Below are 57,199 nucleotides of genomic sequence, written 5' to 3' on the forward strand. Positions count from 1 at the left end.
TTAAGTTCTGATAGAAGTTCCGCACAACCCCGCATTCTACGACTCCTGCAGATGATATCCGGTCTATATCAGATCAGTCTTCGCCGATAACCATATACTGTTCGCATGCCGGACGAAGGGTACTTCCTGTTTGCCTCCAGAAGGTTGCGGGAGTTATGCGAGGCAGAGCGCCGGTTCCTCGCCCTGATGAGGGGCGAGTCGAAACCCGAGCAATATATCAGGCGAACCTCTGTGACTCCTGAGGGGACCCTCCGTCCTGAAAGTTCGGGGGTTCACTTGCGGTCGCGTTCCCGATCGCCTCCTCTCGTCCCCGGCCCCAGAACGAATACCCTTATCCCCCTTCTCCCGCAACCTATTCCTCAGGAGGCTACCCGCCTGAAGATCGCCTACGTCTACGATGCCGTCTACCCCTGGGTGAAGGGCGGGGTCGAGAAGCGCATCCGCGAGGTCTCAGTTCGGCTCGCGGACCGGGGGCACGAGGTCCACGTCTACGGGATGCGTTGCTGGGACGGCCCGGCCGTGATCGAGCGCGACGGGGTGACCCTCCACGGCGTCTGTCCGGGGGAGGCGCTCTACTCCGATGGCCGGCGGACGGTCCCGCAGGCGGTCCGGTTTGGGAAGGCGGTGCTCCGGCCGCTCCTCTCCTCCGGCGCCGACGTCGTCGACTGCCAGAACTTCCCCTACTTCTCGTGTTTCTCGGCGAAGGCGGCGTCGGTGCGGCGAGGCTTCCCACTCGTCGTCACCTGGCACGAGGTCTGGGGCGACTACTGGTACGACTACCTCGGGCGGCGGGGGGCGTTCGGGAAGGCCGTCGAGCGGCTGGCCGCCGGGCTTACCGATCATCACGTCGCGGTCTCGCCCTCGACGGCCCGGGCGCTCGAAGCCCTCGGGGTCTCGGGGCCGGTCCCGGTCGTGCCGAACGGGATTGATCTCGCGCGGATCGCGGCCGTCCCCCCGGCGGCGGAGGAGTGGGACGTCATCTTCACCGGCCGGTTGATCCGGGAAAAGAACGTCGACGTCCTCCTCCGGGCGCTCGTAGCGGTCCGGGAGGAAGTCCCCGACCTCCGGGCCCTGGTCGTCGGCGACGGCCCGGAGCGGCCGGCACTTGAGCGGCTCGCGCGCGACCTCGGGCTTGACGAGTCAGTGACATTTACCGGTTTTCTCCCCGACCATGACGCGGTCGTCGCCGCGATGAAGGCCTCCCGCGTCTTCGTCCTCCCCTCGACCCGCGAGGGCTTCGGGATCGCGGCGCTGGAGGCGATGGCCTGCGGGATTCCGGTGGTGACGACGGATCACCCCGGGAACGCGGCGGGGGACCTGGTTGTCCCGGGGGTGAACGGGTACCGCCCGGGGCTCTCGGCGGGGGAGCTGGGGGAGGGGATTCTCGCGGGGCTTGAGAGGGGGGCGCAGATGCGGGACGGGTGCCTCAGGACGGCCGGGGAGTATCAGTGGGAGGAGATTGTACGAAGGATCGAAGCCGTTTACGATCGGTGCGTGGGTGACGCCTCTGCGGAGGTTCGGGAGGGGGACGTCTGATGAGGGTTGCGATCTTTCACGATTACTTCGGGGCCATCGGCGGGGGTGAGAACGTTGTTCTGATGATGGCGGATGCGCTCGATGCCGACATCATCACTACCGACACGGACGCCGTCAATCGGATTAAGGGGCACCGGAACGTGCTTAGTATCGGGAATACGGTCAAGATCGCTCCTTTCAAACAGGTGTCCGCTGCGGCGCGGTTTGCCGCCTGCGACTTTTCTGATGATTACGACTTCTTCATCTTCAGCGGGAACTGGGCACATTATGCTGCTGGAAAGCATCACCCGAACCTCTGGTATTGTCATATCCTTATAGGGGCTATGGATGACGAAAATATCCGTTTTTGCGATCACTCGGGGCGGTTTGCCCGGGGTTTTTACCGGTGCGGATCGAGCCTCCACCGGTCGCTCGATAGACGATCCATGGCAAACGTCGATCGGATCCTCGCGAACTCCCGGAATACCCGTGCTCAGATAGCCAGATACTACGGGAGAGATGCCGATATCCTCTATCCTGCTATCGATGTCTCCCGCTACGTTCATCGAGAGGCAGAAGATTACTGGCTCTCGGTGAACAGGCTCTACCCGGAAAAAAGGATCGAACTCCAGATAGACGCGTTTCGCAGGATGCCCGAAGAGAGGTTGGTTGTTGTCGGCGGGCACGCGGCCGCAGACCACTCATCCCCGTACATCCGCTGGCTGGAACGGGACCTGCCCGAGAATGTCACGATACTGGGGGAAGTGCCCTTCGACGAGCTTGTCGATCTCTACTCCCGCTCGAAGGGCCTGATCTGCACCTCGTTCAACGAACCGTTCGGCATCACCCCTCTGGAGGCGATGGCCAGCGGCAAACCGGTTGTTGCCGTGAAATCAGGCGGTTTCCTGGAGACGGTTAATGAAGAGACCGGAAGACTCGTGGAACCCGATCTGGCGGATATCGTCCAGGCGATCAGGGAGATAGCGAAGGAACCTGAGATTTATCGATTGCCGTGCCTTGAGAGGGCGCAGCTCTTTGATGTATCCGTCTTCCAGGAGAGGCTACGTCAGATTGTCCTTCAAGCATACCGGGAGATGTAAGATTGTCTCAGGTTCTGCTGCAACATTGCATCCCGTAGTGCCGGGATGCTTGGCTTCATGGAAAACCGTCATTGTGGAGGTACGAGTTTGACAACCGGGAGCACCGGCACGGGGTAGTATTTCCGATAATTCTGTAATTCCAGTTGGTCAATCCAGAAGCATTATACGGGCAAAATCACCACTATTTTACCATGAAACCGACCATCGACGGGGTGGCCATTAAAAACTTACGTCTCATTCCGGACGAGCGCGGATGGCTCATGGAGATCCTCCGGTGTGATGACGCCATTTTCGAGAAGTTCGGGCAGGTCTACTGCACGACTGCATACCCCGGGGTTGTGAAAGCCTGGCACTACCATAAAAAACAGACCGACAACTTCACCTGCGTCCACGGGATGATGAAGGTCGCGCTCTACGATGCACGGGAGGATTCGCCCACCCGGGGGAACCTCATGGAGTTCTTCGTCGGGGAGAAGAACCCGATCCTCATCAGTGTTCCGCCGGGCGTCTATCACGGGTTCAAGGGAATCGGCACCGAGACCGCGTTCTTCGTGAGCATCCCGACCCTGCCGTACAGCTACGATGACCCGGACGAGTTCCGGCTTCCGCCCGATACAAACGAGATCCCCTATGACTGGGGTCTTACACCCGGGCTGAAACACGGATAATAAGGGCGTGATGATGTGCGAATCCTCGTAACCGGCGGGCTCGGGTTCATCGGGAGCAATTTCATCCGGCAGATGCTTGAAGAGCACCCCGGCGACTCCATCGTAAACCTGGACAAGATCACGTACGCGGGAAACCCGGAAAACCTGAAGGATATTGCCGGGGATCCGCGGTATACGTTTGTCCGGGGCGACATCTGCGACCCGGGAGTTGTCGGCTCCGTCTTCCGGGAACACCCGATCGACGCCGTCGTCCACTTCGCGGCCGAGAGCCACGTCGACCGGTCGATCGAGGATGCTTCCGTCTTTGTCAGGACAAACGTCCTCGGCACCCACGTGCTGCTCGAAGCGGCGTTGAGCCACGGTGTCGGGCGGTTCATCCACGTCTCGACCGACGAGGTCTACGGGAGCATCAAGTCCGGGTCCTTCCGGGAGACGGACAACCTGAACCCCTCGAGCCCCTACTCGGCTAGCAAGGCGGCCTCGGACCTTCTCGCGCGCTCATACTATATCACCCACAATCTCCCCGTCATCGTCACCCGTTGCACGAATAACTTCGGACCCTACCAGTACCCGGAGAAACTCATCCCGCTCTTTGCGACCAACCTCCTCGAGGGGAAGAAGGTCCCGGTCTACGGCACCGGCAAAAACGTCCGTGACTGGATCCATGTAGCCGACCACTGCCGGGCGGTCGACTTTGTCCTTCGTCACGGGGAGCCGGGAGAGGTCTACAACATCGGCGGCGACAACGAGAAGAGCAACCTCGAGATCACCGAAGGGATCCTCCGGGCCGTCGGGAAGGATGAATCGATGGTCGAGTACGTGCCCGACCGGCTGGGGCATGACTGGCGGTACTCGCTCGACTCCTCGAAACTCCGGGCGATGGGCTGGAAACCGGAGTTCGATTTCGAAACCGCCTTACGGGCGACCGTTCAATGGTATACCGAGAATGAGTGGTGGTGGCGGCCATTAAAACGGTGATCTTCGGCGCATACGGGATGCTCGGGCACGATCTGCAGACGGTCTATCCCGGAGCGGTTCTCCGCGGCCACGAGCTGGACATCACCGACGAGAGGGCGGTTGGGGCGTGCATCCGCGATCTCTCTCCCGACCTGGTCGTCAACGCCGCGGCCTATACCGATGTCGACGGGTGCGAGGATAACCGGGATCTGGCGTTCGCCGTCAACGGGGAGGCGCTCGCGTACATCGCATCAGCCTGCTCCGATGCCGGGGCCACGCTCGTCCACTACAGCACGGACTACGTCTTCGACGGCTCGAAGAGGGAATATATCGAGTCCGATACTCCGGCTCCTATCAACGTCTACGGAGCATCCAAACTCCTCGGGGAGCAGAATATCGTAAAGAACACGGGCGACTACCGGATCATCCGCACGTCCTGGCTTTTTGGCCGGCACGGGAAGAACTTCGTCGAGACCATGCTGCATCTCTCAAAGCAGATGGATCAGGTCCGGGTGGTGAACGATCAGGTCGGGAAGCCGACATATACGGTCGACCTGGCCAGAAAGACACCGGAGATTGTCGGTCTTGAGCCGGGGATCTACCACGTCACGAACGACGGCGTCTGCTCATGGTACGATTTTGCCCGTGCGATCATCGAGAATGTGGTACCCTGCTCAAGCGCAGAGTTCCCGCGGAAGGCGAAGCGCCCTGCTTATTCGGTGCTGGCGAACACGAAGACGGCCCCGCTCCGGCACTGGAGCGATGCGCTTGCCGATTATCTGAACGCAAAAGGTGAATCTGATTGAAAGGCGTAATTCTTGCCGGGGGTACCGGGTCTCGGTTGTATCCCCTGACGAAGGTGACGAACAAGCACCTCCTGCCCGTATACGACAAACCGATGATCTGTTACCCCCTGGAGAAGTTGATCGGCGCTGGGATCGAGGAGATCATGATCGTCTCCGGCCGGGGGCACGTGGGGCATTTCCTCGAGCTGCTCGGCTCGGGCTCGGAGCTCGGCGTCAGCATCACCTACGAGATCCAGGAGGGAGCGGGGGGGATTGCCGAGGCGCTCGGCCTCGCCCGGAAGTGGGCCGGGACGGACAGTGTCGCGGTTGTTCTCGGCGACAACATCTTCGAGGACGACTTCCGGGAGGACATCGAGTCGTTTGATCGGGGCGCGAAGGTCTTCTTAAAGGAGGTTCCCGACCCGCAGCGGTTCGGGGTGGCCGAGGTCAACGGCAGCCGGATCCTCTCGATCGAGGAGAAGCCGCAGGCGCCGAAGTCGAACCTTGCCGTCACCGGGTTATACCTCTACGATGCGCGGGTCTTTGAGATCATCAGGACGCTCAAGCCTTCCGGCCGGGGCGAACTCGAGATCACCGACGTGAACAACGCCTATGTCCGGAACGGCGAGATGCAGTACAGCGTCCTCTCGGGATTCTGGAGCGACGCCGGGACGTTCGACAGCCTGATGCGGGCAAGCGTGATGGTCCAGCGGTACCGTATGAAGCAGGCGGAGTCGGCCGAGCGGCAGTGATAAGGGGGCGAGGGAGGGGATGATCAGCGTCGTCGTCACGAACTACAACGGTCGGCAGTACCTGCCGGACTGCCTCTCCTCTCTTGCACTACAGACCTGCCGGGACTTCGAGACGATTCTGGTCGATAACGCTTCTACCGACGGGAGCGTGGAGTTTGTCGAGGAGCACTACCCGGAGGTCAGGTTCGTCCGGAACCGGGAGAACCTGGGGTTCGCCGGCGGGACGAACGCCGGTATCCGTGCCGCCCGGGGGGAGTACATCCTCACCCTGAACAACGATACGAGGGCGGATCCCGGCTTCGTTGAGCACCTCCGGAACGCCATGGAAGCCGACACCGCGGTGGGAATGTGCGCCGCGAAGATGCTCTTTCCGGACGGTTCGATCAACTCCACCGGGATCTGCATCTCGCGGAGCGGCGCCGCCTGGGACCGGGGGATGTACGAGCCGGATCACGGGCAGTACGACCGTCCCGAAGAGGTCTTCGGCCCCTGCGCCGGCGCCGCACTCTACCGGCGGGAGATGCTCGACGAGGTCGGGCTCTTCGATGAGGACTTCTTCTGCTACATGGAGGACGTGGACCTGGCGTTCCGGGCGCGGCTTGCCGGGTGGACGTGCCGCTACGTGCCGGGGGCGCAGGTATATCATTATCACGGCGGGACGGCGGGCGTCGGGACCGATTTCGCCGTCTACTACGGGAACCGGAACGTCGTCTGGTACGTCATGAAGAACTTCCCCTCACGGTTGCTCGTCACCTCGCTCCCCTGGATACTGGGGAGGAACCTCGCCGTCGTGCCTTACTACGCGACAAGAGGGCTGGGGCGGGCCATCGTCAGGTCCAAGGTCGACGCCGTGCGGGGCATTCCCCGGATGCTTCACAAGCGCTCGACGATCCGGCGGAGCGTGCCGGATAGCGATATCAGGCGATTCACACAGACATGGAGTAATATAGGGAGACCCCCACATGTGGCTTGTTGATTACAGAGATCTTATCTGGAACCTTACGATCAGCGACCTGAAGGTCAAGTACCAGAGTTCGGTGCTCGGGTTCGCCTGGTCGCTCTTAAACCCGCTCCTGATGATGCTGGTTCTTTACTTCGTCTTCATGAACGTCTTTCGGTTCGAGCTGGAGAACTTTGCCCTCTACCTCCTCATCGGGATCATCGCCTGGCGGTTCCTCGCCAACGGGACCATGACGGCGATGGGCTCGATCGTCGGCAGGCCGGGCCTGGTGACCAAACTCTACATCCCCCGCCAGATCCTGGTGATGAGCTCCGTACTCTCGAGTTTCATCAGTTCCATCCTCGAGTTCGCGGTGCTGATCCCGCTGCTCTTCATCCTGGGTGCGAAGGTGACGCCGAACATCCTCTTCTTCCCGGTCGTGCACGGGATCTACTTCTTGATCGTCTACGGCATATCCCTGGTCCTCGCCTCACTCTTCGTCTATTTCCGGGACCTAAACCAGGTCTGGGACGTGGTCATGCAGGCGGGGTTCTTCTTATCGCCGATCGTCTACCCCATCACCACCATCCCGGCGGCGTTCCTCGGCTATTACATGCTCAACCCAATGACCGTGCTCATCGAGACCTACCGGGAGTTCCTGCTCTACGGGGTGACGCCATCTCTGGTGAGTTTTCTCTTCCTCCTCGCAACGGGGGCGGTGATGGTCGCCGTGGGAACCCTGGTCTTCAAACGGCTTGAACGCCGGTTTGCGGAGGAGATCTAATGAATAACGATGAAGCAATCGTGGTCGAGCACCTCAGCAAGGAGTTCCGGATCCCCCACGATCGCAAGGTCACCATGTACGAGCATATTGTCGGGCTTCTCAAGGGCGGGAAGTACTCCTACGAGCAGTTCCAGGCCCTGGACGACGTCTCGTTCACCGTCCGGCGCGGGGAGACCTTCGGGGTCATCGGGCCGAACGGGAGCGGCAAGAGCACGCTTTTGAAGATCCTTGCCGGGGTGCTCTACCCGGACACCGGGCGCGTCCGGGTGAACGGCAGGATCGCCCCCTTCCTCGAGCTCGGGGTCGGGTTCCAGCCCGACCTCACGGCAAAGGAGAACATCTTCCTCTACGGCTCGATCATGGGCCTGACCCGCAAAGAGATCGGGAAGCGCTACGACGAGATCCTCGACTTTGCCGAGTTGCGGCGCTTCGAGAACATGAAACTCAAAAACTTCTCGTCGGGGATGGCGGTTCGGCTCGCGTTTGCGACGGCCGTCCAGACCGACCCCGACATCCTGCTCGTGGACGAGGTGCTCGCCGTCGGCGACGAGGCCTTCCAGCGCAAATGCAGCGAGAAGATCGAGGAGATCCGGCGCCAGGGGAAGACGATTATTATTGTCTCGCACGCCCTCGGGACGGTGCAGGAGCTGTGCGAGCGGTGTATGCTGCTGAAGAGCGGCAGGATTCTTTCATCGGGGGAGACCGGCAAGGTGGTCGAGGAGTATCTGCGGATCTCGGCGGCGGGGTCGTAGGCGTGATGGTTTTTGGTTCAGAAAGAGATTTACAGAGAAGGTAGGCAAATGAGTCCGATTTACGAAGAACACCGCTCAACCAGGTACGAACCGCCGGTTATCGACCTGAAAAATAAAAACAGCAGTCAGGTCCTCCTGATCGAACTTACCGGCAGGAATAAAGATGTCCTTGAGGTCGGCACGTCCACCGGCTACGTCAGCCGGGTCCTTAAAGAGCGGGGGAATACCGTCACCGGCATCGAGATTGACCCGGAAGCCGGCGAGATTGCCGGGCAGCACTGTGATTCGATGATCGTCGGGGATATCGAGAAACTTGACCTCGATGCCTACCTTGCTCCCTCTTCCTTCGACGTGATCATCTTCGGGGATGTTCTGGAGCACCTGGCCTCCCCGGAGGATGTGCTCAGGAAGGTGAAGAAGTATCTCCGGCCGGATGGGTACCTGGCCGTATCTCTGCCGAACGTCTGCCATGGGGACGTCATCTTAAACCTGCTCATGGGTGACTTCAAGTATACCTCGATGGGGCTTCTGGACGCCACCCACTTGCGCTTTTTCGGACTCAGGAATATCATTGATCTCTTTAGCCGTTGTGGTTACTCTATAACCGGTCTTCATACGACTGTATTCCCTGTAGGGGGAACCGAACAGAGGCTTGATCCCGGGGTTGTTCCGGAAGATCTTGCCAACTTTGTGAAGTCGCTTCCGAATTCCAGTGTTTATCAGTATATTTTTAAAGCAAGCCCTTCCCCTACCCCGGAAGCGGTGGAGGCAGTTCCTGCGCCGGATCTTGATGGTCTGTTTCGCGGGGCCATCGAGGGGAGTATTCAGGCTGAAATTAAACCTTTGCTGGAAGAACTTAGCGCATACGAAGTACGCACGGTCTCGCTCGCTGAACAGGTCGAGCAGTTGACAGAGGAAACTCAGTCGTTGCAGGTGACTATCTCGGAGCGTGATGCACAGATTGCTTCGCTTGACGGGCAGGTCGAACAGTTGACAGGGGAAACTCAGTCGTTGCAGGTGACTATCTCGGGGCGTGATGGACAGATTGCTTCACTCAATGAGCAGACCCGACAACAGGCAATTCAGCTGATGCAATTGTCCAACGAGCTCGCCAGTATGAAGCAAAGTGTCGTGTGGCGGCTGTTGATGAAATTTCATAACGGTTTTGTCGAGAGGGCTCTTCCACAAAATACCCGCAGGAGAAGGCTATACGACCTTGGGTTAGTTGGATTAAGAGTTCTTATACACGAAGGGCCCAGAGGCCTTCGGATTCGGGGAGAAAAAAAGTTGCGAGGTGAATCTCCGAGTCGATTGTTGCAGTCATCCAAATCGTCGATTGCAATGGATAAAAATAATAAGTATCAGTTGATACCTGGAACAACTGATTATGTATATATCCCACCTCGATGTCCAAATAATATCAACAGTATTATCGAATCGATGGCGTATAAACCACATTTTTCGATTGTGGTTCCTGTATACAACACCCCACCAGACTTGTTAAATAAGGCAGTGAGATCTCTACAACTGCAGTGGTATCCCCATTGGGAACTGATACTTGTTGATGATGCAAGCCCGTCTAAAGAAACTAAACGCTGCCTCAGCAAAATCAATGATCCCAATATCAAAGTATTCACTCACCCTCAGAATAAAGGGATATCTGGCGCCACGAACACAGCAATAAGCCACTCAACCGGAGATTATGTCGTTCTGCTCGATCACGATGATGAATTGACGGAAGACTGTCTTTTCGAACTGGCATTATGCATTAATCGAGACGATCCTGATTATATCTATAGCGATGAAGACAAAATCGATGAGAAAGGTTATTTCACAGAACCTCATTATAAACCGGACTGGTCACCCGACACCATGATGAGCACAATGTACGTGTGCCACGTCTCCTGTATCAAGAAGAGTCTATTGGAAGAAGTTGGAGGCTTACGCTCTGATTATGACGGATGCCAGGATTGGGATCTGATTCTTCGTATTGTTGAAAAGACAGATAGGATTAGCCATATTCCTAAAGTTCTCTATCACTGGCGAATCATACCGGGTTCGACGTCTGCGGACATTGGAGCAAAATCCTATGTTCTCGACGCCTCCAGAAGAGTCCGTGAGGATGCGCTTAAGCGTCGGGGATTACTTGGGACGGTCGAGCCATTGGAGCAAGTTAACGGCTATTTCCGGGTGAACTACCATCTGGTAGACAAGCCGCTGATCTCGATTATTATCCCAACTCGGGACCATGGAGATGTACTTCGCCGCTGCATTGAATCGATATTTAAAAAATCTACCTATAAGAATTTTGAATTAATTGTGCTGGATAATGGATCCGTCGATTCTGCCACATTAGAATATCTGGAGGAAATAAAGGCTGAACCAAACATCTCTGTGATTCGTCACGCGGAACCGTTTAATTACTCGGAACTGAATAATGTCGGGGCAGATTTTGCAAAAGGGGAGATCCTTCTTTTCCTGAATGATGACACGGAGGTAGTTACTTCTGACTGGCTTGAAAGGATGGGAGGTTATGCGCAACTTGCACATATCGGGGCTGTGGGTGCCAAACTTCTGTATCCGGGTGGAAAGAAGATCCAACATGCAGGAGTTCTCAATCTGCAAGATGGTCCAGGTCATGCATTCCTTCACCAAAATGCGGACCTCCCGGGTTATTACTTGCGTAATCTCATAGAATATAACTGGCTTGCGGTGACGGGTGCGTGTTTAATGATTGAGAGAAAAAAATTTCAGTCGGTCAATGGGTTTGATGTAAATTACCCTATCGCGTACAATGACGTTGATCTCTGTTTCCGGTTAAGAGATGCGGGTTTTTACAATCTAGTTTCTCAATCAGTCAGACTTATTCATCATGAATCTTTAACCCGGAGGATGGATCACGCTGACCATGATAAAACGGAGAGACTCAAGCAGGATATGCGCAGGCTTTATCAAAAGCATCCTTTCTACTACCAATATGACCCATTTTACAGTATAAATTTACATCCGAACGGCATCAATTTTGAAACTTTCAGGTGACAGGTATGGAGAATGTCTATTCAATCCAGAATGAAGGAAGTAATCTGACATTGCAGTGTTCTGATAATATCGAATTAAAAGAAAAGGTTGCCTCTGCGGAGGTAGTATCTTTTGATTTCTTTGATACGCTGTTTGTTCGTGATCTGCTCAATCCTGAAGATGTGTTCGATATAATGAGTAAAATATTTGAGATTGAAGACTTTCGAACACAAAGAAGATCCGCACAGGTTGAGGCTTTCAAACGGATGCATCATGATGGGTTGAAAGAGATCAACCTTGTTGGTATATATGACTGTTTTGACGCGTGTCCAGTTTCGCCAAAAGAACTTATGGAAACAGAAATAGAAGTTGAATTACTACTGACTCATCCAAATCCCGAGTTAACCGATTTGTTTAAATCTGTGGTGGAATGTGGAAAGCAGGTCGTTTTAACTTCCGATACCTACCTACCAGAATCATTTTTTAAGGATATTTTCCGACTGTATGCAATTAAACCCGTTCCGATGTACATTTCTGCCGAAAGAAATGCGACCAAACGTGATTATGGAGAGTTGTTCGATATCATTGTGAATGAAACAGATTGCTCTCCGAGACAGCTCCTTCACATCGGTGATAATTACCATAGTGATGTGCTTCAAGCGGATGCCAAAGGTCTTACAACATACCATTATAAGGCATATCGCTCCCCTCCTATACCGAATCGCGTAACTCCAGAAACTTCCTTAGCACGAGGTCTCTTGCGCAAACATATGGGTCAAATACCCAGTGATACCCCAAAAGAGCTCGGTTTCTTGTACGGAGGACCTGCAATGGTGGGTTTTCTTGACTGGATAACTGCGCAGGCAAGGCGAGATGCTGTTGACCACATTTTGTTCCTTTCGCGAGATGGTTACTTCCTCAACTCCCTTGCAAATCTTCGAAAGGGACGTTCGTTACCCAGTTATCATTATTTCTTAGGATCACGAATCGTTTTTACTCTTGCAGCGATGACAGAGGATAATTTCTCACAGTTTCTCCCATTTCTACTTTCTGGGGCGGAGGGTCTGTCAGCGTATGAATTACTTGAACGGATTGATGTGCCCTCCCCCTCAGACGCCGTAATGAATGATTTAAAATTAGGGCCCGAAATTCGTTACACTGAAGACAAATACGATCAGTTCCAGGAGTTCCTTTATGCGTATCGCTCTGAGATCTTGAAAGTTTGTAGAAGGAACCGCCGTTCTTTGTTCAAATATCTCAGGAGTTTGGAGATCCTGGAAGGGAGTCGTGTTGCATTTGTCGACGTAGGGTGGAATGGCACTTCTCAAGATGCCTTCGAATTGGCGATTCAAGATTTTTATGATTTAGAGGTCTTCGGCTATTATTTCTGTCTGGCAGATACCCGCGAGCGCCGGAGGATCGGACAGAAAAGGCGCATGTCCTCGTTTTTAGCCGAACCTTTTGTGCCCAAGGATACCGTTCGACGAATATATGACAACCGCGTTGGGGTTGAATTATTTTTTTCAGCTCCTCATCAGTCAGTTATTGGCTATGATATCTTATCTAGTAGAGAAGTATCTGCTATCCATGATGACCGTAATGGATCTTCCCACGACATTGAATCGTTCTATTTGGAATTGATGAAAGGGATGGAGTTATTTGCAGAATCATACGAAAATTTACGAGATAGACTTCATATTTCTACTGATCCCTATGATTTAGCCAGCCTTTTGGTCGACTTTATTATCAAGGAGGATTGGACTGCCCAGGGTGAAATATCTTCACTTAGAAACTTCGATGGGTGGTCATTCACACATAACGTTGATGTTAGTCTCGCACAATATCTCCCGTGACAGTCCTAAAAATAAATTCTGTTAGAGGAGATACTTCGGTCATGGCAATTGGAAAATAGTGTGTTCTCCTGATCGGAAAGATAATCTGCGATAAAAACTAAGGGATCTAGGATCCTGATTCTCCTTTCTGCAGATCTAGGTTGGATCTAGAGCCATTTTACTTTTACAGAAGTTTCATTACGCTACCTGGTATACTTGCCATTTAGGCAGTTTCGCAGTTTATAACTGAAGCGACCATCCCACACCCGACATCGACAATGATATGGTATTTTTCCAGTCCTAATCGAAGAAGGAGCGTATACCCTGCAAAGGTGTTTTGGGACCACTTCCTAGTTATTAATCTACGAAATAGGGAGTGGGTGTTTGGGCTAAGATACTACTGCTGTTTTGAGCCATCCTTCAGTTTAAAGGTTTCTTTCATCGTCGGGTTGCTGATAATGCGAAGGCTGGCCCGTTGGGGTGTTGTGGATGATCAAAATTAATTCGAATGTCGCTGAATCCGAAATGCTCAACGCAGGCCAAAATGTCCTCGCGAGTCATCCAGTTGCTGAATAGGTCACTGCCGCCGCAAAAGCCAGTCCAATCGAGAGCCGCGTCATATTCGTATCTATGCAATTCATGCTTGAACCCACCATACTCAGATATCGTGCAGTTCCCAAATTTATTTGCAGGAATTAATGAATTTTGAGATATGATCTCCTGATCATAGTAATGTGTCCAAATGAACATCTCATCTGAAACCTTAGATAACATAGCGATTAATTCGACAGGATTCCTCATATGATAGAGCACTCCAGAGGCGATTGCAACGTCGAATTTAGTATCGGCATTTCTCAAATATTCGATAAAATCGCCACACATAAATTGCGCTCGTTTTAGTCCCAAGATCTCCTTGATTATCAAGCATTTCAGATATGCACGGGTATTTCCCTCGATCGAAAGAATTGATTCTGCACCCAAATGTTCGAGCATATATGTGTGTCCGCCTTCCAGTGGGCCAAGCTCCAATATTGATTTATTGTTTACGCCCCCAAATTGCTCCACGGCCCATGAGATGCGAGGATCTTCAAAAAGCTGGGTAGATCCTACTTCCAAATCTTCATATGGCGTAGGAAGTTTTGAAGTCCACTCCCCCTTGAAAATGTCAATGGCATTCTGAGGCCTTGGGGTGGACTTCACATATTGGTTGAGGACGTAGTTACGAATTTGAGCAACACTTTGATCGACCATATGCACAGGTTTTGCGGAGGAATCCGATTTATTCACATAATCGTTCATGCCGAACCCTACCGGTGAACTCAAAGTCGGCCTCAACTTTGCTTTTATAGAATTCAATAACTTCCGCATAAATATCTCCTAAACAGTGTGACGAACCCTTTGTACACATTAACTATTTTACATCCGCTTGGATTTTCAGCAAAGGAGAAACGAGACTATATATCACTTGGTATTTATCGGAGATTATCTTTTCGATCACGAGAACTGCCCGAAGAACCTCATCGTTTGGTTAAAGGACCCTGCGATGTTGAATAAAAGCCCAAACGAGTGGGGTTCAATCCGTACGAACGAGTCGATATGCGGAAGGTGCATCAGAACGACTACAAGGATCAATCCCTCATGAGGGTGATCTCGCTCTTCAGAATTCGCAGCTTACGGAGTTCCATTTGATAGTCGGGCATTTGGGCAGGATCTCTAGGCGATAAACAACACTCTTCTGCATTCTTCGAGTTGAGGTCCCGTGAAAACCTGGGATTCTCTCGATTAAAATCACTGCAGATAGGGTTCTGCAACCGCATCCATGAGCGGAATGGCGATCTGAATTCTCAGTATTTCTTGGACGAGATGTCTATCTGTAGGTATTCTCTCCAAATAAGTACACCACCTCTCTGCACGCCGGTGGAGCGAGGAAGAAACTCTCAGTTTTGCAATGCGAGTAAATAGGCATCACCACACAATCTTCGGATCTCCCCACCATGCCCAATCATAAGCGGCATTCCCGTTTGGTCGTGTTATGAACTGTACGCTGACATTCCCAGCAGAACACTCTTCTAGTGGTATTGCAAAGTAGTGCCACCCTCGATCTCCCTCAGCATGTGCTGGGTCAAGCGTATAGGAAAAAACTTCCTGCGTGGTGTTGGCTATGGGGTCATGGAGATGTATCTCGAAGGTTACCCCGTCGCTCTCCGGCTTATCCCAAACGCCTTCATCGATCCCTATGCTGAACTCCAGGTGGGATCCTTCGCGTATATCTATGTTCTCGTAGACAATCGTCGTCCCGGTGGGGCCCTGAGGGTGCTCGAATATCGCCGGCATCGATTCCGAACCTATCCTCAGGTTCGTATGTTTTCTGTAATTTGAAGCCTCTAATATACCCCCTCCACTTGCGAACTTTGTATCTGGTTCGAGCCAATAGACTCTAACCCGGTGTGGCTCAGGGTCTGTACTCGCAAAAATACTCAGATTATGCTGCTCCAGTTTAACTGCCTGCGATTTTACCCTATCGGGAATTGGGTGAAGAGTCTTCATTTTTTCATCTGGAACATTTGCATAATTCAGGAGGTAATATTGGTTGGTTAACTGCTGGTCATGAGTGGCTTCCCCTAGAGTTATGCCGGGCATCCCGTGTAGGACAACGCTGCATACCAGCAGTGTGAAGATAATTCCCACCAGGAACAGGTTTTTGTGCTCCCTTGCCTGTAAAAAAGACTTGAATCTGTAAGATTTCCTATCTACAGTCCTCTCTTGCGCAACTGATTCTTTCAGGTAAATAATGGCCAAGATGTATATGCAGAGTATCGGGAGGAATATGACTAAGCTATGTCTTGGGGCCGGGATGTAGAATATAGTCTCCGGGGAACCCAGGTATTCAAGTGCCCCTGATCTCGTCAAGGTGACCTCTAGAGAAGTGAGTATCCCGAATGTCAGCAGGCCATACCATTTTGAGTAACGGTCCAGCTGGAGGGATTCCCGATTGACATATAACAATGCAATCGTGATTGCGAGTATTATTAACCCAAAGAATAATGCGATTTGGCTATCATGTATTATCTCAGCTCCTACTGTACCCATGAAGCAGAGGAATTTATTGAGCGGATAATGAAGGGTGGTCTCAATAAACGAGTTGTATGCACCGGTGCTGTGTAACCCTTCTGTTTGGAAGCCCAATAGGACAAAGTATACATAGAATGTTGTTGCGGCGCTGATCGTCCATATTATAATTTTTTCCAATTTCTTGTGCATCTTTTGTAGTACTAACTGAACAAAACCTGCAAACCAGATCGTTAGTCCAGCGGCGCCAGAGAGTGTGCACACCACTCCCATTCCTATAGAGCAAAGAAAATAACCATTTGATTCCTTTGACTTGTGCAAAAGATACAATGATGCTAAGACAGCGAGAATTAAGATCGGACATGCAAACGCCCCCAGATTTGAGACGAAGCGAGACAGATAATATGGGTTAAGTGTATAGAACATAATTGGTGTTAACAAAACTAGTGTTGGGAGATCCAGCCCGGAATCTTTCTTTACAAAATAGAAGATGAACAGTATACATACGAGAAACAGAATATATCCCACAAAAAACATTGTTTTAATGTTAAGTGTCGTTATCACTGAAACAAGCAACATCAATGCATTTGTTATAACTGGTCTGGAATCATTTTGTGGCTCAAAAATGCTGCTATACTCAAAGGTTCCATCATACCATTCAATAGTCATAGGGACTATTGTATCCCATTGATCCCAGTATGGAACGTTCACAGCATAGTGTGAGATATAATAGAACCCGAAGATGATTGGTACGGCATAAATAAACGCTAATAATAGTAAATGTAGCGGTTTATAGTTATTTTCCGCAAGTTTTTCTCTGATTGAGCGGGAGTGACGCGAAACCATCCGATCATTATTTGTTTTTCCTCTAGTTCAACATTTATATTTTAAGATCTCAGATCTCGATCTCTGAGAATTTTTGCTACATCCTTTGTGGACTGTGTTCCTATGGTGTTGTCAAGGTGCAGATAGTTTACTCCAGATCGAAGTGTCCCGGAGAATGCGCAGTGCTGACAATATACCGATGGCAGCGGATCCTTTAGATGTGGATTTTCCGTCACCTGCCTGCTAGGCGAGGAAAAGTGGCCGACTCCGCGACAGGATTACCTGCGAGGTCGTCCTAAAAATATCCGGGGATTGAAGATCTATATGGTTCAGAGCATTCTTGCGCGCGTTCACAGAGAATCGAGTAATACCTGGCGTCAGATCACTGACACGGCTTCCCTCCGGGCATCGCGCCTCGGGGGAGAAACCAGGAGGGGGACACCTCTTCCCGGCAGAGGCGTTTTGGGACAACCTCTGCCAGTGATTAATAGGTGCCAACACCACGGACTTCACCTCCTCCCTCCAATTCCACTCCCGCACCAGCTGAGCACAGCATTCTTGAAGACCTGTGATCTTCTCATGCTCGCTCTCGCTCGTCCCTCACACACCTGATGGTCCTCACGCTCACCTGCGTTCACGCTTCGAAAAACCTTTGGTCTTCCGGACTCCTTTCTATAGATCTTCCAGTTCTGGTAAAGGGGTGGGGAGGCGTGGTAGCGTAAATGACCGTTCTGTAAAAGCGAAATGGTTCTGGATCCAACCGGTGTTTGGACTGGGGAGAAACGGGGTTAGGATCCTTTCGTGCTAGTAGATGAAGTCGCCCTAAAAGTATCCGGTGACTGCAAGTCTTCATAGTTCAGAGCACATTTATGCATGTTATCGGTAAACTAGACAATACCCCGCGTTAGATCGTTGATGCACCTCCCTCGGATATTTTGCCTCGGGGAGCGACCCGAAGGGGCATCCGTCAGAGCGGCGGGTGCATATGCCCCGGAGTCGCGAGCGACGGTCCCCCTCCCGGCAGAGGCATTTTGGGATGACCTCTATATCGTTCCGGTTATATGTCTCCAGATGCGAATAAATAGTGTACGTGATCTCAACGTGAAACACCCCACTCTCGCCAAAGCCGCCGCAGTCCTCATTACCGTCGCGTTGCTCGCGATCCTGCTCTCCCAGGTGAGCGTAGCGGACGTCATCACCACCCTCACGAGCATCAACCCTCTCTACTTGGTCGCTGGGTATTTCCTCTATGCCTTCAGCTACTTCTTCAGGGCGTTGCGGTTTCATGTCCTCCTGAACAGAGAGGTGGGGCTGCGTGACCTCTTTCAGATCGTGTGCGTGCACAATATGGTGAACAGTATCCTGCCAGCCAAGACAGGGGAACTCTCCTATATCTATCTGCTGAAGAAGGTACACAAGCGGAGTGTTGGGGAAGGGGTGGCGACGCTTGTAATGGCACGGGTGTTTGATTTCATTGCAATAACTGTGTTATTTTTTTGCTCAATACTTATGATCGAAGATTTACCTCCGACTGTTCAGAATGGCATCGTGATCATTGCGATATTTATGATCGTAATGATCGCTCTGCTTATCGGACTGCTCTACTTTGGAAGGCCGTTTCTCAACACTATTGAAAGGGTTTTCAAGTATGTTCATCTAGATAGAAGGAGGTTTGGCGCCTATCTGTTAATAAAATTTGATGAAGTAGTTGGAGCCCTAGAGGAGGTAAGGGTTTCAAGGAATTTGTTCTTTGTAGGCTTAATGTCCTTTTTGATCTGGTCTCTTAATTACGCAGTGGTTTATCTCCTCCTTTCAAGCATGCACATCGCTCTATCATTACAGAAAGTCATTTTGGGTTCAACATTCACTCTACTCACGAGCCTTCTGCCTATACAGGGTATTGGGGGCTTTGGCACGACTGAAGGGGTCTGGACACTGGTCTTCGTTCAGTTAGGGATGCCCATGGATATTGCCATCACTTCGGGTCTGGTTTACCATATTCTCGTAGTTATTTATTATGTGGTGCTGGGTATGTGGGGTATTGTAGCAATTAAGCATAGGTAATAGTCTCAAAACTATACGAGATCGCAAAGAGACTAGATTGGGATGCCCCCTTGTGGCAGAGGTTTTGGGGCAATCTCAATGATAGTTTATTTTTTACCTGTTTATGGTCTGGTGTATTTGGTAAGTAGATTCCAAACCCATAGATCCCTTTGATGCCACGGCAATAATGTGTTTTGTAAATATCTTTGTTGTTTTATGTCCGTAAAGTAGAAATAAAGCACGAAATAAAATATTGATCGTAGACACCAGATATTTGGCAATGTAATTCAGTGGATTGTAATAGAATATGTATATGTTCTGGGGGTAAATCTTCACTTTTCTAAACGAAGCATTTTTTTAACACCTGTGAAAGGCTTACCTCAGTGAATGATAACTCGTGAGTAAAATCTATGTATCTGATGGTACTGGCTAACAGCGGGTTTGCAGCATTAGGAACTTTAAGAATCAATTTTCCATTTGATGTAAGTTTCTGATAAGCCAGATCTAGGAATCGAATAACCTCCTGTTTCTCGAAGTGTTCAAGAACATCATTCATGACAATCGCATCAAAGAGTTCAGTAGTTTCTTCCAGAAAAGAAAAGATGTCACTCATTCTGACGGTATAACCGTGTTCTCTACAAAAATGAATGTTTTCTGGGCTTAGATCAATGCCAAGGTAGTTGCGGTAGCCCTCCTTCTCTAAGAAATTGAGAAAATGTCCCATACCACATCCAAGATCAAGAATTCTGGCATCTTTCTGCACAGGAAGATGCATTAAATAGTTCCTTCTAAAGTATTTATGATAAATCGGAAATTCATCCGCACCGCCATGGTGAATTCTACCTAAAAAAGTGGAGGTATATGACCCGTATAGCCGTTCTTTCTCTGTCGTGTCCATTTTAGTCCTCTTCTCCCTGATTGCCTGATCAAATGTGTTTCTATACTTGATAAATCATTGAATCATAGTGTAATCGATTTTTTAGGGTAAATACTATTCATTGCTTAATATGTTTTCATAGAGATCGGAATATTTCTTCGTGACTGAACTCCAAGAGAACTGCTGTTCAACCCGCCTTCTCCCTTGTGTCCCCAGTTCTCTACACCGTTTGGGGTCGTTTATTAACGTAAGCAGTTGGTTCTTAATGGCCTCCGAATCTTTCGGTGGCACGAGTAGGGCTGCATCATCAACCACTTCCGCGCAGCCGGTTTTGTTAGATGTAATGACAGCACACTCAGCCGACATTGCTTCAATGAGAACAAGGCCGAAACTTTCTGAGGTACTCGGTAATACAAAGATGGCTGCGGATCCATACTCCTGTTTTAACTGCTCTGGTTTAAGATGACCCCGGAATTTCACCTTATGTTCAAGGTGCATCCGTTCAACCAGATCCTCTAATTGTGGTCTGTACGGTCCATCTCCACAGATGACATATTCGAACCCTTCGATGTCCTTCATTGCTTCAATGACAAACTGAATTCCTTTCATTTCGAAAAGTCTGCTCACAGTGAGGATTTTTCTCTCTTTTCTCTGTGGAATGTATGTATCAACAAAGATGCCGTTTGGAATAACAGCTATCTTCCTCTCCCCATAATTCCTGATGATTTCTCCTTTCAGGTAGTTTGAGGGAGAAGTTACATATCTAGCCCTATTTAATACGATAGTTGAAAATGGTTTGAATAGGACGTGCTGAAACTGAAATCGATCCGGGTTATGTCCGGGAACATCACTGCCATGGGTTGTCACGATATATGGTATTTTCTTATGATAGTGACTTGAAACGGCACCTGTAGGGATGATGAAGTGTGTATGATTGATGTCATAGTTATTTTCCTTTAGCAGTTTTGGCAAAAGGCGACCTGCGGAGATACAGTATGAGAGCATTTCATGGAAGGTGCACATCTCAAGTTTTTTCCGGATGCTCGGAACCCGGTATATCTGCACCCCGTTGAGATACTCTTGCTTTGGTAGTTCCTTATATCCCATCGTGACAACATCTACCTCGTGCCCCTGACGGACGAGCTCTTCTGACAGTGATTTCGTTACCGGGGCCGCTCCGCCGCCCAATGGCGGGTACTCATAGTTCAGCATCAGGATTTTCATTGAACCATGTGCTCCACGAGATATGGTTTCCTTCCGTTCTGCCCGTAGTAGACCTTCAGCAGGATATCTGCGAGGATCCCGAAGGCGACAAACTGCACGCCGACGATCAGAAGAACCAGCGCGACCAGGAACAGAGGGCGATCCGTGAGCCCCATCCCCAGGAACAGCCGGGAAATGCCCAGGTACAGGGCGAGGGCAAGCCCGACTCCCGCCATCACCAGCCCCGCCCCCCCGAACACATGCATCGGCCTGACCGAATATCGCTGCCAGAAGACAATCACGAGGAGGTCCAGGAAACCCTTGGCCAGGCGAACCCAGTTGTATTTGCTCCGCCCAAAGGAGCGGTCCCGGTGGTTGGTCTGCAGTTCCCCGACGTGGTAGCCCTTCCAGAGGAGCATCGCCGGGATGTAGCGGTGCAGTTCCCCGTAGAGTTCCAGGTCTTTGACGCACTCTCTCCGATAGGCCCGGAGCGTACACCCGGAGTCGTGGATCGTCTCGTGGGTGAGGGTTTTCCTCAGGAGGTTGGCAAACTTCGAGAAGATCTTCTTGGAGAGCGGGTCGTGACGGTTGTAGCGCCAGCCGCAGACGACGTCGAGGTCGTCGGCTTCCATCTTTTCGAGGAGCCTCGGGATATCGTGCGGGTCGTTCTGGAGGTCCGCGTCCATGGTGACGATGACCTCACCCCCGGCGTGGTCGAATCCAGCCTTCATCGCGGCGCTCTGCCCGAAGTTGCTCCGGAACTTGACGAGCCTGACGGCAGGGTCCCGTTCGTGGAGGGCGCGGAGACGCTCGAACGTCGCGTCGGTCGAACCGTCGTCCACGAAGACGATCTCGTAACTCCTGCCCGATGCGGAGAGCACCTCGTGCAGTTCCTCGTAGAGCAGGCCGACGCTCTCTTCCTCATTGTATGCCGGGATCACGACCGAGAGTTCGACACCCATGCTGCATACCTCCGTAATCCTTCTTCAAGCGATACCTGCGGGCGCCAGCCGAGATTCCGCTCCGCCTTCTTCGTGTCGGCGAAGGTGTGCTCGGCATCGCCTTTTACCGTATCCGCATACCTGATCTCGGATGAACTCCCGGTGGTCTCGATGATCGTCTCGGCAAGTGTCTGGATGGAGACCCGGTGCCCTCCACCAATGTTGTAGGCCCCCTCACCCTTCTGCATGGCGATGAGGTTTGCCCGGACGATGTCCTTGATGTTGGTGAAGTCCCTGGTCTTCGTTCCGTCGCCGAAGATCGTGATCGGCTCGTTTGCGAGGGCTTTTCGGGTGAAGATGCTGATCGCGAGATCCGGCCGCATCCTCGGGCCGTAGACGGTGAAGTACCGCAAAGACACCGACTTTAACCCGTAGAGTTCCGAAAAGACCCGGCAGTACTCCTCGGCCGCGAGTTTCGAGACGCCGTAGGGGGAGACCGGCCGCCGGGGGTGGTCTTCGTCGAAGGGGAGGTACTCCACGGTCCCGTAGACCGACGAGGAGGAGGCGTTGATGATCTTTTTCACGCCGGAGTCCCGGGATGCTTCCAGCAGATTGAGTGTCCCGGTAGCGTTCACCTCATGGGGTTTTATGGGGTCTTCAACCGAGATGCGGACGCCTGCCTGCGCCGCCTCGTGAAAGACGTAGTCTGTGCCTTCGAGGAGCCGGGTGAGGGTATCCCTGTTCCGGATGTCGCCGACTTCGAGGGTGAAGTTTTTGTTCTCCAAGAAAGGCTGGATATTGCTTTTTTTGATCTCGGGGTCGTAGTAGGGGTCGAAGTTGTCCAGGCAGACGACCTCGTGGCCGTCGTCGAGCAGCCGCTCGATGATGTGGGAGCCGATGAACCCGGCCCCGCCGGTGACTAATATCCGAATGTTCTGTCCCTCCCGGTAACGACGGTATGATCCGGTTCGGCGTGCCCGTTCTCCCGCAGATACCACTCATTCGCCCGCATCAGATCCCGCGGCGTCCCGACGTCGATGTGGATGCCGTCGATGACCCGGTAGCGGACGTCGCGGCCCTCGGCGATCTCGAGCCGGATCGCGTCGGTGAGCTGGTACTCGCCTTTATGGCCGGGTTTGGTTCGGGCGATGGCGTCGAAGATGCTTGTCTCAAAGACATAGGCCCCGAGGGCGCCGAGGTTGCTCGGGGCGGCCGTCGGCTGCGGCTTCTCGACCATGTCGGCGACCCGGTCGCCGTCGGGGAGGATGATCCCGTGGCGGGTGACGTCCTCCACCCGGGCGACGCCGACGGTGGTATCGGGGCGGTGGGCGGCGTGGTAGCCGATGAGGTCGGCGAGGAACGTCTTCGGAGCGAAGAAGTTGTCGCCGAGGACGACGGCGAAGGTGCCGTCGATGACGTGCTCGCCGGCGGCGACGGCGTTCGCGAGGCCGAGCCGCTCGTCCTGGACCACGTAGGTGAAGTCGACGCCGAAGCGCTTGCCCGAGCCCAGGTAGTCGGAGAGGCCGTGCTTGTGCGGGGAGACGACGATGACGATATCGGTGATCCCGGCAAGCGACATCGCCTCGACGACGTGCTCGATCACCGCCTTCTCGCCCACGGGGAGGAGTTCTTTCGGGATCGCGTTCGTGAACGGCCCAAGGCGCGACCCCGAGCCCGCGGCGGGGATCAGCCCCTGCCTCACCGGCATGGATCGCCCCCGGAGAGGGAGAGGATCCGGTCTGTGGACGGGGACGTGATCATGGTTACTCACTAAGAATCTTGACTTCGGGCACTATTAACGGTTCTCTTTCGGCCGTGGGGATATCAAACGGTTCCGGCGATATTCCGCGAGAGGAAGGGACGGGGGGATAACGCGCAGCCGAAGGGACGCCGGGAGTATCTCCCGGCCGTCACTCGGGGAGGAGGCGGTCCCGGAGCAGCACCCGGTACCAGGTTACGGCCGATATGGCACAGGGATTTGCCCCGGGCAGTTCAAATGCGTCCATGCCTTCGATATGCTTTTTCGATAGACGTGATGGGTTATGAACCTGATCGCCGTCAGGATCGATGTTGTAGATTACGGTGAGTCAACTACCCCGCGTTTTCGGGCGCGGTTTGTAACAAACTTCTTTTCTCGATGGAGGAGAGGGGGGATCGGGGAGCCGGGCGCAACATCGCTCATGGCCCGGGGGCAAGCGGTGCGGGATGGAGAGAGTACCTTAGACCTGGATGCCCGCCCGGGCAAGCGCATCCTTGATAGAGACGAGTTCCTTTCTGATCTCCCCAAACTCATCATCAAGGTGTTTTCTGGTGTCACTCCGGAGGCCGACAATCTCTTCCTTCGTCTCTCTCGCGATCTGGAGAGTCTGATCTTGTTTGTCCAGCATCTGGTCTTGCTGGCCCAGCATCCGGTCTAACTTTGTATCCATGCTGTGCAGTGCATTTCCGGCGTAATCCATCCGCTCGAATGTTTCCTCCTGGATGTCCCCCCGGATGATCTCAAAATCGGCATACTCTCCCGTTGCTTCTTCCCATCTGACGGCGAACGATTTGACTGCAATGGGTCTACGTATGATATTGATCTCGTTGATGAGGTCCCGGAGATCGCTTTCGCTCCCCTCTGCAACGATCTCGACCTCTCCGGTATCGAGATTCTTCACGTATCCCGAGATATTCCGTTCGAACGTCTCGTTGTATACGTGCTCTCGATACCCGACTCGCTGGACACGCCCTTGCGCGACGGCCACAAATCGTTTCATTCAATTTCACTCTGTATGGTGAACATAAATAGTTTCGCCGGACTGGCGCATCATCCGGCGAAGTTATCTCCGGATCCCCACCTGCACCAGGAAGGGGTGGCAGAAAAGTATGCATGACGGTCATCCCGGGAGTGCGCTTTCGGAATACCCTTCCGCACCGTTAGGCACGAGGGTGCGGCTCCCGGTGGGAAGCCGCATCAGGAGTATGGCGCAGAACAGCGCTCGGTTTATCGAAAGTACGCATATGACTGTTCTAAGCAACGTAGATCTTTAATTGCGAGGCACTTTTGGGACGATTTGCGGTAATCTTCCAACACCCCCGCCTCACCAGCAGATCCCCTCTTTCCCGCCGCACGAGAGGATCCGGCGCCCCTCGATGACGACCCGGGACTTCATCAGGTCGAACTCCCCGTTGAGATCGGAGAACTCCGGCCACTCCGTCATCACCAGGCAGGCGTCGGCCCCCCGGAGGGCGTCCGCGGCCGAGGCGGCGTAGTCGATCCCGGGAAAGACCCGCCGCATCGAAGGTACAGCAAGCGGGTCATAGGCGGCGACCGCCGCCCCCCGCCGGAGGAGCTCGGCGATGACCGGGATCGCCCGGGATTCCCGGATGTCGTCGGTGTTGTCCTTGAAGGCGAGGCCGAGGACGGCGACCCGTTTCCCCGCAAGATCGCCGATCTTCTCCTCAAGGAGCCCCACCAGACGGAGCGGCTGGCGGTCGTTGACGTCGAGGACCGACCGGAGGAGTGCGGGCTCTTCGCCGAGCGACTCCGCGAGGCTGACAAGGGCCGCGACGTCTTTTGGGAAGCAGCTCCCCCCGAACCCGGCGCCGGCGGATAGAAAGTGCGGCGAGACCCGGTGATCCATCCCGACGCCCTCCATCACCTCGTAGACGTCGATTCCGAGGCGCTTGCAGACGTTTCCCACCTCGTTTGAAAACGAGATCTTCGTCGCGAGGAGGGCGTTCGAGGCGTACTTGATCATCTCCGCGGCGGTGAGGCCGCACCGCACCACCGGGGCAGAAAGCCCGCGGTAGACCGCGGCGACGGCCTCGCCGGAACGGTCATCCCGGCTCCCGATCACGATCCGGTCCGGGTGCAGGAAGTCCTCCACCGCACGCCCCTCCCGGAGGAACTCCGGGTTCATCGCAAACCCGATCTCGTTCCGGCCGGAGTGTTCGAGGATCGCGGGCACGACGAGGCCCGCGGTCGTCCCCGGCGGCACGGTGCTCTTCACAACGACGGTGTGCAAACCATTCCCGTCGCGGAGCGCCTCCCCGATCGACCGGCTCGCCGCGGCGACCATCGAGAGGTCGGCGCTCCCGTCGGCCGCCGGCGGGGTGCCGACGCAGACAAACGAGAGGTCCGCCTCCGCCACCGGACCGTAGTCCGTCCCCGCGCTGAGCCGCTCGCCTGCGTGCCGCTCAAGGAGCATATCGAGCCCCCGCTCGTGGATCGGGGCGCGCCCGGCGTTGATCGCCGCCGCCTTCCTCGCATCGATCTCGACAATATCGACGGTGTGCCCGAGTTCGGCAAAGCAGGCCCCCGTGACCAGGCCGACGTACCCCCCGCCGACGACTGTTATCCGCATCTTTCCGCGATCCTCCGGTCTGTTACGTCAGAATTGGGCTTTGGGATGGTTAAAGATGACTCATTGTCGCCGGTCGGGAGCAGTGTGCCTATCAGGTGGATCGTTGCCGGGCGTCTCCCCCCCGGTGTAGCGTTTGTGCCCTTCCCTCATCGCGACCGGCAAACCCGGGGAAAAGCGTTATCCTGATCGGCGGGTGACAGAAGTATGATCGGGTATGCGCGATGGTCCGGTAGGAACGACGCTTCGCGGAGCGGAGTTCGAAAAGACCGAAGGTCTTCGAGGTGCGAACATAGTAAGCATGAGAAACTCGGAGAGTTTCGAGGTGCGAACATAGTAAGCATGAGCACCAAAGGTGCGAGGACCGGAGCGCGAGCACCGCCAGGTGCGAGTCTTACGGCTGAGAGCATCCTCGGAACGCTGGCGGAGCATCGGGAGCGGATCAGGAGCCTCGGCATCCGGCGGATCGGGCTCTTTGGCTCTTTCGTCCGGGGGGAAACGACGCTCTGGAACGCGACTGGCTGAAGGGTGCGATGTCCCGATAGGAACGACGCTCCGGAGAACGACGTCCTGAAAGGACGGAGTTCGAGAAACCCAGAGGGTTTCGAGGCGTGAGCGATAGCGAACGTAAGCACCGTCAGGTGCGAGGAGCGGAGTTTGAGCACCGTCAGGTGCGAGGAACGGAGCAGGAGCACCGAAGGTGCGAAAGAGCGGAGTTTGAGAAACCCGATGGGTTTCGAACAGAGCGCGAAGAGAGTGATATCGATATCCTCATCGAGTTCGAGGAGGGAGGACGCTCGTTTGATGCGTATATGGATTTCAAGTTCTTCCTCGAAGATCTCTTCAGGAGGAGAGTCGACCGCGATACCGTCAAGCCGGCTCTCGCGCCGTACATCCTCAGGAGTGTCCGGTATGCCCCGGGAAATAAGCAGGAAAGAATGATATGCGATGCGGGAAGAGATACAATGCTATGAGACGCCGCCACCTGCTAAAAGCCGGAGAGAAAGAAGAGGTTCTCCGCACCATCCGCATGATCCTCGCCGGGTTTGACGAGATAGAGGTGGGGTATGTCTTCGGAACGTTTTGCAGAGGGGATTTCGGCGACGTGGACGTGGCAATCCTTGTCACCGGCGAGCCCGCCCCCTACCAGGCGATGCGGTTCGCGCGGCGGGTCGAGCGGGAGCTCGAACGGGGGTTTTGTTACCGCTTTGAGGCTGACGTGAAGGTTCTCAACACCGCCCCGGTCTCTTTCCAGTACGAGGTCATCAAGAGCGGCAGACTCGTGCTCTCCCGCGACAGAGAGCGTAGGGTCCGGTACGAGGCAGGCGTGCTCTCCCGGTATCTCGACTATGCGGAGACGCTCGACTGGTTCGACCGGGTTCTGCTCACGAGGGCCTGAGAATGATCATGGACGAAGGGGTTCTCGGTCACCTCCGGGAACTGGACGAGGCAGCTCTGGACTGGGAACGCTACCGATCCATCACCCTTGAAGACCTCAGGACCGACCGGGACAAACGAAACATGGTGCTGCACGCACTCCTCGTCAGCATCCAGGCATCGATCGATATCGCCAACCACCTGGTCGCGGCCTCCAGCTCCAGGCGGCCCGAGACCTACCGGGAGAGTTTCGCGATTTTATGTGACGGGGGGCTGATCCCGGAAGACCTCGCGGTCCGGCTCTCAGACCTCGCGGGCTTTCGGAATGTTCTGGTCCACCTCTACTGCCGGCTGAACCTGGACGAAGTCTACGGGGTGCTTCAGGACGACCTTCCGATCGTAAACCGGTACCGGGATCTGGTTCGGATGATACTCCGGGACCGCCTCCTCCCGGAGTGACGACTGCGCGCTGGAGTGAACCGGGAGGAGATCCTCCCGTCGCTCCGGCCTCCCGGGCCATCACGTCTCCACGAGCAGATCGAGGTCGGTGATGCTTCCCTCGATGAATGTCGCCCGGGGGTGGTCGAGGAGATGCTCGATAGCGAACCTACCCGGTAACTCCTCTCTGACGGGGCTGCCTCTCCCCGGTTGAAGACGGGGTCTCCGCGCTATAATTGGATGGGAACTGCAGTTCACGTTCCCGGTTCACAAAGGAACGTTGACCCATAAGTATACTACTTTCTCGTCAACGACCCACTTGAGGCCGTCGGTAAGCGCCGGTGGTCCGGTCTGGGCACCCGTCATCTTTACGTTTGTGGTCGGGTGACCGGACTTATTCAACACAACACTCGGGCTGTTCTACCTCGTGTCCCGGTTACCGCCGGGGAGTTCAAATGCGCCCGTATCTTCGATGTGCCTTTTCAATGGGCATGATGTGGGTGATATAAACGGGTTTTTCGTCAGAATTGATATTGTAGATTACGGTGAACGTACGTGCGATATGGAGTCGGTACGATTCACGCTTTTTATTGGTGTGGAGTTTCTCTTTGTCCTCATCCGAACCGGGATAGGGATTCTCCCGTAAGATTCTCGGTTTGGCTTTGATAACCCGTCGATCTCTGGCGTCGAGAGAATTTAAAAAATCAAGCGCACGCTTATCCACCATGAGGCGGAATGTCACAGGTTTAACTCCACGAACTCATTGCGGGCCATGACTTCTTCGATATCGTCCGTGAGCCGTTGCTTTTTTAGCGCTCTCCACCAGCCTCGCGAGCGTGTCGTTGAGCGTCTCGTCCGGGCGCCTGAGATCCAGGATCTGATTATCTCTTCCGATACGGGTATGTTCTCCGTAGCAGACATAGAATCCTGATAGGTGCCGGCCCCCCAAACCCCGCACGCCAATCGATACACTCTATACGGCGAAAGCCCGATACTATTCCAGAAAATGAACGCCCCCGCCCTCTCCGTCGTCCTCCCCGCGCTCAACGAGGAAGCCACCATCGGCAAGTGCATCGGAAAGATCCGGACGGTCTTTGCCGATCTCGGGATCGACGGCGAGATCATCATCGCCGACTCCTCCGACGACCGGACGGCGGCGATCGCCCGGGACCTCGGCGCCACGGTCGTCCGGCCGGAGAAGCGGGGCTACGGCAACGCCTACCTCGCCGGGCTCGCGTGCGCCCGGGGGAGATACATCGTCATCGGGGACGCGGACGACACCTACGACTTCCTCGAGATCCCGAAACTCCTCGCCCTGCTCGATGCCGGCGCCGACATGGCGCTCGGCTCCCGGCTCCGGGGGGAGATCCGGCCGGGGGCGATGCCCGCCCTCCACCAGTATGTCGGCAACCCCTTCCTCACCTGGCTCCTGAACCGGGTCTTTTCCATCCGGATATCGGATGCGCACACCGGGTTTAGGGCGTTCCGGCGGGAGGCGCTCGAACGGATGAATGTGAAGACCGGGGGGATGGAGTTTGCAAGCGAGATGATCATCGAGGCGGCGAAGGCCAATCTCCGGATCGACGAAGTCCCGATCACCTACTCCGCCCGGGTCGCGCCCTCGAAACTGCAGAGCTTCTCCGACGGCTGGCGGCACGTCCGGTTCATGCTCCTCTACCGGCCGATCCCGTTCATCACCGTCCCCGGGCTGCTCTTCACGGTCTTCGGCTTCTTCCTGATGGTCATCTTCGCCTTCCGGGGGGACGTCGAGACCTCGTTCATCCACTCCTTCATCCTCGCCGCCCTCTTCTTCGTCGGCGGGCTCCAGGCGCTCGTTGCCGGGATCAACATCGCCGTCTACTCGGCCGTTCAGGGCTACGGCGAGGCGGGGCCGTTCCTCTCCCGGCTCATGAACTACCACAACCTCGAGCGGGAACTCCTCGCCGGGATCCTGCTGATGGCCGGCGGCGGCCTCGTCGGGCTCGGCATCCTCCGGGACTGGGCCGCCGCCGGGTTCGGCCCGCTCTTTCAGATTGCAAACGCCGTCTGGGCACTGGCACTCTTCCTCGCCGGGATGCAGGTCGTCTTCTCCGGGATCTTCACGAGCATGGTGCTCCTGAAACGCGGCGAAGAGCAGGGCTGACCCCCGCCGGGCACGGCGCTCCGTCCATTGATCCCGATTTATAGGTCTCTGTTTTGATTTCCGGGCCCTTTTTGGGGAGATCGATCCAGTTATATATGATTGGTGATACAGTGTGACCCGGAGGAACTGCGAATGGCCATTTTATCAACCAACCAGCAGGAGATAGCAGAAAGAATCGATGCAGGTGCCGCCGCGGAAGTCTGGCGGGACTGGAGGTGGCATGTCCGGCATGCGATCACTGAGATCTCCACGTTCGAGCGGCTGCTCGGCGTATCGTTCGGGAAGGACGAGCGGCGGGAGCTGGAAGAGACCGCGAGCAGATTCCCCTTGAGGATAACGCCGTACTACCTCTCGCTCATCGATGCGAAGGATCTCTGGAACGACCCGATCTTCATGCAATGCTTCCCGTCGCCGGCGGAACTGCAGGTCGAACCCGACGACATGGAGGACCCGCTTGCCGAGGACGCCGACCACCCGGCTCCCTGCATCACCCACCGCTACCCCGACCGGGTGCTCTTTTTAGTCAGCAACGTCTGCGCCATGTACTGCCGGCACTGCACCCGGAAGCGGAAGGTCGGGGACGTCGACTCCATCCCCTCGGAGGCCGAGGTCATCGAGAGCCTCGACTACATCCGGGAGAACCCCGGGATCCGGGACGTCCTCCTCTCCGGGGGCGACCCGTTCATGCTCCCCGACGACCGCCTCGACTGGATCCTGACCGAGCTCGACGACATCGAGCACGTCGAGGTGGTCAGGATCGGCACCCGGACTCCGGTCGTCCTTCCCTACCGGATCACGGAGGAACTCTGCGCGATGCTTGCCCGGCACCACCCGCTCTGGGTGAACACCCACTTCAACCACCCGGCGGAGATCACCGCGTCCTCGCAGAAGGCGCTCGCACGGCTTGCCGATGCCGGCATACCGCTCGGCAACCAGACCGTCCTCCTGGCGGGGGTGAACGACTGCTCCCGGATCATGAAGACCCTGGTGCACAAACTCGTCAGGAACCGGGTCCGGCCCTACTACCTCTACCAGTGCGACCTCTCCGAGGGGCTCGCTCACTTCCGCACCCCGGTCTCGAAGGGGATCGAGATCATCGAGAACCTCATCGGGCACACCAGCGGGTTTGCCGTCCCGACCTACGTCATCGACGCCCCCGGCGGCGGGGGGAAGATCCCGGTGATGCCCCAGTACCTCATCTCCTGGTCCACGAACCGGGTGGTGCTGCGCAACTTCGAGGGCGTGATCACCACCTACCGCGAGCCCGACTCCTATGAGCCGGTCTGGTGCGACCGCAAGTGCGCGACCTGCGGGCAGTACCTGAGGCTCGAGGGCGCGGACGAGTCCAAAGCGGTCGGGATCGTCAAACTCCTCTCGGACGAGGACCCGACGACAGCACTCGTCCCGGAGCACACCGAGCGGTTCGAGCGGAGAAATGAGTCCTGATACCGTCACGACGATCGACGGCACCCTCGTCCAGCACGGACGGTTGAGCGACCGGATCTACGTGATGCACCTCTCGCCCGCCGACCTTCCTGGAATTCTCGACGACCTCGATGCGCTCGCACAGAGAGAGCGCTACACGAAGATATTTGTAAAAGTGCCGGCCTCCGCCCTCCCGCTCTTCATCGCCCGGGGCTACATCGTCGAGGCGCGGGTTCCCCGGTTCTTCCGGGGCAGGGAGGACGGGTATTTCGCGGCGAAGTTCTTCGATGCGGATCGCAGGCAGGAGTCGGCCGATGTCGCCGCGGTCATCGCGGCCGTCCGCGAGAAGGCCGGCGATGCCCGCCCCGCCGGCCTCCCGCCGGGCTGGAAGTATGCGCCCGGGTCAGAGGACGACGCCGACGACCTGGCCGCGCTCTACGGCGAGGTCTTTGCGACCTACCCGTTTCCCATCGCCGATCCCGGCTACCTGCGGGAGACGATGGCCGGGGACTACCGCTACTTCACCGTCCGCACCGCCGACGGCCGGCTTGCCGCGGCCTCCTCGGCGGAGATCTACCGCGAGGACGAGAACGTCGAGATGACCGATTTCGCCGTGCACCCGGATTTCCGGGGCCAAAACCTCTCGGGCTTGCTCCTCTCCCGGATGGAGGGGGAGATGCGGGCGGCCGGGATGAAGACCGCCTTCACCATCGCCCGGGCGCTCTCCTACCCGATCAACGCCACGTTCGCCCGGGCGGGGTATGCGTGGGGCGGGACGCTCGTCAACAACACCAACATCTGCGGCGGGTTCGAGAGCATGAACGTCTGGTATCGGCCACTCGTGAGGTGAGGAGAAGGTCCGCCGCCGGTGTAAGGATGGGTGTCGTGCCGGCTTTTGGGGCGCACGTTCACCCGCTGGCATATATGGGAAGCAAACAACAAAAGTGAGCATCGGTTTACGCCGGTTCATCCGTCGCGGGTGCGTCACATGAAATGTCCGAATCCCCGGCAGGTTTTCGGAGGTGCAGGTGACCCGGGTCAGGAGAGCAGCGATCTGGATGGACGCATTTTGTTCCACATGGAACACATTTGAACCAATACCTGGAAACGGACCTGTTCCCCCAGCCTGAAGTTACCCGTCGCCGTGCACCGGTTCGGGGCGGTGCCGGGCAACCCGGTGCATCCGGAGGTATTCGGACCGGGAAAGAGCGAAGTTTTCGGCATTCTCAAAGAACGCGTCGATCAGGTCGGCCTGCTCGCGGCTCCACACCTCGTTTGGGACCTCCCTGACCCGGAGGGCATGTCTCCGGACAAAGGCCAGCCGCTCCTGCCTGTTCTTCTCGCGGTCAAACTTCAATTCCATACTGTTCCCCCCGGACCTGCAGGCGCTCCATGAACGATCGCAGGAGTTCGCTGTCCAGCATCTCCCGGAACAACACCCAGAGATAGACTGCATCCTCGATATCCTTGTCGCTCCCAAGATAGAGTTTGTAGGGAATCTGCAGCTCGATGGGCGATACGAAGAACCGGATGTCGTCGAACTCTACCGTCTTCGCCCTGGACATCGCATAACGATCGAAGTCGTCTTTCTTGAACTTCATCTCGATATTCGGGATGATCCTCCCGGCTCCGGCAATCCGCACGGCAAGCCTGTCGCAGAGCATCGAGTAGATCTCCTCGATATCGTCGGAATTCAGGAAGTAAAACCCTTGCGCCAGAAGGTCTTCTGAAAATGGCCGGAACGTATCGTAATCCATGTAATCGATGAAAATATCAATATCTTCCGTACCTCTGGCTCTTCCAAAAAGGATTGCAACGTACCCGCTGACGATCACGTAGCGCGTATACCACTCGATGATGCTCGTCACCGAGGCCACAAAACGATCGAGTGAGGTCACAACCTTTCCGTCGACGCGGATGGTGCCGTCGGGAGCATTCGCGATCTGCATTTCCCTTCCTCTGGTAGAGTCTTACCGGGCACAGCATTAATTGCATGCACCCCGGTCCCTCAGTATATCAATTGTCCCGTAGATGTTTGTCTTCTTTCAACAGCCATTCCCGGTGACCGAAGCCTCCAGGAAACCCCGGCACGATCTCATCTCGTGTTCTGTACCGGTTACGGGGGATGTTTATGTCTCTTCTGTCCCTGTTCACCCTCCCCGGATCGCCGGAGACCATCTCGCCGGCGGCTGTCCGGGGTTACACCAAAAAGAGAGTATTATGAAGATCCTTTCCGCTCCGCGTCCTTCTTCCGGTACCCTTCGAGCAGGATCGTCGTCAGGTTCTTGACGGGCACGTCCGTGCAGTCGGCGATATGGAACTCGCAGAACGGGCAGACCGTCACCACGACGTCCGCGCCGGTTCCCTTCACGCACTCGTCGCGTTTCGCCCCGAGGGCTTTTGCCTCTTCCGGCACCCCTGAGCGGACGCCGCCGCCGGCCCCGCAGCACTGCGTCGGCATCTCCACGAACTCCCGGACCCCCAGGCGCAGGAGTGTCCGCGGCTGCTCGCTGATCCCCTGGCCGCGGAGGAGGTGGCAGGGATCGTGGTAGGTCGCCCTGACGTCGAGTTTCGACGGGAGCTCGATCCCGTACTCCGTGAGGATCTCGGTGACGTCTTTCACCTCGAACGGCGTCTCGTAATCGTTCTTCAGCGTCGCCCCGCATCCGGCGCAGATCGTCATCACGGTCTTTATCCCACGGCTGGCGAAGGCCTCGATGTTCTTCTGCTTCAGGTCGTCGACGAATGACGTCTGCCCCGTCCGGATCAGCGGCGAACCGCAGCAGACCTGGTCGTGGGGGACGATCACCCGGATGCCGTTGCGCTTCATGACCTCCATCGCGTCGAGTGCCGTCTGCGGCACCCGGCCGTTGAACATGCACCCGACGAAGAACCCCACCTCGCCGCGGACGGGGCCGTCGGGCTCGATCACCTCCGGCACCTGTTCGAGGAAGGTCGGCTGCGTCCGCTCCACGCTCCGGCCGGTTTCCTGCACCAGCCGCGCCACCTCCTGGTGGCGGGGGAGGGTCAGGCCGCGGCGGTTCGCGATCTCGCGGAGTTTTTCGATGGCTTTGCCCGGGACGTCGATCTCTTTGGGGCAGACCTCCGTGCAGCGCTTGCAGGTCGTGCAGTAGAAGAGCCCTTTCTCGATCGCGTCGGTGATCCGGTCACCCGAGTCACGGGGGTCGAGGGCGAGGCGCATCTCCTGGCGGAGCACCGTCGGCCCCGCGAAATCCGTCACCTGGAGCGCCGGGCAGGCCGATACGCAGCAGAGGCACTCGATGCAGTCCCGGAGCGGCTTGATCGCCTCGATCTCCTCCCGTGCCGGGAGGGCAGCGTCCGGCGCAGGGCAGATCCGGGCGATCTTTGCTATCACCGGCTCCAGGTCGACCATCAGGTCTTTCAAGACCGGGAGCGCCAGCGGCTCGACCGTCATCCCGTCACGGGCCTCCTCCATACAGGCGAGGACGGGCTTCCCGTCCACCTGGACAGCGCAGCTCCCGCACTGCCCGGACCCGCAGCAGTAGCGGTAGGCGAGGGTCGGGTCGTGCTCGTCGCGGACGGCGTGGAGGGCGTGGAGCACCCGGGCGCCCTCGTTGACCTGGACGATGTACTCCTCGAAGTGTGGCTCCGCGTCCGCGGCGGGGTCGAAACGCGAGACCCGGAGGGTGATCGTCTTCATGCCGCCGCCTCCCGCCGCTCGATCCCCTCCCGGGTGAGCGAGACGTAGGTGTGGGAGAACGGCGACGTCGCCGGTTCGGTCGCCACGTCGGCATCCCGCCGGACGTGGGCTCCCCGGTTCTCCGGCCGCAGGAGGGCGCACCGGACGATCAGGGATGCCGTGGTGCACATGTTCCGGACGGTGCAGCATTCAAGCAGGTTCACGGTCGAGGCGGCGCAGAGCCGTTTGTCGGCAAGTCGGCGAACGTGCCCGAGCGCCGTCCGGAGGTCGGGGGCGCTCCGGAAGATTCCGGCCTGGTTCCACATCGTGAGTTTCAGGTCCTTCCTGACATCCGCGGGGCTTATTGCCCCCTCGTAGAATCCGCCGAGCATCCGGGTCACCTCATCGATCCGGGCGGGATCGATCCGGCCGCTCCGTGCGGGCGCCTTCCCGGCAAACTCCCCGGCCCGCTTTCCGAAGACCTGCGTGTCCGCGAGGGCGTTCCCCCCGAGGCGGTTTGCGCCGTGCACCCCGCCGGTAACCTCGCCGCAGGCGAAGAGGCCGGGGATGGTCGTCCGGCACTCCGGGGTGATCCTGACCCCGCCCATGATATGGTGGGCGGTCGGGGCCACCTCCATCGGCTCCCGCCGGATATCCACGCCGTAGGCGAGGTACTGTTCGAGCATCACCGGAAGCCGTGTCTCGATCGTCTCTGCCGGGAGGTGGGTCACGTCCAGGTAGACCCCGCCGCGGCCCGTCCCCCGGCCCTCCAGCACTTCGGTCGCGATCGCCCGCGCAACCACGTCCCGGGTGGAGAGTTCCATCCGCTCGGGGTCGTAGCGCTCCATGAACCGCTCCCGCCGCGCGTTCAGGAGAAGTCCTCCCTCGCCCCGGACGGCTTCCGTCACCAGGCGGCCACGGGCGTCGTAGGGGTAGACCGCCCCGGTCGGGTGGAACTGGATCATCTCCATATCGATCAGCTCCGCCCCCGCCCGGTAGGCCATCGCGAACCCGTCCCCGGTTCCGGCGGCGGAGTTCGTGGATATATCGTAGACCTGCGTCCCTCCGCCGGTCGCGAGCACCGTCGCGTCGGAGCGGAAGAGCACGACGTCTCCGTCCCGGTCGAGAGCAATCGCGCCGGCGACCGCCCCGTTCTCGTCCTTGACGAAGTCGACGACCGAGACCTCCTGGTAGAGGTGCGTATCGGTCGCGTCGAGCCGGTCGAGGAGGGTCATGATCATCTCGTGGCCGGTCCGGTCCCCGGCGTAGCAGGTCCGGGGGAACCGCTGGCCGCCGAACGGCCGTTGCGCGACCTCTCGCGCCTCCGTGACGTCGAAGACGGCGCCCCACCGGACAAGGTCCGCCATCCGCTCGGGGGCCTCGCGGACCAGCGCGTCCACGAGTGCCGGGTCGTTGAGATACGCCCCGCCCGAGAGCGTATCCTCGCGGTGGACGTCGACCGAGTCCCGGTCCCGCAGCACGGCGTTGTAGCCGCCTTCCGCCATCGTCGTGCACCCGCCTTTGCCGGCGATGGTCTTGGAGACCATGACCACGCCGCCGTACCGGGAGGCCTCGATGGCGGCCCGCACCCCGGCGCCGCCGCTTCCGACAACCAGCACATGCGCGTCCACAATCTCGTCTACATGCATCTTATTAGTCGGTGCGTTGTATAATACCATAAAGTAATTGCAGGGGACTAGTGAGCCAGAATGAGGCTTTTAATGAAATTTGGCGGCACTTCCGTCGGAGAGGCGGACTGTATCGGAAGGGTCGCAGACATCGTAGAATCGCATCGTAGCGCAGGTGACGAGGTCGCGGTAGTCGTATCGGCATGCTCCGGGATCACCGACCGGATCATCGCGGTGGCCGACGAGGTCATAGCAAGCAAGGAGCAGCCCGATATCGGGACGCTTCTTGACGCCATGCGGGAGCGCCACACCCGGCTCCTCAAGGAGACGGCTCCCGACCACGCCCGCGAGGTGACGGCCGTCATCGACGACCGGCTCACCCGGCTGCAGAACATCCTCACCGCGGTGCACACCTTAAAGGAGCTGACTCCCCGGTCCCGCGACTACATCGTCTCGTTCGGGGAACGGCTCTCCGCCCCGATCGTCGCGGCCGCCCTCCGTCAGCGCGGCATCGCTTCGGTCGCCCTCGATGGTGCCGAGGCCGGGATAACCACGACGGCGAATCACGGGGACGCCCGCGCCCTCCCGGTGAGCGCGGAGAACATTCGTGCCCGGGTCGCCCCGCTGCTCGCCGACGCCGTCCCGGTGATCATGGGCTTCATGGGGGCGACCGAGCAGGGCGTCATCACCACCCTCGGCCGGAGCGGTTCCGACTACTCCGCCGCCGTCATCGGTGCCGGGGTCGATGCCGACGAGATCTGGATCTGGACCGACGTCGACGGGGTGATGACCTCCGATCCCCGGATCATCCCCGATGCCCGGGTGCTCGACGACATCTCCTATCTTGAGGTGATGGAACTCTCCTACTTCGGCGCGAAGGTTCTCCACCCGCGGTCGATCGAACCCGCGATGCAGAAGGACATCCCGATCCGGGTCAAGAACTCGTTTAAGCCCGAAGTCCCCGGCACCCTCGTCCTCCGCGACAAGCACCAGGAAAAGCGGGTGGTCAAGGCCATCGCCCTGATCGAGAAGGTGGCGCTGGTCAACATCAACGGCGCCCAGATGGTCGGCCGTCCCGGCGTGGCAAAGACGATCTTCTCCGCGCTTGCCGAGCGGGAGGTGAACGTCATGATGATCTCGCAGGGTTCGAGCGAGGCGAACATCTCCCTCATCATCGACGAATCGCACCTGGACGCCGCGCTCGGCGCCCTCGACCCGCTCGTGGAGCAGGGCATCGTACGCGAGGTCACCTACGACCACGACGTCGCCGCGGTCGCGGTCGTCGGTGCGGGGATGGCCGGGACGCCCGGAACCGGCGGCCGGATCTTCTCGGCGATCGGCCGGGCCGGCATCAACATGATGATGATCTCGCAGGGTTCAAGCGAGGTGAACGTCTCCTTCGTCGTGAAGGCCGGGGACGGCAAACGGGCCCTCCAGGTGCTGCACGACGAATTCCGTCTCTCGGAGAACTCAGATGACTGAAGAAGCACATACCTACCGCGAAGCCGGGGTCGATATCGACCTCGAGGCCCGGGCGGTCCGGGCGCTGATCGACTCCCTCACCTACCGCAGATCCGGCGACTTCTCGATGCTCGGGAAGGTCGGGCACTTCGCCGGACTGATCGACTTCGGCCCGTACGTCCTCGCGCTCGCGGTCGACGGCGTCGGCACCAAGATGCTCGTCGCGGATGCGCTCCGCGACTGGAGCACCGTCGGGATCGACTGCATCGCGATGAACGTCAACGATCTCTACGTGATGAACCTCGAGCCCGTGGCGTTCGTCGACTACATCGCGACCGACGCCCTCTCGCCGGAGAAGATGGCCCAGATCGGCCTGGGGTTGAACGAGGGGGCACGCCTCGCGAACATGAACATCGTCGGCGGGGAGACCGCGACCCTCAAGGGGCTCGTGAACGGCCTCGACCTCGCGGGGACCTGTCTCGGTGTCCAGGAGAAGGAGAAGGTCGTCACCGGCGAGGGGGTCGTTCCCGGCGACCTGATCGTCGCCGTTCCCTCGAGCGGCGTCCACAGCAACGGCCTGACCCTCGCCCGGAAAGTCGTCGAGGACTGCGGATCCTACGAGACCCTTCTTTCGAACGACAAGACCCTCGGCGAAGAGCTCCTGACGCCGACACGGATCTACGCCGAGGTGCTCCGGGTGACGGAGGCCTGCGAGGTTCACGGGATGTGCCACGTCACCGGCGGCGGCCTCCTGAACTTCAGGCGGCTCAGCGAGTACGGATTCTCCTTCACCGATCCCCTCGCGGTTCCCGAGATCTTCTCCTGGCTGCAGGAGAATGGGAAGATCAGCGATACGGAGATGTACCGGACCTTCAACATGGGCATGGGCTACGCCTTCGTCGCCCCGGAGAAGAGTGTCGCCGCAATCCGGGCAATCGTCCCCGACGCCCGGGTTGTCGGCGAGGTGACGGAGGAGCCCGGCGTGCGGCTGAAGGGTGTGGAGATCCGGTGAGGGTTTTTCCCCTCCCCCTTTGAACGGTTACCGGGATCCGGCACAATTCTTATCCTCCGGCAGCCAGAGATTAGATCGATGGCAGACGTCTATTTTACCCCCCTCAGGGCACGGGGTCCGCACGAGAGCAAAGCCGCGAAGATCCGCCGTCTCTTTGATGCGGCCGGGTTTGACGCGGCTATCCGGCCGGGAGACCTTGCGGCCGTCAAACTGCACGTCGGAGAGCGCGGGTGCGACACCTACCTCCACCCGCTCTTCGCCCGGCAGGTGGTCGATACGATAAAAGAGCGCGGAGCGCAGCCGTTCCTCACCGATACCGCCACCCTCTACGCCGGGAGCCGGGCCGACGCCGTCCGGCACACCGTCACCGCGATCGAGCACGGGTTCGCATACGCGGTTGCCGGCGCCCCGGTCATCATTGCCGACGGCCTTACCGGCGGTTACTGGAGGGAGGTCGCCGTCGACGGGAATCACTTCGAACGCGTCCGGATCGCCGGGAGCATCCTCGACGCCGACAGCATGATCGTCCTCTCGCACGTCAAGGGCCACGACCTCGCCGGGTTCGGCGGGGCGATCAAGAACCTGGCGATGGGCTGCGCCCCGCCGTCGGGGAAGGCGGAGCAGCACGCGGGCAGGCCGTACGTGGAGATCGAGCGGTGCGGCGGGTGCGGGAAGTGCACCACGGTCTGCCCCCAGGCGGCGATGACCCTCGCCGACGGGCGGGCGGTGCTCAACCCGGAGCACTGCGTCGGGTGCGGCGACTGCATGCGTGCCTGTCCCGAGGGCGCGATCGAGTTCGACTGGACGACGGAGATCCGGCCGTTCATAGAGCGGCTCTGCGAATACGCCCTCGGCGCCGTCCGCACCAAACCCGGGAGGGTCGGCTACGTCAACTTCCTCCTCGACATCACCCCGGACTGCGACTGCGTCTCCTGGAGCGACGCGGCGATCGTTCCCGACATCGGGATCCTGGCCTCCACCGACCCGGTCGCGATCGATCACGCGAGTTTCGACCTCGTCAACAGCGAGCAGGGGTTCTCCCAAACGCAGCTCGGGCGGAACTTCGCTCCCGGGGAAGACAAGTTTAAAGGGACCTGGGACTACACGGACGGCAGGTACCAGTTCGAGTATGCGGCTACCATTGGGCTCGGGGATGCCGATTACCGGCTGATCGAGGTGTGAGATGTCGACCGGAAAAGTAGTGCTGCTCTGCGGGAGTCCCCGGCCCGGGGGGAACACCGCACAGGTGCTCGGGGAGTGCGCGAAGGTCCTCGAGCGCGAGGGTATCGAGACCGAGACCGTCCTGCTCGGGGAGAAGCGTATCTTCTCCTGCACCGCCTGCGGGCTCTGCACCGAAGGGGAGTGCGCCCTCGACGACGGCTTGAACGAGATCATCGGGAAAATCCGGGAGGCCGAGGGGTTCATCGTGGGGACCCCGGTCTACTTCGGCACCGCCCGTGGCGACGTCACGGCGGCCCTGCAGCGGATCGGGATGGTCTCGATGTCGTCCGACTCCTTCCTCTCCCGGAAGGTGGGCGGCCCGATCGCCGTGGCCCGGCGGGGCGGGCATACCGCCACGCTCCAGGAACTGCTGATGTTCTACCTCATCAACGACATGATCGTGCCGGGCTCGACCTACTGGAACATGGTCTTTGGGAGGACGCCGGGAGAAGCCCTGGGCGACGAGGAAGGAATGAGAACGGTCCGGCGGTTCGCCGAGAACGTTGCGTTCCTGATCAGGAAACTGCGCTAGTGCACCGTGTCATCTTATTATAGAAATTTCTTGCATGTACCGGGACGGCAACCATGGTCTCACGCGAAGAGCGCGAAGCCGCGAAGTGCGACTGCCAGAATGGCAGGAGCATGAGCACCGTTAGGTGTGAAGGAGTGTAACTCTCAACCAACCGGGTCTTCGCGGCTTCGCGTGAGTTATTAGTGTAGATGACGATACGGTCTTGCGCGAAGGACGCGCAGCCTTCGCGTTCTTCGCACCTATCGGTGCTCAAGCAACCTGAAAGTCTTCAAGCACCGGTGCTCCGGAGAATAACCTTTTTCATCCTCTCCGATGAGGGATCACTATGGATCTTTCGTCTGAGGCGATCGTTTTGGATGTCGCGGATACGGCACCGTTGACCCGGCGGGAGATCGCCGACCTCCTGCCGGAGGTTCCGGACTGGTCGCTCGAAGACGGGCGGCTTGCCGCCCGGTTCGCCTGCAAGGGGTTCGATGAAGCGGTGACGTTCCTCAACGATGTCGCCGGGTTTGCCGCGCGAGAGAACCATCTCCCGGATCTCGGCATCCACGCTGCGAGGTACGTGGACGTCGCCTGGTATACTTACGCCATCGGCGGACTCTCCCGCAACGACTTCATCATGGCCGCACGGCTCTCCGAGTGGCTCCGGTGCCGGCAGGGTGCGTTCCTCTAACCGGTGCCGAACGCCCGCATGACTCGTGCTTTGACGGCCTCTCTCGGGAGTGCACCGACCACCCGGTCGACCAGCATGCCGTTCGCGAAGAACAGGAGCGTGGGTATCGCTGTTATGCTGAAACTCGCCGCAATTTTGGGATTTTCGTCGACGTTGCACTTGCCGAAGGTCACCCTGCCGGCGAAGTCACGCGCAAGGTCCTCGACGACCGGGGCCACCATCCGGCAGGGGCCGCACCATTCCGCCCAGATGTCGACGACCAGGGCGGGGTGCTCCTGCAGGGTCGTCTGAAACGCATCGTCGGCGATCTCGATGACGCCGCCCGGCGTGCCTGTAAGCCGTTCCTCGAGTTTCCGGAGACGTTCTTCCCGGAGACGCTGCAGTTCGTCGTCAAGCGGCCTCTCTCCTTCCATATGACGGAGATATGCCGCTCGCCCATATTAAATGGTTAGCTCCGCGCCGGGGACCGGCGCCCGGGACTCGCGCCGGTCCGGCCCGCACAAAGATATATATCCCCCGAAAAACAATGTGTATACCTCACAAGTCAGAAGCGAGGTGGGGTAGTCAGGATATCCCGGCGGGCTCATAACCCGTAGATCGATGGTTCAAATCCATCCCTCGCTATGAAAGGCAATTCTGCGTTTTTGCACGTTTTTCTTCGTTATCCGTCCCCTGCACCCTGATGGTTCTCTTCCCGGACAGGGATGCACGCCTGCAGCCGATTCGCCCGGAATAGGGGCTTTGAGGCGCGCAAAATGCGTACAGGTTCTTTCGAATCCGGAAGAAGAAAAAATTCCGGCATGCCGGAAAAATAGAACGGTGATCCGGAAAGATCGCTTACGTCCGTTCCTTCCCGGCCTTGAAGGTCGAGAGATCGGACTGGTGGGTGCCGGCCACGTAGTCAACGATAGAGTGGCAGCTCTTCTCCCCGTTGATCTCCACCGGGTAGCACCCCGTCAGGCACCCGGTGCAGAGGTTCCGCTCACCGCACCCGATCGCCTCCACCAGGTCATCGAGCGGGATGTAGGTGAGCGACGTCGCGCCGACGCTTTCGCGCACCGCCTCGACCTCCTTGCCGCTCGCGATCAGCTCCGTGCGGGTGGGCATATCCACCCCGAGGTAGCAGGGGGCGATGATCGGTGGGGAGCCGACCCGGAGATGGATCTCTTCGGCCCCCGCATCCCGGATCATGTTCACGATCCGGCGGGAGGTCGTCCCCCGGACGACGCTGTCGTCGATGAGCACCACCCGTTTGTCCTTCAGGTTTCCCCGAACGGTGTTGAGTTTGATCCGGACCGCCCGCTCCCGCTGCTCCTGGGTCGGCATGATGAACGTCCGGCCCATGTAACGGTTCTTCATCAGCCCCTCGATGAACGGGATCCCGGACTGCTCGGCGTAGCCCGCGGCGTATGCGATCCCGGAGTCGGGGACCGGGCAGGCCGTATCCGCTTCGACGGGATTCGCATCGTAGAGTTTCTGCCCGATCCGGCGCCGCACGTCGTAGACCAGCGTCCCGTCCATCACCGAGTCGGCGCGGGCGAAGTAGACGTACTCGAAGATGCAGTACGCCTTCCGGTTCGCGGTCGCGATCTGGGTGGAGGTGAGCCCGGACTCATCGATCCGGACGAGTTCGCCGGGACGCACGTCCCGGACGAACGTGCCGTCCAGCGCATCGATCGCCACGCTCTCCGACGCGACGATGTAACCGTTGTCGAGTTTTCCGATGCAGAGCGGCTTGATGCCGAGCGGGTCGCGGAAGGCGTATACGGTATTGTTCAGGAGCGCTACGGTGGCGTAGGAGCCCCGCAGCCGCCGCATGCAGAGCAGGACGGCATCCTCCATACTTTTGGAGGTCCGGAGCGCATCGGCGATGATGTTGCCGATGATCTCGGTATCGGTCGTGGTGCAGAAGATCTGCCCCCGGCGCTCGTATTCCTCACGGAGTTCGACCGTATTGACCAGATTGCCGTTATGGGCGATCGAGAGATCGAGCCCCCGGTACCGGAAATTGAACGGCTGAACGTTTTCCGGGACCTTCGACCCGGTTGTCGGGTAGCGGACGTGTCCGATTCCGGCGTTGCCCCGCAGATCCTGCAGGGTCTGGCTGTTGAAGACCTCGGCAACGAGCCCCTGGGCTTTGTGCGTGTACAGGGTCGTGCCTTCAAAAGTAGAGATCCCTGCGCTCTCCTGCCCCCGGTGCTGGAGAGCATACAGGGCGTAATACAACGGAAACGAGACACCGCCAGCATCGACGATGCCAACGATACCACACATGATGCAACTCTAATGCGTCGGTACCTTTGCCTTCTTCTCCGTCCAGCGGTAACTGCGGATTCTCCGGCTCTTGCCGAATCCACAGGCCGCACAGACTTTGTGCTGTGCGTGGAACGAGATCTTGCCGCATCGCCTGCAGGCGATGTGAGTGCGTTTCTGCCGCTTGCCCATCGATGGTGTGCCTTTTGACATTCTCTCTCACCTACTGTTTATTCGACTGAAGGGGTAATGTAGATCACATTATCACCGCGGACGATCAACGTGCCGAGTTTCTGCGCCGCGCCGTCCACTTCTTCTTCTGCTTTGTCCAATACCAGATTCATGTGAACGTCGTATCCCTGGAGGATCCCCCGGATCTCTCTCCCACCTTTCAGGCTGATGATGACGGGCTGACGATTCAGTACCTGATCTAAAATATCCAACGGTCTTGGCGTCATATGATTACCCTTTGCCGTCCATTCTGGAGTAATATATTTGAGTGAGGAAGCTACTTAAATATAACCGCGTTGCTGCGCGAAAGTCAGCGCACCCCGAGGTTTCAAGACATGGCAAGGATTACTGTAAAAAAGCGTCACGTCATCCGGAAATCACAGATAAGCGAACTTCTCGAGCGGCTCACGGACGAGATCGGGGCATCGGCCGACCTCTTCCGGTCGGACAGGATCGAGCGGGTGGAGACGGATGCTCCCGTCGGAATCTACCTCGTCGATAAAAAGCCCCTCCTGATGGGAGCTGAAGATTGGGCGTTCCCGACCCTGCGGGGGCTCGTCGAGCACCCGATCCCCGAGCGGCGGGTGGTGGTCGATTCCGGCGCGGTCAGGTTCGTCGCAAACGGCGCGGATGCCATGCGCCCCGGGATCGTATCGATCTCGCCGGACATCCGTGCGGGGCACCCGGTGCAGGTCGTCGAGGAACGGCACGGAAAACCGCTTGCCGTGGGGATTGCGCTCTTCGATGCGGCCGATATGGAGCGGCAGGAGAAGGGCAAGTCCGTTAAAAGCGTCCACTACGTCGGGGACGATCTCTGGAATCTGGAGATCTGACGGAGAAAATAATGGATACTATTAAATAAAATTCATTCCTCAATTTTTCTATGGTTAAAAAACTCTTTGACAGCATCCTCGGCAAAAGTCCGGCAAGAAACGAAGAGGACTACATGGAACTCGATCTCGCCTCCTACGAGGGATCGAACGACGAAGAGCCGGCATCCATGTACATCAAGATCGCCACCATCGCCGACCTCAAAGATACCCCCCGCGTCAAAGACGAGGTTTACAACGGAAATATCGTCATCGTCGACATCGGGCGGCTGAAGATGGACAAGGTGACGTTCGAGCGGGTCTTAAAGGATCTCCGCGACGTCGCAAAGGACGTGAACGGCGACATCGTCGGCCTCGGCGAGCAGAAATACGTCGTCATCACGCCCATGTCCGTCAAGGTCTCCCGCGAGAAGATCGGCGGGGGCCTCTAGTGCGGGAGTCCCATCCGGGAACCTGTCCCGCCTGCGGGGGCGAGATCCGGATCGTCCATCACCGTCTCGACATCCCCCACTTTCCCGATATCCTGCTCGTCTCTATCGCCTGCGACGCCTGCGGCTTCCGGCACACCGACACCATCATCCTCGGGGAGGGCGACCCGGTCCGGTGGACGGTGCGGGTGGAGGAGCCCGGCGACCTCGCCATCCGGGTGGCGCGGAGCACGACGGGGACGATCGAGATCCCGGAACTCGGTCTTCGGGTCGAACCCGGCACCGCCTGCGAGGGGTTCGTCACCAATATCGAGGGAGTCCTCTCCCGTTTCGAGCAGGCGGTGGAGACGATCCTGGCAAACCCCGAGAGCGAAGACGAGCGGGCGGCCGCACTCAGGATGGTGGAGACGATCGCCGCCGCACGGGAGGTGGCCTTCCCGTTCACGGTCATCCTCGAGGACCCTGCCGGGAACAGCGCGCTCGTCAGCGAGAAAGCCGAAAAGATGCTCCTCGATCAGGGAGAAGCCTGACCTCTTTTTTCGACCCTCCCGGTGGGTTAACCTGAAATAGAACCTCCCCCCATACGGCGGCGCCGTGAGGTGAAGAGTAATGGCACGAACAATATCGGTGCTGAAATGGGAGAGCGAAGCGGAGGTCGAGAACGCCGTCCACAACATAAGAGCGGAGATGGACCGGGCAGGCGGGCTTTCCAAGGAGACGGAGCGGGCGATGCAGCACTCGTTCTGGGTGGCCGACCCCGGCCTTGCGAACCACTTCCTGCGGCTGATCCGCGAACAGGTTCCCGGGGCGCTGCACTACTTCGAGGAGGAAGGCGGCGGGGCGTGAGGATGCGACTGCCGGAACGGCAGGAGCTCGAGAAGATGCGAAGCATCTTCGAATGGCGACTGTCCGTAGGATGCGACTGCCGGAACGGCAGGAGCTCGAGAAGATGCGAAGCATCTTCGAATGGCGACTGTCCGTAGGATGCGACTGCCGGAACGGCAGGAGCTCGAGAAGATGCGAAGCATCTTCGAATGGCGACTGTCCGTAGGATGCGACTGCCGGAACGGCAGGAGCTCGAGAAGATGCGAAGCATCTTCGAATGGCGACTGTCCGTAGGATGCGACTGCCGGAACGGCAGGAGCTCGAGAAGATGCGAAGCATCTTCGAATGGCGACTGTCCGTAGGATGCGACTGCCGGAACGGCAGGAGCTCGAGAAGATGCGAAGCATCTTCGAATGGCGACTGTCCGTAGGATGCGACTGCCGGAACGGCAGGAGCTCGAGAAGATGCGAAGCATCTTCGAATGGCGACTGTCCGTAGGATGCGACTGCCGGAACGGCAGGAGCTCGAGAAGATGCGAAGCATCTTCGAATGCGACGGGCCAGAGGGCCGGAGCCTGGGCCCCGGAGGTGTGACTTACGACGTTTCGTCAGGAACGGAGTTTGAGCACCGTTAGGTGCGATGAATGTCGTTCTTCGCGTGAATTACTTGCCGGGGATAACGATACAGTCTCAGTACTTCGCTGAAATGGCTGAGGTCGTTCTCAAAAGGTCAACCCGTCGACTTCCCTTTTCTCGAAGGGAACGGAGCCTGGGCCCCGGAGGTGCGAGTGCGGTGGAAGTCCGTGAGGCGCCGGGCCTACAACAACCCGGCTCTCCTGAACATCGGCCGGACCTCGGCGCCCTCCATGTTCCCCGCGGCCCAGGTGTAACGCTCCCGTATCCCGGGCGGGAGGTCGCGTTCCGGTATTGAGATGAACCCTAACTCCGCGTAAAACCCGGCGAGGCGCTCGACCGCGTACATGTAGAGGTCGTCGTTGTGGCAGGCCGTGACCAGAGCGGCCATCGTCGTGCGGGCATACCCCTTTTTCCGGCAGTCCTCGGGCGTGAAGACGCCGTCGATCTCCAGGCCGTCGGGGTGCCTCCTGCACCGGGCGAGAGAGACGATCTGCCCCGCAAGGAAGGTCGCGAAGATCCGGTCCCGTGCGGGATCGCCGGCCGTGCCGTGGTACTCGCGCCAGACCTCTTCCGCGGCGGAGAACTCCGCGCTTGTCAGTTCACGAACCTCCGGCCGGATCCCGGCCGGTTTAGTGTTCAGTTCTGGAAGAACAGCGGTTATCATTCCCTTCACCTCAGACAATCCTGTAGCCCTCGGACGGCACCAGGATCTCGAATTTTGCTCCCGTCCCGAACGTTCCGGTCTCGCGGATCGCGATCCCGGTGATGGCCAGGATCTCGTGGGCGAGGAAGAGCCCGTGCCCGTAGCTCTCCGCCTTCTGCACGAAGAGATCTTCCGTCTCCGCGTCGGGGATGCCGGTCCCGTCGTCCTCGACGATGATTGCGCACCCCTCCGGGCGCAGCTGATACGTGACGACGATCCTGCTCGCCTTCGTCGCCGGCGCGAGCGAGTTCTCGAAGAGATGGATGAAGACCGTCGCGAGGTGGGGGTCGGCGAAGATCTCGAGCCGTTCCGTCCACGCGTCGAGAGAGGTGTCCCTGAAGGAGAGGCTGGCGGCTGCCTTCCCGACGGCCTGTTGCACGGGGATCCATGCCGGCGGCGACGTCCCGATGTCGCGGAACTCGCGGGAGATCTCGATCTGTCGCCGGATCCCATTTGCGGCATCGTTTAAGTCGTCGATGAAGGAGAGTATCTCGGGGTCGTCGAACTTCATCGCACCCACCGAGAGGTGCCCGTACAGGACCGCAAGCCGGTTCGAGAGATCGGTGCGCAGGATTCCCGTGAGGATGTTGAGCTGGCGGCCGGCGTTCTGCAGTGCGGCCTCCGTCATGACCTCGTCGCTGACGTCCCGGATGGACTCGATCGCTCCGGTGACCCGTCCGCTCCGGTCGAGAAGCGCGGTCGCCGCGAACCTGATGTGTGCCCCCCGCCCGCCCCTGAGGAGTGGGGTGTAGATCTCCGCGACGAGGACGTCGCCGCTCCTCCTGACCGACGGATACCCCGCCTCGGGATCGCCCTGGAGGATCCTGTCTGCAAGCAGCGGCCGCGGCTCGCCGTAGAAGGGCACGGCGTACTCGTAGTCCCCCCGGCCGAGCATGGCCACTTTCTTCACCCCGGTCATCTCCTCGATCGCGCGGTTCCAGGCGATGACCTCCCCCCCGCGGTCGATGGCGAAGGTCGCGTCGGGCAGAAACTCGATGATCTGGTTCATCTCCTGCTCGGACTCACGGAGTTTCGTTGCGAGGAACGCAACCACGCCGCCGATGAGGACGAGCAGGATCGCACGCAGGACGATGGTGTAAGCCAGAAGGGGGCCCGGCGGGGAGAGGAAGTAGGTCGTGACGGCGTAAATGGACGCGAAGCAGACGGAGAAGAGGATGCCGCGCCGCGGGTACCAGTAACTCGCGAGGATGATCGGGATGGTGAGCGGGAGGGTGGGAAGGGGGAGGAGTTCTTCCGGTGCGCCGAGAATCAGGGCGAGCAGGTTCCCGCCGAGGGTCAGCACGGCTAGCCCGGCGATGATCGCGATGCGGTTGCGCGTATCGGATACGAACGTGGTCTGGATGTCGGTGACGTTCATGAGGGGAGCCTGCGGTTATGGTCTCGGTTCATCCGGTCTGCCGGTCGGGAGCACGGATCACTTTTGCCGGGCAGAGGAGTTCGAATCGGGCTCCGTTCCCGGGGATTCCCGTCTCCTGGATGGTGATCCCGGTGATGGCCAGGATCTCCCGCGCGAGGAAGAGGCCGAGTCCGGTATTCATGCCGTGCGCGTAGGTGAAGATCTTCTCCTTCTCGTCGGCAGGAACTCCCACGCCGTCATCCTCACAGAGGATGGTGTAGGTCCCTCCATCCTGTTTGAGGCTGAAGGCGATGGCGGTGACCGTCTCTCCGTAGCGCAGCGAGTTCTCGATGAGGTTCGAGAAGACCTTCTCGATGAGCGGGTCGGCGAGGATCTCCACCCCCGCCGGAATGGCGTTCTCAAGGGTTATCTTGCCCGTCGAGACATATTTCTCCGACCGCTCCACAAGTGTCCTGATCTCCTGCCAGACTGGAGCCGTCGCCCCCACCTTCTGGTATTCTGCCGTAAACCGGACGGTGTTGTTGAGCCGGTTCACCATCTCGGCAGCGCTCTCGACGTGGCGCCACGCGTTTGCCGGTTCCCGCTCGCGCAGTACCTGGGCCAGGTCGAGATACCCCCAGAGCGCCGCGAGCTGGTTCAAGAGGTCGTGGCGGGTGATGCTCGCCATGAGCTGGAGTTTCCTGTTGGCTTCCGCGAGCGCTTTCTCCACGCGTCGCCGTTCCCGGTTCTCTTCAGCAAGGCTCTCATTGCTGCGGGAGAGATCCGCGACGGCTTCCTGGAGTTGTTCATTCAAGGAGTGCAGTTGCTCCTGCGCCTCCTGGAGTTCGGTGTTCTTCGTCACCGCGATGGTATACGTCGAGAGGAGGGTGTTCAAGATCTTGAGCCTTCCGGCGGCGATGGTATAGGTGCTGCCGGCGAAGGGGATCTCCAGTTCGGCGGGAGACTCTTTTGGTTCCGGTATCTCCCGCGTCCGCATGACGGCCTCGATCTGGGAGCGGACGTGTTCGGGGTCGACGGGCTTGACGATGAAGCTGTCCGCTCCCGATGCAAGCCCTTTCAGCACGTCGGCGGGATCGAAGAGGTTGGTGACCAGGATGACGGGTGTATCCGGGTTCTGCTGCTTGATCCGGCGGCAGAGTTCGTAGCCGTCCATCCCGGGCATCATGATGTCGGTCAGGACGATATCGGGCATATCGACCTCCATGCGCCGTATCGCCTCGTTGCCGTCGGCGACCAGGGTGACGTCGTATCCTTCCGTCTCGAGGACGTGGCGGATGAACTCGGCCTGCGTCCTGCTATCCTCTACCACCAGAACGCTCATTTTCGTTCCTCCTTCATGCTTCCCTTCCATATCATCGCTCCTGGATCTCTCCCTCGCGGCGACGCACCAGACGCCGGATTATCCTGAGAAACTCGTCTGCCTCGAAGCTCTTCTTGACGATATATGCATCCGCCCCGACCGCCTTTCCCCGTTCCCGGTCTTCGGGCGAATCGAGCGAAGTGACCAGCACCACCCGGATCCCGGCAAGGTGCCCGCCCTCGGCACGTATCTTCTCGGTGAGCGTAAAACCGTTCATCCGAGGCATATCAACATCTGAAACGACCATATCAAACTCATGCTGCTTAAGCCTTGCGAATGCGTCGATCCCGTTGACAGCGGTCTCCACCTGATATCCGGCCCCCTCGAGGACGGCCTGCAGCAGGGCACGTGAGGTGACCGAGTCCTCGACGACCATGACCCGCCGCTCTGCCTCCTGTGGAAGTGTGGATGCCGAAACCGGCCGCTCCGCCTGCATCGCGTCCTGGATCAGGTCGAGGGGATCGAGCACGAGCGCCAGACGCCCGTCCCCGAGGATCACGGCCCCGTCGATCCGTCGCACGGAGGTGAGCTGACTGCCGAGCGGCCGGACGACGATCTCCTGCACCCGGATCACTTCGTCGACTATACACGCGATCTGCCCGGCCCCGTATGCGATGATGACGAGGGGTTTTGGCTGCCCCTCCTCCGTGGGGGGGCCGGACAGGGGGATACCCAGGGCGTCGGTGAGCCGGATGACCTCGATTGTCTCTCCCGACAGAAGGATCGTCGGCCGGCCCCTGGAGACGGCCAGGGAATCCGGGCGAACCCGGAGAACCTGCTTCACCTGCTGCATCGGGAGGACATATACCTGCCGTTCGGAGCGGACGAGCAGCCCGCGGAGGGTGGCCATACTCACCGGGACGGTCAGGGTGATCGCCGTCCCCCTGCCGACGGTCGAGGAGACCGTCACCTCCCCCCCGAGACGGGAGACGGTGTCTTCAACGATTGCAAGTCCGAGCCCTCTCCCCGAGAGGTCGGTGACGATCCGGCTCGTGGTCATCCCCGACCGGAAGATGAGCCAGATTGCCTCGCTGTCGGTGAGGGTTGCGTCCTCGTCCGCCGTGATCACCTCGTTCTCGACGGCGGTTCTCCGGATCGCGCTACTGTCGACGCCGGCGCCATCGTCGGCCACCTCGATGCCGACCCTGCTCCCCGACCGGGGGAAGACCCGGATCCGCACGGAGCCTGTGGCGGATTTCTGCCGGGCTCTCCTGGCCTCCGGGCTCTCGATGCCGTGATCGATGCTGTTCCTGATGAGGTGCATGATGGGGTCTTTCAACGCATCGAGGATACGGCGGTCGACCTCGATCTCGCCCCCCTCGATCGTGAGGTCGACCGATTTCCCCGAGGTGCGGGAAAACTCTCTCACGAACGCGGAGAACGGGGTAAGTATGGTTGAAGCCGGGAGGAGTGCGGCATCGTGGACAAGGTCGGATATCTCGGAGGTGCTCGTCTCGAGCGCCGACCGGTCGAACTCCATGGACCGCAGGTGCGTGGCGAGGTCGTGCTGCAGGTTGGTCACGAACTCGCGGTTGTACTCCTGGAACTCGACCGCCCGCTGGAGCGGCAGGACGAGATCGGGAGGAATGGCTGCCTTCTCTTCCCCGAAGGCCTTCCTGCGGATCGTCTGCAGGTCGTTGAACGCCTGGGAGTGGTTCCACTGCCAGAGGGAGAAACGGGCCATCATCTCCTCGAGCTCGCGTATCCGTTGCGTGATGAAGAGCCGGGTCGTGAGGAGACTGTCGGCTCCTGCGGTGAGCCGGTCGAGTTTATGGGCGGCAATCCGCACCGTGCCCCGGTCGGCCCCCTGCTCGCCGCTGTTATAACCTCCTGGCGCGTCGTAAGTGTGTTTCTCCCGGGAGGCCGGACCCGGTTCGCCCGGCCGGCCTTCCGGAGGACCGGTCCCGCCGGGGATGGCCCGGAGTGCCCCGTTGATCTCTGTCGGCGAGGCATCGGGCCTCTCTCCCCGGAGAAGGCTCTTGATGACCGCGACTGTCCGGTGGAAGAGGTCGAAATCGTCCACTCCCGGGACGTACTCGCCCCGCTTCATGAGGGAGAAGGCGGTCTCGAGGTTCTGGCAGATCGACTCGATCTCCCGGTGATTGACCGCGCGCGACGCTCCTTTCAGGCTATGGACCGTCCGGTAAACCCGCTCGACCAGCTCGGGCGTCGGCCCGGCCTTCTCCAGCGCGATCAGCCCCTCGGTGATTGCTTCAAGGTACTCGTCCGCCTCCTCGCGGAACGTCTCGAGGAGACGGGCACGAAATACGTCGTCCGGTCCGGTCATGGAAGGTCGTGTTAGACCCGGTACTGCTGGGTGATCCTCTTTAAGCGGGCACCGAGCTCGTGCAGGTCCTCGGCGGTCTTCTCCGCCTTATGGGTGGTTTCGAGGTTCTTCTGCGCCGCGTCCCGGATATTCTCCATCGCGCGCGAGATCTGGTCTATTCCTGAGGCCTGCGTCTGGATCGAGGTGGCGATCTCGATGACCTCCTGCGAGGTGTCCGCTATCGACTGGGCGAGCACCTCGATAACCTCCTGTGCGTTGCTCGTCAGCTGGGCCGCATCCGTGACGGACCGGATCCCCTGTTCGGTCGAGGCCGCGGTCGAGGAGACCCCCTGCTGGATGTCGGTGAGGATAGCCCGGATGTTCGAGGTCGCTTTCTTCGACTGCTCGGCAAGGTTGTGGATCTCGTTCGCGACGACGGCAAACCCTTTCCCGAACTCCCCGGCCTTCGCGGCTTCGATGGAAGCGTTCACCGCAAGCAGGTTGGACTGTTCGGAGATGTCGTTCACGGTCGCGATGATCTCGCCGACGGCCTGGCTCTGCTCGGAGAGCCGGATGACGCTCATCCGGACGATATCCATCTGCCGCTGGATCTGGTTCATACCTTCAAGGGTCTCGCGCACGGACTTCTGGCCGCCCTTCGAGACCTCCAGCGCCCGCATGGCCTTCTCGGAGACGCCTTTCGTCTTCAGGTTCACGAGCTCGGTCTTCTTCCTGACGCTCTCGACCGAGTCCGAGGTCTCGTTCACCGTCGCGGCGGTCTGGGAACTGGCTGCGGCGAGCTGGCTCGTGACCGCCAGGATCTCGTTTGAAGCGAGCGAGAGAACCGAGACGCCTTCGTAGAGTTCTTCGCTGATCAGTTTCATCAGCCGCGAGAGTTCGATCCCGATGGTGTTGAGGGCGTCGCGGTAGGCGACGAACTCCCCGGCGACCGGGATATTTTCGTCGAACCGGGCGGTGAAGTCGCCGGATGCGTAGAATCGCGCAAGCCGCATCGCTTCGTTCACCGGCTCGGTGATCGACTCGAGGGTCTTGTTGAACCCGGCGATGATCATCCGGTAGCCGCCGCGGAACGCCTTCTCGTCGCCGCGGATGGAGAGATCGCCCGCACGGGCGGCGTCGGTGAGTTTGAGCGTCTCTTTGTGGAGGTGGTCGAGCGACTGGACCATCATCGCGAGCGCGGGACGGATCTCGTCGCCTTCGTCGGCGACCGGGAACTCCTGGACGTACTCGCCGAGAGCAATCTTCCTCAGGTTCCCGACGACGTTCTCCTGGAGATCGCCGGCGAACTCGTCCATTGTTCTGGCCATGACCCCGATCTCGTCCTGCCGCCTGATGTTGAGCCGTGCGGAGAGGTGGCCGTTACGGAGTTCTTTGAGCATCAACACGACCTGCTGCAGGGGATCGGAGATCGAGCGGCCGAAGAGGATGGCGATTGCGACGCCGATGGCGATGGATGCCAGGACGACGATGACGATCGTGTTCCTGATGGTGTCTATCGGCCCGGTGAAGTCGGAGAGTTCGGCACGCGAGACGATGTGCCAGTCGAGCGGTTCGTAGTAGGTGTAAGCATCGATGATATCCGTCCCGTCGACCTGGTGGCGGATGATGCCGACCTTATTCTCGATCATCTCCTGGATATAACCCTCGTCGGCCTTGTTCTCCCCCTCCTCGGACGGGTGCACGAGCAGCTGGCCGTTGCTGTCGACGACGAACATGTAGCCGTTTCTGCCGATGACCGTATCCTTGAGGCTCGACTTGACGACGTCGAGCGTCTCCTGCTCCTCCGTCCCGACGAAGAGAACGCCGACGATGTTTCCGCGGCTGTCCCGTATCGGCTCGTACGCGGTGACGTAGCGCTTGCCGAAGAGGTCCCTGCTCCCGTAGTAGGTCTCCCCCTGGTTCACCACGACGTCGTAGACGTTCTGGGTCAGCTCGGTCCCGACCGCCCTCGTCCCGTCGGTCCCGATGACGTTTGTGGAGACGCGGACGGCGTGGTCGTCGTAGACCTGGAAGACCGTCGCCGCGCCGCCGACCAGCGACTGGACCTGGTCGACGATCTCGAAGTTGTCGTTGATGACATACGGGTTGCCGGTCCCGTCCACCAGGGCCAGTTCCTCGTCGATGATCTCGGGAGTTCCCCGGGCGTAAAAGTTCTCGTGGAGGACGTTGAGATCGCTGTTCACCTTATTGCGCGTGAGTTTGTAGACGTCGTTGGTCCATCCCCGCGCGTCGTGCACCTGCGTCTCGAGCAGCGTCTCGATCTGCTCGTTAATCACACCGCTTGAGCTGGTATACGCCACTATGCCGAGCATAAGCGTCGGGATGATCGCCAGAAACAGGCAGATGACGAGGATCTTCGTCCCGACTTTCATGTCTGAAAAAAATGTGAGCATGATACTTCCGTTCCACTCGCTCCTGTAAGACGACTTAATAGATTGATGCACACCCCGGGTTAAATAATGATCTGTCCCGCGAATGGCGCTCCAGGGTCCCCGTTACCCATAATGGGCGGATAAAATCTGTTTATTTTCTGGTCTGGCCGACCACCATTGCGGGGTCGCCGAGGATCGCCGCCGCATCGAGGACGAGCACCGATTCGTCCGTGACGCCCAGGAGGTAACGCTGCTCGATAGGGGTCGTTTCAGGCTCTACGGGGGAGAACTGGTCGGTCGGCCTGATGTAGATGTCCGTGATGTAGTCCGCAAGGATTCCGAAGGTCACCGTTCCGTCGGAGAGAACGATGACCCGGTTGAGGTCGGTCAGGCCGTGCTTCGGGATCGAGAAGAGTGCGCGGAGATCGACGACGGAGATGATCTCTCCCCTGACGGCACAGATCCCGGCGACGAAGTCGGGAACCCCCGGGACCGGGGTGATCTCGTGCATGATGAAGACTTCGCGGATGTACTGCGTTTTGATGGCGTACTCCCGGTCCGCGAGCCTGAACGTGAGGAGTTCCGAGAACGGGGTCTCGCCGCCCGCCTCCTCTTCCGGCCGTGCGAACGCCCGCGCCCGTTCTGCGAGGATCTCATCGCCCTTTCCGTCGTCGTAAGGAGGCGCCTCCTCCCCGGTACCGGCCGTGCCCGGGAGGGAGTGCTGCGCGGTCTCTTCCGCTGCAAGGAACGCGCCGAGATCGTAGATGATGATCTCCTCTTCTTCGGTCAGCAGCATGCCGGGAGGGGAGGTGGCGTCGGTTTCGGGCGGAAGTTCGACCGGGCTCTCCTGCACCCCCCGTACCCCGTCCGCCCAGAGCGCCACGCATTCCCGGGTGGGGTGAGCGATGATGAGGACGTCGGTTGGGAGAGGTTGGCGGTCGGCGAGCCCGAGGAGTCTCCGGAGCGAGTAGACCGGGACGGCTCTGCCGTGCAGGTTCATGGTCCCCGCTCCCCCGCGGCGTTTGCCGGTCTCGGGCTGGAGTTCCACCATGCCGACGACCTGCCGGGTCTCGGCAAGAGGGAGAGCGCAGGTCAGCCCCTCAACGGTAAAGGACAGAAGGTGTGTCATGGCGGATCATCGGATGCTCGAAGATTGGTCCCGGGCGAATAAAAGGTTACGGGGGGTGCGCCGGTCAGGGCCCGAAGAGGTCGATGCCGGCGTTCGAGGTTTTGACGGTGACGGTCGGGCCCCCGTTGCCGAGCGTTCCCGAGACCGAGGTTCCCGTCGACTCTTCGAGCCGGAGCATGAGATCGTGAACCGTTATCCCGCCGTTCGAGGTGGTGGCGACCACCCGGGCGTCCAGATCCTCTGCGAACCTGAGCGTGATGCCGGCGTTGCTCGACGAAACCGTCACGTCTCCCCGGACGGCTGAAAGTTCGGCGGTGACTTCCCCGTTCGAGGTCGCGAGACCTGCGATCCCCCCGCAGTCCTCCACGGTGATGCCGGCGTTGCTGGTCGTCGCGGTGACGTATCCTTCGGCCCCGCGGATCTCGATCCGGCCGTTCGACGTCAGGAGTTCCGTCTCTTCAAGCCGCACCCCCGAGAGTTCGATCCCGCCGTTCGAACTCTCGATCCTCTGCAGGACGACGGTCGGCGGCAGGGATATCGTGTAGTCGACACTCACCCGCGGGTCGAAGGTGGTGTGCACCGTCTCTACCCTGAGCGGATCGCCCTCCGTCACCTCGATCCTGACCTTCTCGAGTTCGCCACGGCCGTAGACGGATCGCTTGACCGCCGTGATGCCGACGTCCTCCCCCTCGCGGACGTTCACGGCGACGTTCCCGTTGTGGTTGATCACGACGATACCGCTCTCCGGCTCCACCGCGACCGTCCGGTCGAACTGCTCCGTCTCCTCGAC

53 protein-coding genes and 1 tRNA gene (2 of these 54 only partly in view) are annotated in these 57,199 nt (G+C 58.6%); 29 read left to right on the forward strand and 25 right to left on the reverse strand.

Annotation, left to right across the window (positions count from 1 at the left end; all coding sequences use genetic code 11):
* Positions 1 to 35, reverse strand: the beginning of a protein-coding gene (locus tag MEMAR_RS00870; RefSeq protein WP_011843037.1) for an ATP-binding protein. 1,786 nt of this gene lie to the left of the window's left edge; the window shows 35 of its 1,821 coding nt (coding positions 1–35); the start codon lies at positions 33 to 35; the stop codon falls past the left edge of the window.
* A gap of 241 nt (positions 36 to 276) precedes the next feature.
* On the opposite strand from MEMAR_RS00870, the gene MEMAR_RS00875 reads away from it, so the two are divergent.
* From MEMAR_RS00875 to MEMAR_RS12860, 11 genes are all read left to right on the forward strand, one after another.
* A complete protein-coding gene (locus tag MEMAR_RS00875; protein ID WP_222702448.1) occupies positions 277 to 1,536 on the forward strand; it encodes a glycosyltransferase family 4 protein in 1,260 nt (419 codons plus the stop codon).
* Positions 1,536 to 2,615: a glycosyltransferase gene (locus MEMAR_RS00880; protein ID WP_011843039.1), complete on the forward strand. Its 1,080-nt coding sequence runs from the start codon at positions 1,536 to 1,538 to the stop codon at positions 2,613 to 2,615. The genes MEMAR_RS00875 and MEMAR_RS00880 overlap by 1 nt, the downstream gene beginning before the upstream one ends.
* Before the next feature lie 191 nt (positions 2,616 to 2,806).
* A complete protein-coding gene (locus MEMAR_RS00885; protein WP_011843040.1) occupies positions 2,807 to 3,283 on the forward strand; it encodes a dTDP-4-dehydrorhamnose 3,5-epimerase family protein in 477 nt (158 codons plus the stop codon).
* A 15-nt stretch (positions 3,284 to 3,298) separates the two neighbouring features.
* Positions 3,299 to 4,261, forward strand: coding sequence for a dTDP-glucose 4,6-dehydratase (gene rfbB / locus MEMAR_RS00890; protein ID WP_011843041.1), 963 nt, complete (start codon positions 3,299 to 3,301; stop codon positions 4,259 to 4,261).
* Positions 4,240 to 5,046 carry a dTDP-4-dehydrorhamnose reductase gene (gene rfbD / locus MEMAR_RS00895; protein WP_222702449.1) on the forward strand — a complete coding sequence of 269 codons (807 nt, stop codon included), beginning with the start codon at positions 4,240 to 4,242 and terminating at the stop codon, positions 5,044 to 5,046. Before rfbB ends, rfbD begins: the two co-directional genes overlap by 22 nt.
* Positions 5,043 to 5,777 carry a sugar phosphate nucleotidyltransferase gene (locus tag MEMAR_RS00900; protein WP_011843043.1) on the forward strand — a complete coding sequence of 245 codons (735 nt, stop codon included), beginning with the start codon at positions 5,043 to 5,045 and terminating at the stop codon, positions 5,775 to 5,777. The genes rfbD and MEMAR_RS00900 overlap by 4 nt, the downstream gene beginning before the upstream one ends.
* Before the next feature lie 19 nt (positions 5,778 to 5,796).
* Positions 5,797 to 6,753, forward strand: a complete 957-nt coding sequence (locus MEMAR_RS00905; protein WP_011843044.1) for a glycosyltransferase family 2 protein — start codon at positions 5,797 to 5,799, stop codon at positions 6,751 to 6,753.
* Positions 6,740 to 7,501: an ABC transporter permease gene (locus MEMAR_RS00910; RefSeq protein ID WP_011843045.1), complete on the forward strand. Its 762-nt coding sequence runs from the start codon at positions 6,740 to 6,742 to the stop codon at positions 7,499 to 7,501. The genes MEMAR_RS00905 and MEMAR_RS00910 overlap by 14 nt, the downstream gene beginning before the upstream one ends.
* A complete protein-coding gene (locus tag MEMAR_RS00915) occupies positions 7,501 to 8,253 on the forward strand; it encodes an ABC transporter ATP-binding protein (protein WP_011843046.1) in 753 nt (250 codons plus the stop codon). Before MEMAR_RS00910 ends, MEMAR_RS00915 begins: the two co-directional genes overlap by 1 nt.
* Before the next feature lie 48 nt (positions 8,254 to 8,301).
* On the forward strand, positions 8,302 to 11,292 hold the full coding sequence (locus MEMAR_RS00920) for a glycosyltransferase (protein WP_011843047.1): 2,991 nt from the start codon (positions 8,302 to 8,304) through the stop codon (positions 11,290 to 11,292).
* A 5-nt stretch (positions 11,293 to 11,297) separates the two neighbouring features.
* A complete protein-coding gene (locus MEMAR_RS12860) occupies positions 11,298 to 13,124 on the forward strand; it encodes an HAD family hydrolase (protein WP_011843048.1) in 1,827 nt (608 codons plus the stop codon).
* Positions 13,125 to 13,541: 417 nt separating this feature from the next.
* On the opposite strand, the gene MEMAR_RS00930 is transcribed toward MEMAR_RS12860, so the two are convergent.
* Together MEMAR_RS00930 and MEMAR_RS00935 are read right to left on the reverse strand one after the other, a co-directional pair.
* Positions 13,542 to 14,402: a class I SAM-dependent methyltransferase gene (locus MEMAR_RS00930; RefSeq protein ID WP_222702450.1), complete on the reverse strand. Its 861-nt coding sequence runs from the start codon at positions 14,400 to 14,402 to the stop codon at positions 13,542 to 13,544.
* A gap of 666 nt (positions 14,403 to 15,068) precedes the next feature.
* Positions 15,069 to 16,841: a hypothetical protein gene (locus tag MEMAR_RS00935; protein WP_187147929.1), complete on the reverse strand. Its 1,773-nt coding sequence runs from the start codon at positions 16,839 to 16,841 to the stop codon at positions 15,069 to 15,071.
* Positions 16,842 to 18,098: 1,257 nt separating this feature from the next.
* On the opposite strand from MEMAR_RS00935, the gene MEMAR_RS00940 reads away from it, so the two are divergent.
* Entirely contained in the window at positions 18,099 to 19,061 is a 963-nt protein-coding gene (locus MEMAR_RS00940; RefSeq protein WP_187147930.1) for a lysylphosphatidylglycerol synthase transmembrane domain-containing protein, read from the forward strand.
* Between the two features lie 319 nt (positions 19,062 to 19,380).
* Here the strand turns inward: MEMAR_RS00940 and MEMAR_RS00945 are convergent, their stop codons facing one another.
* From MEMAR_RS00945 to MEMAR_RS00975, 7 genes are all read right to left on the reverse strand, one after another.
* A complete protein-coding gene (locus tag MEMAR_RS00945; protein ID WP_011843056.1) occupies positions 19,381 to 19,938 on the reverse strand; it encodes a class I SAM-dependent methyltransferase in 558 nt (185 codons plus the stop codon).
* Positions 19,939 to 20,031: 93 nt separating this feature from the next.
* Positions 20,032 to 21,141, reverse strand: a complete 1,110-nt coding sequence (locus MEMAR_RS00950; protein ID WP_011843057.1) for a glycosyltransferase family 4 protein — start codon at positions 21,139 to 21,141, stop codon at positions 20,032 to 20,034.
* Complete coding sequence (locus MEMAR_RS00955; protein WP_011843058.1) at positions 21,138 to 22,082, reverse strand: glycosyltransferase family 2 protein; 945 nt, start codon at positions 22,080 to 22,082, stop codon at positions 21,138 to 21,140. Before MEMAR_RS00955 ends, MEMAR_RS00950 begins: the two co-directional genes overlap by 4 nt.
* On the reverse strand, positions 22,058 to 23,059 hold the full coding sequence (locus tag MEMAR_RS00960) for an SDR family oxidoreductase (RefSeq protein ID WP_011843059.1): 1,002 nt from the start codon (positions 23,057 to 23,059) through the stop codon (positions 22,058 to 22,060). Before MEMAR_RS00960 ends, MEMAR_RS00955 begins: the two co-directional genes overlap by 25 nt.
* Positions 22,981 to 23,769 (reverse strand): sugar phosphate nucleotidyltransferase, encoded by a 789-nt coding sequence (locus tag MEMAR_RS00965; RefSeq protein WP_011843060.1) that lies wholly within the window; start codon positions 23,767 to 23,769, stop codon positions 22,981 to 22,983. The genes MEMAR_RS00960 and MEMAR_RS00965 overlap by 79 nt, the downstream gene beginning before the upstream one ends.
* A gap of 511 nt (positions 23,770 to 24,280) precedes the next feature.
* Positions 24,281 to 24,820 (reverse strand): acylphosphatase, encoded by a 540-nt coding sequence (locus tag MEMAR_RS00970; RefSeq protein WP_011843061.1) that lies wholly within the window; start codon positions 24,818 to 24,820, stop codon positions 24,281 to 24,283.
* Positions 24,821 to 25,144: 324 nt separating this feature from the next.
* Entirely contained in the window at positions 25,145 to 26,410 is a 1,266-nt protein-coding gene (locus MEMAR_RS00975) for a UDP-glucose dehydrogenase family protein (RefSeq protein WP_011843062.1), read from the reverse strand.
* Between the two features lie 339 nt (positions 26,411 to 26,749).
* On the opposite strand from MEMAR_RS00975, the gene MEMAR_RS12865 reads away from it, so the two are divergent.
* The 7 genes from MEMAR_RS12865 to ablB all read left to right on the forward strand — a co-directional run bounded on the left by MEMAR_RS12865 (position 26,750) and on the right by ablB (position 32,640).
* Positions 26,750 to 26,932, forward strand: coding sequence for a hypothetical protein (locus MEMAR_RS12865; RefSeq protein ID WP_143706286.1), 183 nt, complete (start codon positions 26,750 to 26,752; stop codon positions 26,930 to 26,932).
* A gap of 146 nt (positions 26,933 to 27,078) precedes the next feature.
* Positions 27,079 to 27,381 (forward strand): nucleotidyltransferase family protein, encoded by a 303-nt coding sequence (locus MEMAR_RS00980; protein WP_222702463.1) that lies wholly within the window; start codon positions 27,079 to 27,081, stop codon positions 27,379 to 27,381.
* Positions 27,378 to 27,806 carry a nucleotidyltransferase domain-containing protein gene (locus MEMAR_RS00985; protein ID WP_011843064.1) on the forward strand — a complete coding sequence of 143 codons (429 nt, stop codon included), beginning with the start codon at positions 27,378 to 27,380 and terminating at the stop codon, positions 27,804 to 27,806. The genes MEMAR_RS00980 and MEMAR_RS00985 overlap by 4 nt, the downstream gene beginning before the upstream one ends.
* Positions 27,807 to 27,814: 8 nt before the next feature.
* A complete protein-coding gene (hepT, locus tag MEMAR_RS00990) occupies positions 27,815 to 28,243 on the forward strand; it encodes a type VII toxin-antitoxin system HepT family RNase toxin (protein WP_143706288.1) in 429 nt (142 codons plus the stop codon).
* A gap of 985 nt (positions 28,244 to 29,228) precedes the next feature.
* A complete protein-coding gene (locus MEMAR_RS00995; protein ID WP_011843069.1) occupies positions 29,229 to 30,365 on the forward strand; it encodes a glycosyltransferase family 2 protein in 1,137 nt (378 codons plus the stop codon).
* Positions 30,366 to 30,497: 132 nt separating this feature from the next.
* On the forward strand, positions 30,498 to 31,811 hold the full coding sequence (gene kamA, locus MEMAR_RS01000; protein WP_011843070.1) for a lysine 2,3-aminomutase: 1,314 nt from the start codon (positions 30,498 to 30,500) through the stop codon (positions 31,809 to 31,811).
* The gene (gene ablB, locus MEMAR_RS01005) at positions 31,801 to 32,640 is read left to right on the forward strand and encodes a putative beta-lysine N-acetyltransferase (protein ID WP_011843071.1); all 840 of its coding nucleotides are present in this window, start codon (positions 31,801 to 31,803) and stop codon (positions 32,638 to 32,640) included. The genes kamA and ablB overlap by 11 nt, the downstream gene beginning before the upstream one ends.
* 282 nt (positions 32,641 to 32,922) lie before the next feature.
* On the opposite strand, the gene MEMAR_RS01010 is transcribed toward ablB, so the two are convergent.
* The 4 genes from MEMAR_RS01010 to tfrA form a co-directional block, all read right to left on the reverse strand.
* The gene (locus MEMAR_RS01010; RefSeq protein WP_011843072.1) at positions 32,923 to 33,153 is read right to left on the reverse strand and encodes a hypothetical protein; all 231 of its coding nucleotides are present in this window, start codon (positions 33,151 to 33,153) and stop codon (positions 32,923 to 32,925) included.
* Positions 33,137 to 33,739, reverse strand: a complete 603-nt coding sequence (locus tag MEMAR_RS01015; RefSeq protein ID WP_011843073.1) for a hypothetical protein — start codon at positions 33,737 to 33,739, stop codon at positions 33,137 to 33,139. The genes MEMAR_RS01010 and MEMAR_RS01015 overlap by 17 nt, the downstream gene beginning before the upstream one ends.
* 269 nt (positions 33,740 to 34,008) lie before the next feature.
* Entirely contained in the window at positions 34,009 to 35,472 is a 1,464-nt protein-coding gene (gene tfrB, locus MEMAR_RS01020) for a fumarate reductase (CoM/CoB) subunit TfrB (protein WP_011843075.1), read from the reverse strand.
* Positions 35,469 to 37,100: a fumarate reductase (CoM/CoB) subunit TfrA gene (gene tfrA / locus MEMAR_RS01025; protein WP_011843076.1), complete on the reverse strand. Its 1,632-nt coding sequence runs from the start codon at positions 37,098 to 37,100 to the stop codon at positions 35,469 to 35,471. Before tfrA ends, tfrB begins: the two co-directional genes overlap by 4 nt.
* A 72-nt stretch (positions 37,101 to 37,172) precedes the next feature.
* Here tfrA and MEMAR_RS01030 point away from each other — a divergent pair, with 72 nt between their 5' ends.
* The 5 genes from MEMAR_RS01030 (at position 37,173) to MEMAR_RS01050 (ending at position 41,978) form a co-directional block, all read left to right on the forward strand.
* Positions 37,173 to 38,561: an aspartate kinase gene (locus tag MEMAR_RS01030; RefSeq protein WP_011843077.1), complete on the forward strand. Its 1,389-nt coding sequence runs from the start codon at positions 37,173 to 37,175 to the stop codon at positions 38,559 to 38,561.
* Entirely contained in the window at positions 38,554 to 39,552 is a 999-nt protein-coding gene (gene purM, locus MEMAR_RS01035; RefSeq protein WP_011843078.1) for a phosphoribosylformylglycinamidine cyclo-ligase, read from the forward strand. Before MEMAR_RS01030 ends, purM begins: the two co-directional genes overlap by 8 nt.
* 78 nt (positions 39,553 to 39,630) lie before the next feature.
* Positions 39,631 to 40,734: a DUF362 domain-containing protein gene (locus MEMAR_RS01040; protein WP_011843079.1), complete on the forward strand. Its 1,104-nt coding sequence runs from the start codon at positions 39,631 to 39,633 to the stop codon at positions 40,732 to 40,734.
* 1 nt (position 40,735) lies between these two features.
* Entirely contained in the window at positions 40,736 to 41,305 is a 570-nt protein-coding gene (locus MEMAR_RS01045; RefSeq protein WP_011843080.1) for a flavodoxin family protein, read from the forward strand.
* Between the two features lie 325 nt (positions 41,306 to 41,630).
* A complete protein-coding gene (locus MEMAR_RS01050; protein WP_011843081.1) occupies positions 41,631 to 41,978 on the forward strand; it encodes a 4a-hydroxytetrahydrobiopterin dehydratase in 348 nt (115 codons plus the stop codon).
* On the opposite strand, the gene trxA is transcribed toward MEMAR_RS01050, so the two are convergent.
* A complete protein-coding gene (gene trxA / locus MEMAR_RS01055) occupies positions 41,975 to 42,391 on the reverse strand; it encodes a thioredoxin (protein WP_011843082.1) in 417 nt (138 codons plus the stop codon). The genes MEMAR_RS01050 and trxA overlap by 4 nt on opposite strands.
* A 136-nt stretch (positions 42,392 to 42,527) precedes the next feature.
* Here trxA and MEMAR_RS01060 point away from each other — a divergent pair.
* Positions 42,528 to 42,602: transfer RNA gene (locus MEMAR_RS01060), tRNA-Met, on the forward strand.
* Positions 42,603 to 42,815: 213 nt separating this feature from the next.
* Here the strand turns inward: MEMAR_RS01060 and purF are convergent.
* From purF to MEMAR_RS01070, 3 genes are read right to left on the reverse strand one after another with little or no spacing between them, the layout of a single operon-like run.
* The gene (gene purF, locus MEMAR_RS01065) at positions 42,816 to 44,252 is read right to left on the reverse strand and encodes an amidophosphoribosyltransferase (RefSeq protein WP_011843083.1); all 1,437 of its coding nucleotides are present in this window, start codon (positions 44,250 to 44,252) and stop codon (positions 42,816 to 42,818) included.
* Positions 44,253 to 44,261: 9 nt separating this feature from the next.
* A complete protein-coding gene (locus tag MEMAR_RS12600; protein ID WP_011843084.1) occupies positions 44,262 to 44,444 on the reverse strand; it encodes a 50S ribosomal protein L37e in 183 nt (60 codons plus the stop codon).
* A gap of 17 nt (positions 44,445 to 44,461) precedes the next feature.
* A complete protein-coding gene (locus MEMAR_RS01070) occupies positions 44,462 to 44,689 on the reverse strand; it encodes an LSM domain-containing protein (RefSeq protein ID WP_011843085.1) in 228 nt (75 codons plus the stop codon).
* A gap of 108 nt (positions 44,690 to 44,797) precedes the next feature.
* Here MEMAR_RS01070 and MEMAR_RS01075 point away from each other — a divergent pair, with 108 nt between their 5' ends.
* The 4 genes from MEMAR_RS01075 to MEMAR_RS01090 all read left to right on the forward strand — a co-directional run bounded on the left by MEMAR_RS01075 (position 44,798) and on the right by MEMAR_RS01090 (position 46,566).
* Positions 44,798 to 45,295 (forward strand): RNA-binding protein, encoded by a 498-nt coding sequence (locus MEMAR_RS01075; protein WP_011843086.1) that lies wholly within the window; start codon positions 44,798 to 44,800, stop codon positions 45,293 to 45,295.
* A gap of 50 nt (positions 45,296 to 45,345) precedes the next feature.
* A complete protein-coding gene (locus tag MEMAR_RS01080) occupies positions 45,346 to 45,723 on the forward strand; it encodes a cell division protein SepF (RefSeq protein ID WP_011843087.1) in 378 nt (125 codons plus the stop codon).
* Positions 45,723 to 46,250, forward strand: coding sequence for a ZPR1 zinc finger domain-containing protein (locus MEMAR_RS01085; protein WP_011843088.1), 528 nt, complete (start codon positions 45,723 to 45,725; stop codon positions 46,248 to 46,250). The genes MEMAR_RS01080 and MEMAR_RS01085 overlap by 1 nt, the downstream gene beginning before the upstream one ends.
* 79 nt (positions 46,251 to 46,329) lie before the next feature.
* Positions 46,330 to 46,566: a hypothetical protein gene (locus MEMAR_RS01090; RefSeq protein WP_011843089.1), complete on the forward strand. Its 237-nt coding sequence runs from the start codon at positions 46,330 to 46,332 to the stop codon at positions 46,564 to 46,566.
* Between the two features lie 795 nt (positions 46,567 to 47,361).
* On the opposite strand, the gene MEMAR_RS01095 is transcribed toward MEMAR_RS01090, so the two are convergent.
* The 7 genes from MEMAR_RS01095 to MEMAR_RS01125 all read right to left on the reverse strand — a co-directional run.
* Positions 47,362 to 47,844 carry a GNAT family N-acetyltransferase gene (locus tag MEMAR_RS01095; protein WP_011843090.1) on the reverse strand — a complete coding sequence of 161 codons (483 nt, stop codon included), beginning with the start codon at positions 47,842 to 47,844 and terminating at the stop codon, positions 47,362 to 47,364.
* A 10-nt stretch (positions 47,845 to 47,854) separates the two neighbouring features.
* The gene (locus MEMAR_RS01100; RefSeq protein WP_011843091.1) at positions 47,855 to 49,261 is read right to left on the reverse strand and encodes a PAS domain S-box protein; all 1,407 of its coding nucleotides are present in this window, start codon (positions 49,259 to 49,261) and stop codon (positions 47,855 to 47,857) included.
* 28 nt (positions 49,262 to 49,289) lie between these two features.
* A complete protein-coding gene (locus MEMAR_RS01105) occupies positions 49,290 to 50,582 on the reverse strand; it encodes an ATP-binding response regulator (protein WP_245526623.1) in 1,293 nt (430 codons plus the stop codon).
* A gap of 31 nt (positions 50,583 to 50,613) precedes the next feature.
* Entirely contained in the window at positions 50,614 to 52,908 is a 2,295-nt protein-coding gene (locus MEMAR_RS01110) for a hybrid sensor histidine kinase/response regulator (protein ID WP_011843093.1), read from the reverse strand.
* Between the two features lie 11 nt (positions 52,909 to 52,919).
* Entirely contained in the window at positions 52,920 to 55,301 is a 2,382-nt protein-coding gene (locus tag MEMAR_RS01115; protein WP_011843094.1) for a methyl-accepting chemotaxis protein, read from the reverse strand.
* 130 nt (positions 55,302 to 55,431) lie between these two features.
* Positions 55,432 to 56,409: a chemotaxis protein CheW gene (locus MEMAR_RS01120; protein WP_011843095.1), complete on the reverse strand. Its 978-nt coding sequence runs from the start codon at positions 56,407 to 56,409 to the stop codon at positions 55,432 to 55,434.
* A gap of 64 nt (positions 56,410 to 56,473) precedes the next feature.
* Positions 56,474 to 57,199, reverse strand: the 3' portion of a protein-coding gene (locus MEMAR_RS01125) for a DUF4097 family beta strand repeat-containing protein (RefSeq protein WP_011843096.1). It continues 78 nt past the right edge of the window; the window shows 726 of its 804 coding nt (coding positions 79–804); its start codon lies beyond the right edge, outside the window; the stop codon is at positions 56,474 to 56,476.

Origin of the sequence: Methanoculleus marisnigri JR1 (assembly GCF_000015825.1) — an archaeon.
GTDB lineage: Archaea > Halobacteriota > Methanomicrobia > Methanomicrobiales > Methanoculleaceae > Methanoculleus > Methanoculleus marisnigri.

Excerpts from the sequence above, each read along its gene's own strand:
- MEMAR_RS01075 (WP_011843086.1), top strand. The coding sequence starts at position 44,798 with ATGGCAAGGATTACTGTAAAAAAGCGTCACGTCATCCGGAAATCACAG.
- MEMAR_RS01090 (WP_011843089.1), top strand. The coding sequence starts at position 46,330 with ATGGCACGAACAATATCGGTGCTGAAATGGGAGAGCGAAGCGGAGGTC.
- trxA (WP_011843082.1), bottom strand. The coding sequence starts at position 42,391 with ATGGAAGGAGAGAGGCCGCTTGACGACGAACTGCAGCGTCTCCGGGAA.
- MEMAR_RS01015 (WP_011843073.1), bottom strand. The coding sequence starts at position 33,739 with ATGCAGATCGCGAATGCTCCCGACGGCACCATCCGCGTCGACGGAAAG.
- MEMAR_RS01070 (WP_011843085.1), bottom strand. The coding sequence starts at position 44,689 with ATGACGCCAAGACCGTTGGATATTTTAGATCAGGTACTGAATCGTCAG.
- MEMAR_RS00880 (WP_011843039.1), top strand. The coding sequence starts at position 1,536 with ATGAGGGTTGCGATCTTTCACGATTACTTCGGGGCCATCGGCGGGGGT.
- MEMAR_RS12865 (WP_143706286.1), top strand. The coding sequence starts at position 26,750 with ATGAGCACCAAAGGTGCGAGGACCGGAGCGCGAGCACCGCCAGGTGCG.
- MEMAR_RS00905 (WP_011843044.1), top strand. The coding sequence starts at position 5,797 with ATGATCAGCGTCGTCGTCACGAACTACAACGGTCGGCAGTACCTGCCG.
- MEMAR_RS01010 (WP_011843072.1), bottom strand. The coding sequence starts at position 33,153 with ATGGAATTGAAGTTTGACCGCGAGAAGAACAGGCAGGAGCGGCTGGCC.
- MEMAR_RS01040 (WP_011843079.1), top strand. The coding sequence starts at position 39,631 with ATGGCAGACGTCTATTTTACCCCCCTCAGGGCACGGGGTCCGCACGAG.
- MEMAR_RS01045 (WP_011843080.1), top strand. The coding sequence starts at position 40,736 with ATGTCGACCGGAAAAGTAGTGCTGCTCTGCGGGAGTCCCCGGCCCGGG.
- MEMAR_RS01120 (WP_011843095.1), bottom strand. The coding sequence starts at position 56,409 with ATGACACACCTTCTGTCCTTTACCGTTGAGGGGCTGACCTGCGCTCTC.
- MEMAR_RS00955 (WP_011843058.1), bottom strand. The coding sequence starts at position 22,082 with ATGGGTGTCGAACTCTCGGTCGTGATCCCGGCATACAATGAGGAAGAG.
- MEMAR_RS00970 (WP_011843061.1), bottom strand. The coding sequence starts at position 24,820 with ATGAAACGATTTGTGGCCGTCGCGCAAGGGCGTGTCCAGCGAGTCGGG.
- MEMAR_RS00985 (WP_011843064.1), top strand. The coding sequence starts at position 27,378 with ATGAGACGCCGCCACCTGCTAAAAGCCGGAGAGAAAGAAGAGGTTCTC.
- MEMAR_RS01095 (WP_011843090.1), bottom strand. The coding sequence starts at position 47,844 with ATGATAACCGCTGTTCTTCCAGAACTGAACACTAAACCGGCCGGGATC.
- MEMAR_RS01050 (WP_011843081.1), top strand. The coding sequence starts at position 41,631 with ATGGATCTTTCGTCTGAGGCGATCGTTTTGGATGTCGCGGATACGGCA.
- MEMAR_RS01100 (WP_011843091.1), bottom strand. The coding sequence starts at position 49,261 with ATGAACGTCACCGACATCCAGACCACGTTCGTATCCGATACGCGCAAC.
- MEMAR_RS12600 (WP_011843084.1), bottom strand. The coding sequence starts at position 44,444 with ATGTCAAAAGGCACACCATCGATGGGCAAGCGGCAGAAACGCACTCAC.
- MEMAR_RS01030 (WP_011843077.1), top strand. The coding sequence starts at position 37,173 with ATGAAATTTGGCGGCACTTCCGTCGGAGAGGCGGACTGTATCGGAAGG.
- purF (WP_011843083.1), bottom strand. The coding sequence starts at position 44,252 with ATGTGTGGTATCGTTGGCATCGTCGATGCTGGCGGTGTCTCGTTTCCG.
- MEMAR_RS00995 (WP_011843069.1), top strand. The coding sequence starts at position 29,229 with ATGAACGCCCCCGCCCTCTCCGTCGTCCTCCCCGCGCTCAACGAGGAA.
- MEMAR_RS00965 (WP_011843060.1), bottom strand. The coding sequence starts at position 23,769 with ATGCCGGTGAGGCAGGGGCTGATCCCCGCCGCGGGCTCGGGGTCGCGC.
- hepT (WP_143706288.1), top strand. The coding sequence starts at position 27,815 with ATGGACGAAGGGGTTCTCGGTCACCTCCGGGAACTGGACGAGGCAGCT.
- purM (WP_011843078.1), top strand. The coding sequence starts at position 38,554 with ATGACTGAAGAAGCACATACCTACCGCGAAGCCGGGGTCGATATCGAC.
- MEMAR_RS01115 (WP_011843094.1), bottom strand. The coding sequence starts at position 55,301 with ATGCTCACATTTTTTTCAGACATGAAAGTCGGGACGAAGATCCTCGTC.
- MEMAR_RS12860 (WP_011843048.1), top strand. The coding sequence starts at position 11,298 with ATGGAGAATGTCTATTCAATCCAGAATGAAGGAAGTAATCTGACATTG.
- MEMAR_RS00975 (WP_011843062.1), bottom strand. The coding sequence starts at position 26,410 with ATGCGGATAACAGTCGTCGGCGGGGGGTACGTCGGCCTGGTCACGGGG.
- MEMAR_RS00920 (WP_011843047.1), top strand. The coding sequence starts at position 8,302 with ATGAGTCCGATTTACGAAGAACACCGCTCAACCAGGTACGAACCGCCG.
- MEMAR_RS01080 (WP_011843087.1), top strand. The coding sequence starts at position 45,346 with ATGGTTAAAAAACTCTTTGACAGCATCCTCGGCAAAAGTCCGGCAAGA.
- MEMAR_RS00885 (WP_011843040.1), top strand. The coding sequence starts at position 2,807 with ATGAAACCGACCATCGACGGGGTGGCCATTAAAAACTTACGTCTCATT.
- MEMAR_RS01105 (WP_245526623.1), bottom strand. The coding sequence starts at position 50,582 with ATGAGCGTTCTGGTGGTAGAGGATAGCAGGACGCAGGCCGAGTTCATC.
- kamA (WP_011843070.1), top strand. The coding sequence starts at position 30,498 with ATGGCCATTTTATCAACCAACCAGCAGGAGATAGCAGAAAGAATCGAT.
- MEMAR_RS00945 (WP_011843056.1), bottom strand. The coding sequence starts at position 19,938 with ATGGACACGACAGAGAAAGAACGGCTATACGGGTCATATACCTCCACT.
- MEMAR_RS00930 (WP_222702450.1), bottom strand. The coding sequence starts at position 14,402 with ATGAACGATTATGTGAATAAATCGGATTCCTCCGCAAAACCTGTGCAT.
- MEMAR_RS00950 (WP_011843057.1), bottom strand. The coding sequence starts at position 21,141 with ATGAAAATCCTGATGCTGAACTATGAGTACCCGCCATTGGGCGGCGGA.
- tfrA (WP_011843076.1), bottom strand. The coding sequence starts at position 37,100 with ATGCATGTAGACGAGATTGTGGACGCGCATGTGCTGGTTGTCGGAAGC.
- ablB (WP_011843071.1), top strand. The coding sequence starts at position 31,801 with ATGAGTCCTGATACCGTCACGACGATCGACGGCACCCTCGTCCAGCAC.
- MEMAR_RS00915 (WP_011843046.1), top strand. The coding sequence starts at position 7,501 with ATGAATAACGATGAAGCAATCGTGGTCGAGCACCTCAGCAAGGAGTTC.
- MEMAR_RS01110 (WP_011843093.1), bottom strand. The coding sequence starts at position 52,908 with ATGACCGGACCGGACGACGTATTTCGTGCCCGTCTCCTCGAGACGTTC.
- tfrB (WP_011843075.1), bottom strand. The coding sequence starts at position 35,472 with ATGAAGACGATCACCCTCCGGGTCTCGCGTTTCGACCCCGCCGCGGAC.
- MEMAR_RS00935 (WP_187147929.1), bottom strand. The coding sequence starts at position 16,841 with ATGACTATTGAATGGTATGATGGAACCTTTGAGTATAGCAGCATTTTT.
- MEMAR_RS00910 (WP_011843045.1), top strand. The coding sequence starts at position 6,740 with ATGTGGCTTGTTGATTACAGAGATCTTATCTGGAACCTTACGATCAGC.